This is a genomic window from Achromobacter sp. Root565 (assembly GCF_001427425.1).
GTDB lineage: Bacteria > Pseudomonadota > Gammaproteobacteria > Burkholderiales > Burkholderiaceae_B > Achromobacter > Achromobacter spanius_D.
Map to the genome: position 1 here is coordinate 386,069 of NZ_LMGO01000001.1, position 56,389 is coordinate 442,457.

Consider the following 56,389-nt stretch of genomic DNA (forward strand, 5'->3'; position numbering starts at 1 on the left):
GATGAAATGCTCGTGCGGCAGGACCCGGTCCATCAGCAGCAGCACGGCTGCGCCCAATAGCAAGGCGGCGCCGACCGTCAGACCGGCGCCCCAGGGACCGTAGCCCAGCTCCTCGCCCGCGGCGATGCCCGGCGCGACCAGCGAAAACGCGCTGGCGGCCAGCATGACGCCGGCGCCAAAGCCGAACATGCTGTCCTGCGCCTTCTGCGGAATGGTGCGGGCAAAGAGAATGGGCAGGGTGCCGAGCGCGGTGGCCGCGGCCGCAACAAGACCGCCCAGCAGCGCGTCGGCCACGTGCGGCGCCCGCACGTCCAGGTAGACCCAGAGCTGGTACAGGGCCAGGCAGGACACCATCACGGCCAGCGTCCAGACGCTGATGCTGGTGGCCGCCGGCCGCACGCGATGACGGCTGAAGGTATTCATATGCGGCTGCGCTCCTTTCGGGAGATTCGCTCAGCCCTTTGCCGCAGCGTAGCGGCGCGAGACCTCGGGCCAGTTCACCACGTTGTAGAAAGCGCCGATGTATTCCGGCCGGCGGTTCTGGTACTTCAGATAATAAGCGTGTTCCCAGACATCCAGGCCCAGGATCGGCGTGTTGCCTTCCATCAGCGGGCTGTCCTGGTTGGCGCTGCTCTCGACCACCAGCTTGCCGGCCGGCGTCACGCTCAGCCAGGCCCAGCCGCTGCCGAAGCGGGTCAGCGCCGCCTTGGTGAAGGCTTCCTTGAAGGCAGGCAGCCCGCCCAGCTCGGCGTCGATGGCCGCGGCCAGCGCGCCATCCGGCTCGCCGCCGCCCTGCGGCGACATGACGGACCAGAACAGGCTGTGATTGGCGTGGCCGCCGCCGTGGTTGCGCACGGCGCCGCGCACGGCTTCGGGCAACTCCTTGATGCGGGAGACGAGCGCTTCCACGGGTTCGTCCGTCGCGATGCCGGCGCCTTCCAGCGCGGTGTTCAGGCCGTTGACGTAGGTCTGGTGATGCTTGGTGTAGTGGATCTCCATCGTCATCGCGTCGATGTGGGGTTCCAGCGCGTCATAGGCGTACGGCAGGGGCGGAAGGGTGTAGGCCATGCGAGTCTCCGGCTGATCCGTCCCTGGCGGGACAGGCTTGATAAAGATCAAAACATAAATGATATGTATTTTTATTTGATATCACAATGCCGGATTGGCCGAAATGTGCCCAGGCGGGCGACTTCAGGACGTTGCGGATGTGCGGACGAAAACGGCCGGCGGCCTACAGCGCTTGCCCGCAGGCCACGCCCGAGGCCCACGCCCATTGGAAGTTGTAGCCGCCCAGCCACCCCGTGACGTCAACGGCCTCGCCGATGAAGTACAGGCCCGGCGCGGCCTTGGCCTGCATGGACTTCTGATCCAGGCCGCGCGTATCCACGCCGCCACGCATGACTTCGGCCTTCTTGTAGCCCGCCGTGCCGCTGGGCACGAGCGTCCACTGATGGATGTCCTGCGCCAGCCCGCGCAGCGTCTTGTCCGGCGCGTCGGCCAGGCGCAGCGCGGCCAGGCCCGGCTTTCCGCCCTGCTCGGCCAGCTGCAGCCAGCGGTCGGCCAGCCGCTTGGGCCATAGCCCGCCCAGCACGGTGTGCAACTGCTGGCGATTGCCGGACTTGGACGCCAGCAGTTCCTGCGCCAGGTCGCGGCCCGGCGCCAGGTCGATCACGATGGGCTCGCCCGGCTTCCAGTAGCTGGAGATTTGCAGGATCGCCGGCCCTGACAGCCCGCGATGCGTGAACAGCAGGTCTTCCAGGAATTCGCCGCGCGCCTTGCCCTGCCCGGTCTGCAGGTTCACTTCCAGCGCCACGCCAGACAGCTCAGACAGCGGCTGCCACTGCGCCGGGTCGAAGGTCAGCGGCACCAGCGCGGGGCGCGGCTCGACGACCTTCAGGCCGAACTGGCGGGCGATCTTCAGGCCGAAGTCGGTGGCGCCCAGTTGCGGAATCGCCATGCCGCCGGTCGCGATGACCAGCTTGGCGGCCCGGATGACGCCCTGGCTGGTGCGCAGTTCGAAACCTTCGGCCCCGTGCGCGACCTCGGCCACCGAACAGCCCATGCGCCATTGCACATTGCCCGCGTCGCACTCGGCGCGCAGCATGTCGATGATGTTTTCGCTGGAGTCATCGCAGAACAGCTGGCCGCGATGCTTCTCGTGCCAGGCGATGCGGTGGCGCTTCATGAGCGCCAGGAAGTCCTGCGGCGTGTAGGCCGACAGTGCCGACCGGCAGAAATGGGGATTGTCGGACAGAAAATTGGCGGGCCCGGCGCCGATGTTCGTGAAGTTGCAGCGCCCGCCGCCCGAGATGCGGATCTTCTCGGCCAGGCGCTGCGCGTGGTCGACCAGCACCACGCGCAGGCCGCGCTGGCCGGTGACCGCCGCGCACATCATTCCGGCGGCGCCCGCGCCAAGCACTGCAACATCGAACATCAAGATTTCCGGCCCGCCCGTGCTTACTCTTCGATCAGGCAATCAACGTAGTAACGCTTCTCGCCATCCGGACCCACTTCGTCGGCCAGGCCGTGGATGTAGGTTTCAAAGCCCGGGAAGCGTTCGTTGAACTCGCGCGCGAATTGCAGGTACTGCACGATGGTGCGGTTGAAGCGTTCGCCCGGGATCAGCAGCGGAATGCCCGGAGGATACGGCGTCAGCAGCACACCCGTGACGCGGCCTTCCAGCTTGTCGATGTCGACACGCTCGACTTCGCGGTGCGCCATGCGGGCAAAGGCGTCCGACGGCTTCAGCGCGGGCACCATGTCGCTCAGGTACATCTCGGTCGTCAGGCGGGCGACGTCGCGCTCGCGGTAGGCCTCGTGGATTTGCTGGCAGAGGTCGCGCAGGCCCATGCGCTCGTAGCGGCGATGGTCGCGGCAGAACTCCGGCAGGATGCGCCACAGCGGCTGATTGCGGTCGTAGTCGTCCTTGAACTGCTGCAGGGCGGTCAACAGCGTGTTCCAGCGGCCCTTGGTGATGCCGATGGTGAACAGGATGAAGAACGAGTACAGGCCGGTCTTCTCGACCACCACGCCGTGCTCGGTCAGGTACTTGGAGACCAGCGCGGCGGGAATGCCGGTTTCACCGAAGCTGCCCGACATGTCCAGCCCCGGCGTGATGACCGTGGCCTTGATGGGGTCCAGCATGTTGAAGCCTTCGGCCATTTCGCCGAAGCCGTGCCAGTGGTCGTTGGCCTCGAGGATCCATTCGTCGCGATTGCCGATGCCTTCGGACACCAGGCGGTTCGGACCCCAGACCTTGAACCACCAGTCGTTCTTGCCGAACTCGGATTCCACCTTGCGCATGGCGCGGCGGAAGTCCAGGGCTTCGCGGATGCTTTCCTCGACCAGCGCGGTGCCCCCCGGGGGCTCCATCATGGCCGCGGCCACGTCGCAGGACGCGATGATCGCGTACTGCGGCGACGTGGACGTGTGCATCAGATACGCCTCGTTGAAGACGTTGCGGTCGAGTTTGCGGGTCTCGGACTCTTGCACGATGATCTGCGAGGCCTGCGAAATGCCGGCCAGCAGCTTGTGCGTGGAGTGCGTGGCAAACACCATGGCGTCCTGGCTGCGCGGGCGGTCCTGGCCGATTGCGTGCATGTCCTGGTAGAACTCGTGGAACGACGCGTGCGGCAGCCAGGCTTCGTCAAAGTGCAGCGTGTCGACATAGCTGCCGAGCTGCTGCTTGATCATTTCGACGTTGTAGATGACGCCGTCGTACGTGCTCTGCGTCAGCGTCAGGATGCGCGGATTCTTGTTCACTGCTTCGCGCGCGAAGGGGTTGGCTTCGATCTTCTTGCGGATGTTGTCCGGGTGGAACTCTTCCAGCGGAATCGGACCGATGATGCCCAGGTGGTTGCGCGTGGGGCGCAGGAACACGGGAATCGCGCCCGTCATCGTGATGGCGTGCAGGATCGACTTGTGACAGTTGCGGTCCACCACCACGACGTCGCCGGCGGCGACGTTGGCGTGCCACACGACCTTGTTCGAGGTCGACGTGCCGTTGGTCACGAAAAAGCAATGGTCCGCGTGGAAGATGCGCGCGGCGTTCAGTTCGGATTCGGCGACCGGGCCGGTGTGGTCCAGCAGCTGGCCCAGTTCGTCCACGGCGTTGCAGACGTCGGCGCGCAGCATGTTTTCACCGAAGAACTGGTGGAACATCCGGCCGACCGGGCTTTTCAGGAACGCCACGCCGCCCGAGTGTCCCGGGCAGTGCCACGAATACGAACCGTCCTGCGCGTACTTCACCAGCTCGCGGAAGAACGGCGGCGGCAGGCTGTCGACGTAGCTGCGGGCCTCGCGGATGATGTGGCGCGCCACGAACTCCGGCGTGTCCTCGAACATGTGGATGAAGCCGTGCAGCTCGCGCAGGATGTCGTTCGGAATGTGTTCCGACGTGCGCGTTTCGCCGTACAGGTAGATCGGGATGTCCGCGTTGCGGAAGCGCAGCTCGCCGATGAAGGCGCGCAGGTTCTTGATCGCGCCGGCCACGTCCTCGGGCGAGTCCACGTCGAACTCTTCATCGTCGATCGACAGGATGAAGGCGCTGGCGCGGCTTTGCTGCTGCGCGAACGAGCTCAGGTCGCCGTAACTGGTTACCCCGATCACCTCGACGCCCTCGGCCTCGATTGCTGCGGACAAGGCACGGATACCCAAACCGGACGCGTTCTCGGAACGGTAGTCCTCGTCGATGATGAAGATGGGGAAGCGGAATTTCATGCAGGCGCTCCTGGGGGCATGGCGGATCGGACGCGTATCGCGGCGCGAATGTACTGCGAGTAAAAAACCGTCTGATGACAGACGGCACGAGCACCCGCCGGCCGGCGGGAATTGCGGAATTGTAGGGCTGTTTTTCGTACAGCCCTAAGGGAAATCCCCAGAAGCGTCAGATCGGCCTAGCGGATGGTCTGGGCTTCGCCCGTCTGCAGGGCTGTCATGAAGAGGTCAAAGTAGGCGGGGATGGCCTCGGCGGCCCCGTAGCGGATGCGCCGTTCGACCTTGGCGATCGCGCCAAAACACACTTCCGACCCGGGTTCTCCGCAGACGAGGACCACGGGGTCTTCGTCGTCGCAGACCTCGTACAGGCCGCCGTGCGCGCGCCGGCCCACTTCATAGAGATAGGCGGCAGCACCGACGGTTTGCATGGGGGTCAGAGGCAGCGTGCCCAGATGGGCGGCCTCCAGTGCATCATCAAGCGCATGGACGCTGGACGGGGAGTAGTCCAGTACGGCGCCGGTTGAACCGGCCGCCTCCACGAAGTCCTGCGCGGCACCCGCGACACGAGCCACGAATTCTTCCTGTACTTCGTGGCGCGTCGCATCCTGGTTTGTCTTGAGGAAACCGAACATCAGTGGCTCCTTGTTGAAAACCGCAAGCGGCGTTGGGGCCATTATAGGCAAGGCCATCCCCCTATACTCCTCAAACGTTACCTAATCCCAACACTCTCAAAGCCGCCATGAACGAGCCTGTCGTCCGACGACTGATCGCTGCCGACGCCGCGCCCCTGCGGCAATTGCGCTTGAACGCGCTGGTGGAAACGCCGGAGTCCTTCGGATCGAGTTACGAAGAGGAACACACGCTGACATTGGCGGACATCCGAGAATGGATTTCGCCGGCTAACGACGGCGCGATGTATGGCGTGTTTTTGGGCGACGCGCTGGCCGGCATCGTGGGCGTGGGGCGCCAGCGCAAACTGAAGGTGCGGCACAAGGCTCACATCTGGAGCATGTATGTGGCGCCCGCCGAGCGCGGCCGGGGCTTGGGCCGGCTGCTGATGCGCGCGGCGATCGACCACGCGCGGACGATGCGAGGGATCCGGCAGGTGCAGTTGAGCGTAACCGCCAACAACGTCGCGGCGTCGGCGCTTTACGCCAGCCTGGGATTCACCGTGTATGGCCACGAGCGCGAGGCGCTGCTCGTCAACGGCAAGCTGTACGACGAAGCGCTGATGGCGATGACGCTGCCCGACCGGTAGGCCCTGGCGTCAGGCAGCGCCCGCGCGGCGGCGCGCGCCAAAAGCCCACACCTGATTGCGTCCGCCGTCCTTGGCCTTGTAGAGCGCCTGGTCGGCCGCCTTGATGACGGCGTCCGGAGCGCGCAGGGCATCGCTGCGTTCGGCCACGCCAATGCTGACCGTCACGCGCAGGGGCCGGGCGCCACGCGCGCCCCGTCCGCCACGGCGGCGCTGGCCGATCTGGTCCGCCTTGGGCCGGGCCGGTTTGTCGCGCAAGCGCATCTGGTAGGCCTCGATCGCGCGCCGCACCGTTTCCAGGTGCGGCATGGCCTCGGCCGCGGTCTTGCCCGGAAACACCAGCGTGAATTCCTCGCCGCCATAGCGGTAGGCCTGGCCGCCGCCCGGCACGCGCCGCAACTGCGAGGCGACCATGCGCAGCACCTGGTCGCCCACGTCATGGCCGTGCGTGTCGTTGAATGCCTTGAAATGGTCCACGTCGGCCATCGCCAGCGTATAGACGCGGCCCATGCGCTGCAGCCGTTCGTTCAGCGCGCGGCGGCCGGGCAGACCCGTGAGCTCGTCACGGAATGCCATGTGAAAGCCTTCATGCGCCAACGAGATGCACAGGGCCGTCAGCGCCGCGGCGGACATCAGCGCCAATTCAAGCGGATGCGCCGCGCCGCGCGGCAGCGCCCACGCCATGCACACAAAGCCCAGCCACTGGCCCGCCTGCTGCGGGCGTCCGTAGCGCAACAGCAGTAGCGTCAACGTCAGGCCCGTGCCCAGCAGCGCGATCAGCGCCTCGGCCGCCACGCCCAGGCGCGCCAGCATGCCCTGCAGCGCGATGGTGCTGAAGATGTCGCCCACGCCGTCCTTGCCGACTAGCGCGATCACCGCCACGCCCGCAGCCATCAAGCCGATGCGCAGCACCACGTCGATCAGCATGCTGGATCGTTCGGACCACAAGGCATTGATGGTGTACACGAGCGACCACCAGGCCAGCACGGGGCCCATGGCCCATGGCACCTCACGCGCCAGCGTCGGCCACGCCGCCGTGACGGCCAGCACGCACAGCATCAGCGCCATCGTTTGCGAGCGTTGATACATCAGGCAGATGGCCGATCCAATCAGCGCCATCACCCACGGCACAAACGGCACGATCAGGCTGAGCGCGGGCGGCCATTCCCGCCAGAACAGCAGCCCGACCGCGGCGGCCACCGGCAACGCGGGATAGAACAACAGGGGCAGCCAGGGAATATGGGGGTAACGCACGGATTGGGCCTTGCTAACGCTTGCAGAAATGACGTCGCCAAATCGGCAAACACATGTAATCTTTTTACGGACGCGGCATGAGGTTCTTTAGCGCAGGCCGCATAACAACGGGGTTCGCCCCTCTGCCCGCTGGCGCTCCACCACCAAAATGCCCCCATGAGAATCCTGGTCAATATCGATGTCCCCGATCTCGAACACGCTATCGGTTTCTACCAGTCGGCCTTTGGTCTGACGCTGAACCGCCGCCTGGGTTCGACAGGGGCCGAACTGCTGGGCGCCGACGCCCCCATCTATCTGCTCGAAAAGGCGTCCGGCACCCCGGCTGCTGGCGCCGTGCGCCAGCCCCGCGACTACGCGCGGCATTGGACCCCGGTGCATCTGGACGTGGTGGTGGACGACGTGGACCAGGCGGTGGCCAGGGCGGTCGCCGCCGGCGCGCGTCTGGAGGACCCGCCCGCCACGCACGACTGGGGCCGCATTGCGCACCTGGCCGATCCGTACGGGCACGGCATCTGCATCCTGCAGTTTCTTGGCCGGGGTTATGACGAGCTGGCGCCTGGAACTGCCCGTGGAGCCGCTGCTGAAACGGCCAGCGATATCGCCAAAGAGGCCGCCAGCGACGCTTCCAAAGATGCTGCACCGCTGCGTTTCACGCCCGCCGCCGAGTCCGATTTCGAAGCGCTTTTGGCGCTGCGGATCGCCGCCATGCGCGACAGCCTGGAACGGCTGGGCCGCTTTGACCCGGACCGGGCGCGCGAGCGGCTGCGCGGCACCTTCCGTCCCGAGTGCACCTGGCATATCGAAGCAGACGGCGAGCGCGTCGGGTTCTATTGCTTGCGGCCGGACGGCGACGGGTTGCGGCTGGATCATCTGTACGTGCATCCCTCTGCGCAGGGGCGAGGCTTGGGCGGCCAGGTGCTGCGCCGGATCTTGCGGGACGCAGACCGCCGCCGCGCGAAGGTGACATTGAGCGCGTTGCGCGGCAGCGATTCGAACCGCTTCTATCGCCGGCACGGCTTTGTGCCGACCGGCGAAGGCGAGTGGGATATTGACTACGTGCGCGACTACGTGCCCGTCGACCTGCACGACGACCCACGTCCAGCGCAAGCCGGCTGAGGAATCAGGTGCGCGGCAGCGTGACGCCGCGTTGGCCCTGGTACTTGCCGCCACGGTCGCGGTACGAGGTCTCGCAGACCTCGTCACTTTCCAGGAACAGCATCTGCGCGCAGCCTTCGCCGGCGTAGATCTTGGCGGGCAGCGGCGTGGTGTTGGAGAATTCCAGCGTGACGTGGCCTTCCCATTCGGGTTCCAGCGGAGTCACGTTGACGATGATGCCGCAGCGCGCGTACGTGCTCTTGCCCAGGCAGACCGTCAGCACGCTGCGCGGGATGCGGAAGTATTCGACCGTGCGCGCCAGGGCGAAGGAATTCGGCGGAATGATGCAGACGTCGCCCTTGAAATCCACGAACGAGCCTTCGTCGAAGTTCTTGGGATCGACGATCGTCGAATTGATGTTGGTGAAGATCTTGAATTCGTCGGCGCAACGCACGTCGTAGCCGTAGCTGCTGGTGCCGTAGCTGACGATGCGCCCGCCATTGGCCGTACGGACCTGCCCCGGTTCGAAGGGTTCGATCATGCCGGCTTCGGCCTGGCGGCGGATCCAGCGGTCGCTTTTGATGCTCATGGTGGGTGTGGTGCTAGGGATTTGAATGGGAGTCATTTTATCCCGAGCGCGCCGGACCCGCCCCCCGGCCCGGCGAGACACACTTGTCCCGCCTCAAGCCGGGCGCCGGCTCAATTGCCAAAGAGGGTGCGGTACACCAGCGAGATCCCGTTGACCGACCCGCCCTTCAAATCCAGGGACAGACCACGGGCCAGCCGGTAACTGGCGCGGCCAACGGTATCGCTGCCGGAGAGCGCCTGCTCGACGCTCAGCGTGATGCCATTGGCGAAGTTCTTGCTGGCCACCAGGAACTGCGTGGACAGGTCGCTGCCGATATCACGGTTGACGTTACCGGCCACCGTGCGGTCAGGCAGGATGCTGCCCGAGCTGCCCATGTTGCCGGTGCGCACCGCCACATCGTCCAGGCCGAACTGCTTGTAGAACGGCTGCCCGCCGCCCAGCAGCGCGGTGCCGATCGACACGAGCAGGGCCGCGTCGCCGCCGCTTTCGTCCGGCCCGCGGCCCAGCAGCAGCCACGACAGCTTTTCGACGTCGCTGACTTCCGGATAGGACACCAGGTCAATGCGCGGACGCTGGGCCGTGCCCACCACCCGCACGCCGGCCTCGACCAGTTCGCCCGTGCGCAGCGCCTCGATGTCCAGGATGGGATTGTCCAGCCGGCCCTGGAAGGTCAGGGTCCCGCGGCTCAGGCGCAGCCGCTGGCCATAGGCCTCGATGCCGCCGCCGCGCGTGCGCAACTGGCCCCAGCCCGTCAGCCGGCCGTCGTTCAGGCGGATCTGGATGGCGCCGAGCAGGCCCGCGTCCAGCCCCATGCCCGTAATGTAGAAGCGCGGTCCCATGTCGAATCTCAGGTCCATGCTGGTCTGCAGCGGCGTCGAGACCTTGTCGGGATCGTCGCCCGCGCGGATCACGCGCACGTCGTCATCCAGCGTCGGCACGCCCTGCAGGATCTCCAGGCTGAACCAGCCGGCGTCGGCGCTCAGGTTGCCCACGATTTCCAGGCGCGGCATGGCTGCCCGCACCTCGACCGTGCCGGACACCATGGCGTAGCGGTCCGAGCGCTGCAGGGCGGGAAAGCGGAACAGCGTCAGCTTGATCGCGCCGCCGCCGTCCACGATGTTCCAGTCGCCCTTGGCTTCGGCGAAACCGCCCTTGGCGCCCGCGTTGGTCGTGATCCATTCCTTGGTGCGCCATTCGGCGGGCATGACGCGCAGCGACGCCGGAAAGCGAAGGCTGTCCAGAATCAGCCGCTGGCCGTCCAGGCGGGCGGACAGCGTGCCGTCGATCAGCCGCACGCCATCGTCGATGCGCACCAGCCGCAGTTTGTCGCCCTGGATCGCGCCGGTGGCGCCCCATTGGCCGGCGAGCGTGCCCTGCACGTCGATATTGGCCTTGAGCGTGCCGCCCACTTCCATAGCGTCGCCCACGAACAGGCCGACCCACGCCAGGTCGGCGATGTCCGCATTGAGGCGCGCCCGAAGCGGCTGACGCGAATCCAGCGACATGCCGCCTTGTGCGTCGACCAGCAAGACCGCCGTGCCGGTGCCGTTGATCGACCCCATCTTTTCCGTCGCCAGATCCAGGCGGGCGTCCAGCCGGCTGGCGTTGGCCGACGTGGGCGTGGCGGTCACGTCGACGACCAGCGCCTTCACGCCCAGCGGGACCGGCGGATCGCCCGGAATCAGCAGGTCGCCCGCCCGGCGCGCGATCCGGGCCCGGCCGGCCAGGCGTCCATCGAATTTCAAGTCCCACAGCAGGTCCAGCGCGATGCGGCGCTGGCCGTCCGGCACCATCGCGTTCACGCGGCCGGCGTTGCGGCCCAGCTTGGCCGCGGCTTCCGGATCGAACGCGCCGACCACCTGGCGCGCCACGGCGGCCGTGATGACCAGATTGTCCGACTGCCCAGCGGTTTCCCAGCGCTTGCCGCCGCCGCGCGAGCCCTGGTGCGCCACGGAAAGGCGCTCCTTGCCCGGCAGGATCAGGCTCACGGCGGTCTGGCCGACTTGCCATTGCCATTGCGGCGCAACCGCAGAAGGCAGGAAGGACAGCGTGACCGGGCGATCCAGGGAGACGGCAAATCCGGCTGTGTCAGCGCTCAGCCGCGAGAACGTGCCGCGCCAGCCCACCAGCGTCGCGTCCGGCTGGCCCGCAGGTCCCCTCCCCCACCCGCCGTTGAAGGTCAGATTGGCCTGCGCGCGGGACTGCCCGATGATCCCCGGCCGGGGCCGGGGCGGCGTGTAACTACCGGAGATCTCGCCGCGATGCGCGGCCACCGTGCCGTCGATGCGGGCTTTCACGTCGGCGCCGCCGGGCACGTCGGGCCAAAAGGCATCCAGTTGCGGCGCCTGGGCATCGAGGGTGATGGCGCCGCTCGCGGCGCCCAGTTCGCCCGTCGCGCGAACGCGGTTGCGGCCCAACCGCAGGTCCACGTCCAGGCCGTGGATGCGCAGGCCGGCAAGCGGGTCCGCCATTGGGTCAGCCGCAGCCGTCCCGGCCGGCGCCGCGGCACCGGCTGCCGCAGCACCGGCTGCCGCAGCATCGGCTGCCGCAGCACCGGCTGCCGCAGCCACATCCACCTGCGCCTTCAGATTCCCGCTCAGCGGCTGGCGGTTCCAGCGGCTGCCCTCTTCAAAGCGCAGGTTGACGGCGGCATGCCGCAGCGCGCTCAGGTTTTCGATATCGGCCTGCACGTCGGCGCGCACGGTCAGCAGTGCTGGCGGAATGGCGTTGCCCGTCCAGGGCGCCAGGTCCAGGCGCTGCGCGTCCAGCGAGCCGACGATGCGGTCGCGGCCGGGTGCGTCGCCTGGCTGCAGGTCGAACTGCGCGGCCAGCGTGGACTTGTCCGGCAACTGTGCGCGCGCCCGGGCGCTGCGCAGCACCAGCGCCGTGCGCGGCGCCAGATCGGCCACCACGTCGAGCACGAGATTGGATCCGGTGCCGTCAATCTTGGCCTGGATGCCGTCAAGCGATCCCGCGGCGTCGGCGTGCAGCACGACCAGGCACGCGGGCACGGGCGGCCCCATCGGCGCGGCCGCGCTGGGGGCAGGCTCTGCCTTGCCCTTGGAGGCCACCGCGGCGTCGGCGCGGCCCTTGGCCGCCTCCGCTGGCTTGGAGGTATTTGCGCCCTTGCCGGCGGCTTCGATCTTGCGCCGGTCGGCGCGATTGGCCGCTTCCTGTGCCTTGGACGCAGCGGGTTGCTTGGCCGATTCTTCAGCCTTGTCCTTGACGGGCGCCTGCCCCGCCACTGGACCGAACACGCCGCTCAGCCGGTCGGCCTGGCAAAGCGGGGAATCTGGCCCCGCGCCCCGCGCCGTCACGTCCAGACGCGCCGCGAAGGGCCAGGGGTCGGCCAGCCCCTGCAGATCGGCCTGGCCGGTCACGTCGGCCTCGCCCACCGCGTGCCCGACGCGCAGGCTGGCGATGCGCAGTTGCGCGCCCTGCTGGCTGGCGGCAAAGGTGGCGTTCAGATCATTCAACGTGACGGGCAGAGGCTCGCCGTCCTGGGTGAACTGGAAGTCGCCCAGCGCCAGCCGGTCCACGGCGATGGTCACCGGCAGCTCGGGGAGCGTGAAGGGTTCGCTGCTTTCCTCGGCGGGCGGCGTCTCGGGCGAGGACGCCATGTCCACGCGGACCGCGCCGGCCGACAGGTTGCGCACGTGCAGCAGCCGATCGCCGAGGGCGCTCCAGCGCACGGACAGGTCCAGGTCGTGGATGTCGACGTGCGTGCCGCCGGCCGTCAACTCCAGCCGCCCCACGGTCACGCCGCGCAGCAGCGAGCCGTTCACGTCCAGCGCCTGGCCCTCGAGCTGCTGCGCGGCGGTGGTCAGCAACAGGCGGGTGCCGCTCTGCGAGGCCACCAGCCAGAAGATGAAACCGGCCGCCAACGCGGCCAGCATGGCAAGCCCAGGCAGCCACCACACCAGCACATGGCGCAGGAATTTACGCACGAACTTCAAAACGCGATCCCCAGCGAGAAATGCAGGCGCAGGTCGCGTTCGCGCTGGCCGTAAGCCACGTCCAGGAACAGCGGCCCGGCGGGCGTGCGCACGCGCGCGCCGACACCGTAGCCCACGGACATCTTCATGTCGCCGAAGGATTCGGCGGCATCGCCCGCGTCCACGAATACGCCCATGCCCCAGCGCTCGTCAAAATAATGGTCGTACTCGATACTGCCCACGAGCAGCGTGGGCGCGCCCACCACGGCGTTGTCGCGGTGCACGCCGATACTTTGGTAGCGATAGCCGCGGATCGACCGCGCGCCGCCCGTCCGGAAGCCGAAGTCGTCCGGGACCTGCACGTCACCGTTGGACCAGACGCGGCCGACCTCGCCACGGATCGTCAGCACGTCCCACTTGCCGACCGGCCACCATTTCTGGCCGCGCAGCCGCAGACGCGTGTAGGGCTCGCCGGTGTCCAGCGTCACGCCGACACCGCCGCCCACCGAAATCAGGTTGCCCTCGCGCGGATCGTATTTGTTGTCCACGTCGCGCCGCAGCCATTCGGCCGTGGTGGTAATGGTGGGCAGCGTGTAGCTGTCGCCGCCGTCGATCTTGACGTGGTCTTGCGCCAGCAGCACGCCATAGCGCGTTTCGTATTCGACGCGGCTGTCGCCCGCGCCCTTGCGCTCTTGCGTGCGCGTGGCGCCCAGCGCGTAGCGGGTCACTTCCAGCCCCTGGATGTCGGAGCGATCCGCCAGGATCCCGACGGAATCGCGGTAGCCGCGCTCGGAGGGAGGTAGAAGGATGTCCATGAAGGCACGCTGACGCAGCCGGTCCACGCCGAAGCCGGTTTCCATGGTGACCGGCTGGCCGAACACCACGTTCTGGCGATACACGGATTCCACCCGCACGCCGGCCTCGTCGTCCACGCCGATCGACGCGGAAAACCGCTTGGGCGGCGCCTCGACCACGCGCACCTGCACCGGCAGCGTGATCTCGCCGTCCGAATCGAACTGCGCCGGCGGCGGGGGCATGCCGCCCGACACGGTGGGATCGCCCGCTGACGCCGCTGCCGCGGCGTCCTCGGATCCGGGTCCGCGGGCGCGGTCAGAAATGGGATCGGTGGGCTGATCGTTCGCGCTGGGCGGCTCCTGCAGCGAAACGAACGCACCACGGAAAAATGCGGTCGATTGCAGGTCCTGCTGCCACTGGTCCAGCCGGTTCTGGTCGAACGCGGCGCCCACGTTGTAGCGCACGTAGCGGTCGATCAAGGTTTCCGGCACGCGCTTCAAACCCTGCGTGTTGAGCTCGCCCATGCGCACCTGCGGTCCGCTGTCGATGGTGACGTGCAGATGCGCGGCCGCGTTGTCGGCGTCGATGTCCGCGCGCGAGGACGTCATGCGCGCCAGCAGAAAATCGCGCGTGGAGACGTCGTCCAGCAGCGTGGCCTTGGCGCGGTTCCAGTCGCTGTTGATGAAGGGCTGCCCCTTTCTCAGGCTCCAGTCGTCGCGCAGCCTCTGCACACGCTGCGCGTACTCCGGGCGCGTGATGCGGCCCGAGAATTCCAGGTTCACGGTTTCGACGGTAGTACGCTTGCCCGGCACGATCGCGATGTCCCAGGTTTCCCCGCCGATATCGGTGCCGGCCTCGAGCGTGACCTTGGGTGAGAAATACCCCTGCGTGGCCAACGCCGCCAGCGTCGCGTCGCGCGCGCGCCGACGCAGGCGGTTGATTTCACCGCCGTCCTGGTCTTCGGCCAGACGCGCGATCGCATCGACCGCCTGGGTGATCGCCTGGAGCGCGGCCGGGGGCACGCCCCCGGGGTCGACAATGACCTCCGGGCGCTTGGCCAACGCCTCGCCCGCCATCATGCAAAGTCCTGCCAATAAGGCTCGGGCAGCCCACCGCATGCGTCAGGTCGGTTGTTGAACGACGATGGAGGGAAACTTTCCGGCCATGTCGCGCGGAAGCGCCGCAACGCCCGCGGCCAGCTTTCGAGCGATCGCGCGGTACAGCGACGCGGCTTCGCTGCCCGCGTCCGACACGACCGTCGGCGTGCCGGCGTCGGTCTGCTCGCGAATCGCAAGGGTCAGCGGCAGGCTGCCCAGCCACGGCGTCTGGTATTGCTCGGCCATGCGCTGGCCGCCGCCTTCACCGAAGATGTGCTCGGCGTGACCGCACTGCGAGCAGATGTGGATGGCCATGTTCTCGACCACGCCCAGAATCGGCACGTCCACCTTCTGGAACATTCGCAGGCCTTTGCGCGCATCCAGCAGCGCCACGTCCTGCGGCGTGGTCACGATGACCGCACCGACGACCGGCACCTTCTGCGCCAGCGTCAGCGCCACGTCGCCCGTGCCGGGCGGCATGTCGACGATCAGGTAATCCAGATCGCGCCAATTGGTCTGGCGCAGCAATTGTTCCAGCGCCTGCGTCACCATCGGGCCGCGCCAGATGGCGGGCGAATCGGCGTCGATCAGAAAGCCGATGGAATTGGCCTGCAGGCCGTGGCCGGTCAGCGGCTCCATGCTTTTGTTGTCCCGGCTTTCGGGACGGCCGGAGATGCCCAGCATGGTCGGCACGCTGGGGCCGTAGATGTCGGCGTCCAGCAGGCCGACCGTTGCGCCTTCGGCGGCCAGCGCCAGGGCCAGGTTCACGGCGGTAGTGCTCTTGCCCACGCCGCCCTTGCCGGAAGCGACCGCAATAATGTTGCGCACGTTGGGCAGCGGCTTCAGGCCTTTCTGCACCGCGTGCGCGGCAACCTTCCAGGTGACGGTGACTTGCGCATCGGGCGCGCCGGCTTGCGCAAGCGCGCGTACGGCGATGTCGCGGATCTGCTCGCGGACGGCGTCGGCGGGATAGCCCAGCTCCAGCGTCAACGCGACGCGGCCGCCGGCCAGTTGAATGTCACGATCTTTTACAGAAACACCCAAATCCAAACCGGTATTCGGGTCTTGCGCGGCGCGCAGTGCGGCGCGGATGTTTTCTATCGTTATACTCATGTCACTATGGTTCCGTAGGCAGCGCGGCGTCTGCGGGCCGCCATCCCCTAAAGGATAGCGGATACACGGGAACCTTTCGCTGCGTTTTGCATCCGACATTCATGACCAACACACTTATCCGCTTCTTTCGTGCCGTCCTATTCGCCGCCCTGGCCTTGATCGGCATGGCGATGGCGCTGGTGTTCATGCTTTCCACGGCATTCGCCGTGGCGATCCTTTATGTGGTCGCCAAGGTCCGCGGCAAGCCCTTCGGCGTTCGCGCCTATTGGAGCCAGCGCCAAGGCGCCCGCCCTGGACCCTTCCAGTCCGCCACTGCCCCGTTCGCCACGCAACCGCGTGGCGACGTGATTGACGTCGAGGCCCGCGAAATCCGCTGACGGCGGCTTTCAACGTGGCTTGCGCGTAAATCCCGCGCAAGCCGGCCGATGCGTGTTGCGCTGAAATCGCACCAAACGCCCCGGCCACTCCCCTCTCAACCCGCCTGATTCGCATCAATGCGATGGGCGGGTTGTGCGCTTTCCGGCGCCACGTCAGGGGCAGGCGCTCGCGCTTGCCCTAAAATGGCCGCCAACTCTCCTTTTCCCCTCAACCTCAGTCGACAACCATGTCTCGCACCCTCTTTGTCACCACTGCGCTGCCCTACGCCAACGGATCCTTCCACATCGGCCACATCATGGAGTACATCCAGGCCGATATCTGGGTTCGTTCGATGCGAATGGCGGGCCACACGGTGCACTTTGTGGGCGCCGACGACGCGCACGGCGCGCCGATCATGCTGAAGGCCGAAAAGGAAGGCATCACGCCGCAGGCGCTGGTTGCGCGCTACGCGGCCGAGCGACCGCAATACCTGAACGGCTTTCACATCCGTTTCGACCACTGGCATTCCACCGATTCGGCGGAAAACGTCGCGCTGTCGCAGGACATCTACCGCGCGCTGAAGGCGCAGGACCTGATCGAAACGCGCTCCATCGAGCAGTTCTACGATCCGGTCAAGGGCATGTTCCTGGCCGACCGCTACATCAAGGGCGAGTGCCCCAAGTGCCATGCCAAGGACCAGTACGGCGATTCCTGCGAGGTTTGCGGCGCCGTCTACGCGCCCACCGAGCTGATCAATCCGTACTCCGCGCTGACGGGCGCGACGCCCGTCTTGAAGTCGTCCGACCACTTCTTCTTCAAGCTGTCCGACCCGCGCTGCGTGGAATTCCTGCAGCAGTGGACCACGGGTTCCAACAAGGCAGGCGTCAAGCACCTGCAACCCGAAATGCTTGCCAAGACGCGCGAGTGGCTGGGCGGCGAAGACGGCGAGGCCAAGCTGGGCGACTGGGACATCTCCCGCGACGCGCCGTATTTCGGCATCGAGATCCCGGACGCCCCGGGCAAGTATTTCTACGTCTGGCTGGACGCGCCGGTCGGCTACCTGGCCTCGCTCAAGTCGTATTGCGAGGTCAAAGGCATGGACTTCGACGCCCTGCTCGACCCCAACGGCGACACGGAACAGGTCCACTTCATCGGCAAGGACATCGTTTACTTCCACGCCCTGTTCTGGCCCGCCATGCTGAAATTCGCCGGCCGCAAGACGCCGGACGCGGTCAACGTGCACGGCTTCATCACCGTCAGCGGCGAAAAGATGTCCAAGAGCCGCGGCACCGGCATTTCGCCGCTGCGCTACCTGGAACTCGGCATGAATGCCGAATGGATGCGCTACTACATCGCCGCCAAGCTGAACGCGCGCGTCGAAGACATGGACTTCAACCCCGAGGACTTCATTGCCCGCGTGAACAGCGACCTGGTCGGCAAGTACGTCAACATCGCCAGCCGCGCCGCCAGCTTCATCACCAAGCACTTCGACGGCGTCCTCGGCTATTCGGGCGACACCAGCGCGTTGTCCGCGGAATACGCCGAGCAGGCCGAGTCCATCCGCGCCGCGTTCGAGGCCCGCGAGTACAACCGCGCCATCCGCGAGATCATGGCTTACGCCGACCGCATCAACCAGGCGTTCGACACCGCGCAGCCGTGGGTGCTGGCCAAGGGCATCGCCACCGCCGACGACGCGCAGAAAGCCGCGCTGCAGGACATCTGCTCGCGCTCGCTGGCTGGCTTCAAGGCCCTGTCGGTGATGCTGGCGCCGGTGCTGCCCCAGCTCGCCGAACGCGTCGCCCTGGAATTGTTCGGCGCGCAGGCGCCCTTCACCTGGGCCGACGCCTCGGTCCTGCCGCAGCGCGTGGCGCCGTTCAAGCACCTGATGCAGCGCGTGGAACCGCAGATGCTGGAAGACCTGTTCGAGCCGCCCGCCGCGCCCGTCGTGGTGCCCGGCGGCGAGCCGCTGGCCGAGACCATCTCCATCGACGACTTCGCGCGCGTCGACCTGCGCATCGCGCAGATCGTCAACTGCGAGCACGTCGAAGGCTCGACCAAGCTGCTGCGCCTGACGCTGGACGTGGGCGAAGGCCGCCACCGCAACGTGTTCTCGGGCATCAAGTCGGCCTACAAGCCGGAAGACCTGGTCGGCAAGCTGACCGTCATGGTCGCCAACCTGGCGCCGCGCAAGATGAAGTTCGGCGTGTCCGAAGGCATGGTGCTGGCCGCCAGCCATGCGGACGAAGCCGTCGACGCCGGCATCTACGTGCTGGAGCCGTTCCCCGGCGCCAAGCCCGGCATGCGCGTACGCTGATCCGCGTCGTTGCCAATGCAAAGCGCCCGCGAATGCGGGCGCTTTTTTTGTTGCAGCGATGAATCCGGTCAGGCGTGGCTGGGCGCCAGCGCCGGATCCAGCGAGACGCGCTCGTCGAACACGAAGCACTTGCCTTCGTAGCCGGGCCCGCCCGTTTCCTCGAAATATTTGAGAATGCCGCCGTCGAGCTGGTAGACGTTTTCGATGCCGGCCTCGTTCATGAAGATGGCGGCCTTCTCGCAGCGGATGCCGCCCGTGCAGAAGCTGACGACAGTCTTGCCCGCGAGCTGCGCGCGGTTCGCTTCCACCGCGGCGGGAAACTGCGTGAAGCGGTCGATGCGCCAGTCGATGGCGTTCTTGAACGTACCCTCGTCCACCTCGAAGGCGTTGCGCGTGTCCAGCATGACCACGGGCCGGCCATCGTCGTCGACGCCCGCATCAAGCCAGCGCGCCAGCGTGTGCGCGTCGACCCCGGGCGCACGGCCTGCCGCCGGCCGGATGGCGGGGTGGTTCATGCGGATGATCTCGCGCTTGATCTTGACCAGCAGCTTTCGGAACGGCACGTCGTTGCTGTGGCTGAACTTGACCTCCAGGTCCGCGAACCGCGCATCGGCGCGCAGGCCCAGCAGGAAGGTGTCGATGCCGCCGGCCGCCCCCGCGAGAAACAGGTTGATGCCTTCACCGGCCAGCAGGATCGTGCCCTTGAGCCCGGCGGCGCCGGCCTCGGCGAGCAGGCGCTCGCGCAGCTCGGGCAGGGCATCCAGCGAAACGAATTTGTAAGCGGCGATATTGACGACGGAAGTCATGGCAAAGCAATAAAAACGGGCGGCGAAGCCCGTAATCATAATCGCTGGGCGGTGGGCGCCGGCGCAGAGGCCATTGCAGGGCGGCCAGCGCCGCCCTCAGCCTGCGTGCCGCCACCCTCAGCGGGTGACGACGACCTGCTGTTCGACCACCGCGTCCAGCACCCAGTGCCGCGGCGCGGCGGCGACGGGATTCGGATCGTCAATCTCGACCACGCGCAGCCGGTAGCGCACACCGGACTGGTAATTGAAGCCGGTGATCTGGCCATGCCAGACCTGCCAGGGCTGGTAGGGGTCGTCGCGCACCAGGAAGCACAGGGCGCGGCCGGCGCCGGTGTCGCACGGCACACGCGTCGCATCGACGTAGATCAGCTTGGTTCCGCCCTGGCCGCCCGCCAGCGAGTCCGGCCTGCGCGTGAATTCCAGGGTGTCGCCCGTGCTGAGCTTCCAGGCCATGCGCTGCGGATTGTTGGCGTAGTCGAGCGAACTGGCGGTGATGCCGGTAAGCGCCGCCAGGAACTCGCGCTCGATCGCCATGGCTTGCGGCGCGCAGGCGATCTCGGTCGACACCGGATTGCCGCGCACGATCAGGATTCCGTTGGCAAAGGTGTACGGCGTGTTGAATGAATTGCAGCCGGAAAACCCCAGCATGCGCGGTGAGCCCTGGTCATGGATGAAGGTCACCGAGATGGCGCGCTGCGATGCCGACGGATGCGGCACGGGGCGCAGCGCACCGCCCGGCAGCACCCAGCGCACCAGATCCCAGTTCGTCTGCACCAGAATGTCGGAGGCGGAGGTCGGCTGGAACCGCGGATCCTGGCCATCGGCCGCGGTCGGCGGCGACGAGCAGGCAACGAGACCGGCGCACAGCAGGCCGGGCGCCAGGCGGCGCAGGAAAAGGGGTAAGCGCATGCGGGTCCTTGAAACGTTCAGCGAAGCGAATTCAGGGTGTCGAGGGATCCTGGCGACGCTCGAACTCCAGCACGTCGCCGCCACGCAGATTGAACGTCAGGTGACGCGGCGCGCCGCCGCTATCCAGCGTGAACGTGTCGATGGCGCGCAGCGCGCGCAGGTAATCGGCTTCCAGCTTTGCACGCTCGGGCGGCACGCAGGCCATGCGCGTGGTGGCGGGCGCGTCGATGACAAGCTTGTTGCGCTCAAGCTTGTACGTGCCCGTGTAACGGTTGCAGCCGGAGAATCCGTTGACCTGGTATTGCTTGCCCTGCGCGAGGAAGGTCAGGCGGATGGGTTCGCCGTTGTCGCCGTGCGGAATGTCGCGCAGCGCGCCGCCGGGTTGCGACCAGCGGACCAGTTCCCAGCTCGTCTGCGCCAGTGAGTCCTTGCTGGTGGCGGCGCTGGCGGCAGCGGCGCCTTCGGGACGCGCCCCGCCGGTCATGCCGGCGCATCCGGCCAGCGCCGCGGTCAACAGTCCCAGGCAGAGCACCCTGGTGGGCGTGGACAGGAAGTTGGGCATGAGCGAGCCTCCAATTGATGCGTATCGTCGTAATGTAACCGGCCTGTGGCGCGTCACGCGATTTTCTCCGTCCGTCAGCCGTATCCAAAAGATGCACGATTGAGCCGGAGGTTCTAGCTCCGATGATCTCGGGTTCTGCATCGAATGCCGCATGGCGGGGGTAAGTCGCCGCGAGCAGAATCAATGACAGTTGATGACTCCGGCCTAAAAAGTAATACAGGGAAAGAGGAGCGGAGCCCGCGACAACCGCATGCGCAGTGTCCGGCCCATCGGGCCTGAGAACAATATCGACCGGGGAGATGCGCGATGGGCTTCTTAAGAACCTTACTGGCGTTGTCAGTGGTGCTGGACCACCTGGGCGGAGGCTATGCCGATCAGCTTGTCGGCGGCAGGCTTGCCGTGCAGCTTTTCTACGTGATTTCCGGCTTCCTCATTTCATACGTGCTGACGGCGACGGACAACTACCAGGGCGCCACCGGCAAGTTCTACGCCAACCGCTTCCTGCGGCTGTTCCCGATCTATCTGGCGGTGGCGGCGCTGACGCTGACGGCCCACATCGTGAGCGGCGGTTCGTTCTTCCGCATCTACGAAGCGCTGCCCTTCAGCGCCGAAGTCTTCCTGTTCCTCTCCAACCTCTTCATCTTCGGTCAGGACTGGCTGATGTTCTTCGGCATCCGCGATTCGGCCCTCGCCTTCACCGGCAGCTTCGCCAACAGCGACGTGCCGCTGTACAAGGGCCTGCTGGTGCCGCAAGCCTGGACCCTCGGCGTCGAGATGAGCTTCTACCTGGTGGCGCCCTTCGTCCTGCGCTCGCCGCGCCGTCTGCTGGCGTTGCTGGCCGCCTCGCTTGCCCTGCGCGCGATCCTGATCTGGACCGGCGTCGGCCGCTCGGATCCCTGGACCTACCGCTTCTTCCCGACAGAATTGGCGCTGTTCCTGATCGGCTCGCTGTCGCACCAGGTGCTGCTGCCGCGCATGAAGGCCTGGACGCAGCGCGTCAAGCGCCTGCCCGAGCTGGGCACCGGCATCCTGTTCCTGTATGCGGTTGCGCACTTCTCGATCGGCATCAATCCCACCGTGCGCGATGGCCTGGCCGTCCTCTTGTTCGCCGCGCTGCTGCCGCTGGCGTTCCTGTTCCAGTCACGCCACAAGCTGGACAAGGCAATTGGTGAACTCAGCTATCCGCTGTACATCTGCCACATGCTGGTGATCATGGCGTTCAGCTGGCTCATGCACGACGTGCAGGAGCACCAGCCCATGCTGTTCGCCGCCATGGCGATCACCGGCTGCATCGGGGTCTCGGCGGTGCTGAACTACCTGATCGCGGATCCGGTGGAGCGCCTGCGCAGCCGCCTGCGCACCGATCCCCGCGGCACCGGGGCCAACGCCCCCGCCGATGTCCGGCTGCGCCCGCAGGTTCCCGCGCAACCGATGGGAACTATTCGCCGCGTGCCTTGATGTAGGCGCCCAGCACCAGCTCGATCTGCCGCTTTTCCTGGTGGGTGAGACGGGCGTAGGCCGCGTAGGAGATGGTTTCGAAGGGCCAGGCGGGCGGGTCGGGGATTTCGCCCAGCCTGCCCGCAGCAACATGGCCGGACGGCGTGTCGAGCATGGGACCTTCGCCCGTACTGAGCCACAGGGGATTGACGCGCAGGGCGCGCGTCAGCTTGATGAGCGCCTCGCTCGAAGGCTGCTGGCGCTGGCCGCTTTCGTAGTTGCCGATGGCGCTTTGCGACAGGTTGCTTGCGACCGCCAAGTCCTTTTGAGTCCACCCCTGAAGCACTCTTGCGTTGCGCAGACGATGGCTAAACGTGTCCAATCGATCAACTCGAGACATTAATTTGTATGGTTTTATTTGATTAAAGCATTTCAAATCCACGGCCAAACAAAGGGATTAGCCCCCAATTTCCGGGCTAATCCTTAAATCGCCGCATGGCCCCCCTGGCCTTGCACGCGTGCTGCTGCGCGCCGTCGCTTACCGCCACAAACCGCCCCATAAAAGTCATATCTTTCATCGGTTTGCAGCGTATTGCCCCGCGTTTCGCCCGCCGCCGTCACGCGGCGCTGCAGCAAAACCGACAGCAAAAAAAGCCGCATGAGTTTATGGGCATCGAATCGGCCGAAAGAGAAAATAATGTATCGGTAATACATAATATTTTTCTGACGCAAATCGGGGATCAAACGCTGTTTCAATCGATGCGAGGCCATTTCCCCGCGGACGACTGTTACCGTCCGAAACCATAGAAACGTATCTTCACAAAAAAACACGCCCGTGTTTAAATGCAACACAGGCGTGCTCTGGAAGGAAAAGCGCCGCAACGGCCGGCAACGGCATGGCTCTGCCAGACGTCCGGCTTTTTCAAGGCGCCAGCGCCCTACCGCGACGCCTCATTGGAAGCATCAATGAACAACACGCTGGATGTCATTTTTCTTGGCCGCGACGACGCCAGGCATGCCAGACTCGTCGAGTCCCTTTCACATCTGGGATTCAACGTCCGCCGCTGCCACGATCTCGTGGATGTCTACGACCGATACTCCCGCCGGCCCAGTCCGCTGGTCGTTCTGGAAGCCCCGCTTCCCGATGTGCATAACGCCGCCGTGCGCCTGCGCGCCATCGACCGCAGCCTGGGCCTCGTAGCCATCGCCCCATTCACCGATTCGGAAAGCCGCATCCGCACGTTGCTCTGCGGCGCTGACGCCTGTCTGCCGCCGGACGTGACCGGCCTGGAGCTTGCGGCGGTGCTGCAGGCGCTGGTACGGCGCGCGGTCGGTCTGGACGGGATGGACCCGGGAGCGGGCGCGGATTCGGGCGCATCGGAAGAACCGGCCCAGGAAGGCTGGCGGCTGGCGAACAAGGGATGGACGCTCATCAGCCCCAAGGGCAGGACGCTGGGTCTGACAACCGGTGAACGCGACTTCCTGTCGCGGCTGGTGAAGTCGCCCGACCGCAAGATCAGCCGCGACGCCTTTCTGGCCGATGGCGCGGACGAAGCCGACAGCGGCATCACGCGCCGCCGCTTCGTGGACGTGATGATCAGCCGCCTGCGCCGCAAGGCCGCGGCCAATCAGATGACGCTGCCGATACGCGCGGTCCACGGATGGGGCTACATGTTTGCAGCCGACATCACGCTGGATCTGGACTATCGGGTAACGGCGCCGTCCGCGCGCGCGGACGGGCAACAGGCCTGGCGCAGCGAAGAAGCGGACGCGAACGCGTCTGCCTGAAATCGCCCGGCGCAAGGCCGTCAGGCGAAAAAAACGCGGCGCTGCCCCCGAAGGGTAAGACGCCGCGCTAAAACAACACGTGAACCCGGAGTCATCGGCCGGCACCGATGCCTTCTACCTGGATCACGCGATTCCAACATTCGTGCCTCATACTACTCACGCACGGTCCGACCGTGGCCCGCGCCGGGTCTCTAGTCCCTGCACTGGCTGCAACGTGATCAACGCCTGGCAGTGCGTCCACCCTTGCTGCTGGGAGTGCGTTACTGCCATATCGGCGGTGTTCCTTCCGGATAGCCGCCTGATGAGGAAAGTTTAGGACCTCGGACGCGTTTCCAGTAATTCTTTGTTGATAGTCTTCCATACCAGATTGATATAGGAAGCCCGTGCCTTCCATGCCCCTGCCCCAGCCAACCCTGCGCCATCGCCTCCGCAAGATCCTGGCGTTTTTCCCGCCGAACTGGTGCCTTGCCATCCTGGTGGCCCTCGACGGATACGCCTTCATGCACCCGGTGCTGCGCGAAGTCCGCGCGCGCGAATATTCGTTCTGGCTCGCGCTGGACAACTGGCACGAGATCATGCGCGTGGTCGGCCTGCTGGAGATTCCGCGCCTGGTGCTCGGCGTGGGTCTGCAGGTGATTGCGCTGGGCTTGATACTCAAGGCGCGCATCGCCTGGGCGTTCTCGCTGGTGCTGCTGATCGGCATCGGCACGTTCGCCATATTGGGCGATGGCGGCCGCGCGGGACTGGGCATCTACACGCTGGTCCTGGTGATCGCGCTGGTGGCGTACTGGCGGCGCTTCGATCGCGCCAGCGTGACGGCCGGCTCGCTGTTTGCGCTGGTCAGCGTGCTGTCGCTGATGATCTACGCGGTGTTCGGCACGCTGTACCTGGGCAACGAATTCAATCCGCCCATCCTCGACGCCGGCACCGCGCTGTACTTCTCGATCGTCTCGATGTCCACGGTGGGGTACGGCGACATCGTGCCGCATAGCGGCACGGCGCGCCTGTTCACGGCGTCGATTATCATCCTCGGCATTACCGTGTTCGCCACCTCCGTCAGCGCGATCGCCGGACCGGTGATCGGCGGCAATCTGAAACGGCTCGTCAAAGGCAGGTTTTCTTCGGCCATGAGAAAGAACCACATCATCATCGCGGGCGCGACGCCCCTCGCGCTGAGCGTCTACCAGGGCCTGCGCAGCCGAAACGAAGAAGTCACCGTCATCGTGCCAACGGGCATGGCGCACGACTATCCCGCAGCCGCCGACCTGATCGAAGGCGATCCCTCGAGCGTCGACGTGCTGCACGTGGCGGGTGTCGCGCGGGCGCGCTATGTGCTGGCGCTGCGGGACGACGACGCGGAAAACGCATTCATCGTGCTGGCCGCGAAGGAAGCCACCGGCACGGACGGCGCCAAGACCGTGGCGCTGGTCAACACCAGCAAGCATCTGGAAAAGATCCGCCGGGTGCAGCCCGACCTGGTGTTTTCGGTGCAACTGCTGGGTGCGGAAATGCTGACGCGCGCGATCAACGGCGAACCCATGGACAGCCAGGCCATCACGGACCTGTTCTTTGCCAAGCCGTCAGCCAACGCCAAAACCACTTGAACGCGATTGGGGCTCGCCCACCGGTTCGCCCGGCGGCGCGTGCTCGGCATACCACGTCACGAACTGATCCGACGGCATGGGCCGCGCAAACAGGTAGCCCTGGATGAACGCGACGCCGCGCCCGGTGAGATAGCGGAACTGCAGGTCGGTTTCGACGCCTTCGGCCAGCACCGCCAGGCCCAGGCGATGCGCCAGCGTGATGATTACGTCCAGCACCGGCGCGTCTTCGCCGGTGGGTTCGATGGCATGCACGAAGCCCTTGTCGATCTTCAGGTAATCCACCGGAAAGCGCTGCAGATACGACAGCGAGCAGTGGCCGGTGCCGAAGTCGTCGATGGCCACGCGCACGCCTTGCGCGCGCAGCGCGTCGATGTTGCGCCGGGCCTGGCCGTCGTCGGTGATCAGGCTGCGCTCGGTGATCTCCAATACCAGGGTCGGCTCACGCTGGGCGATGTTGGCCGAGAAGCGCTCGATGTCGACCGCGAACTCGGCGCACGACAGATGCTCGGCGGCAATATTGACCCCGACATGAAAGCCCGGCGGAGTGGCCCAGCCGCGCATGTCGCGCTCGATCAGCGCGAACAGATGGCGCGTCAGCGGGACGATCATGCCATCGGCCTCGGCCGCGGCAATAAAGATGTCGGGCCGCACAAAGCCCACACCGGGCCGCTCCCAGCGCAGCAGCGCCTCGACGCCGCTGCACTGGCCCGTTGCATGACCGTACACGGGTTGGTAATGCACCCTGAATTCATCAGCCCTGATCGCGCGGCGCAACTGCTCCTTGAAGGAACGGCGGTTCGCCTGCTGGCGGTACGCAACCACGGCCAGGCCGAATCCGAGCAGCGCGGCGGCGGGCAGGTAGGTCATCATCAATTGCTGCCACGCCTGCACGACCGCTTCGGGCGGTGCATTGACGCGGATGATCAGGGGCGCGCCCCCATCGGGGTTTATGGTCTCGCTGAAGACGAGTTCTCGGGACGGCCCGTTCGCGCCGTTGGAATCATTGTGGATGGGTGTGCCGCCTTCGCCCACCTGCAGATCGATCCGGTAATCGCGCAGGCTGGCCACGGCGTTCAGCAGGTCCTGCACGTAGCGGCCGTCGACCACCACCACGCCGCTATGGCCTTCGATGCCGGGCCGGCCCAGAAGGATCGCCGGACGCTCGGGCGCGAGCGGCGTGCCGGCAACGGTGAAGAGCCAGCGGTCGGGTGACACGCCGGACGCCCACTTGCGAAAATCCGAGACCGGGAAATCGGACCTGCCGACCGCCGACGAGCAATAGATGCGATCGCCACGAACCAGGATGAGCGATCGGATATACGGATTGAGCGTGCCCCAGCGCTGCAGGTCGGGCAGCGCCTCTTCGCAGGTCAGGGCGGTCAGCGGGGCCATCCGGTCCAGCAGCTGCCAGGCCTGCGCCAGGATGTGCTGCGTCTGCACCCGCACGATGCGCGCGGCCGACTCGGCTTCGAAGCGCTGCTCTTTCTGCGCGTGCCACCACGTCCAGGCGACGCAGGCGATCACCGGCAGCACCAGCGCCAAGGCCACGGGCAGATAACGCCACGAGGGAACGCGTTCCATCAGGCCTGATGTCGGCAAGGGGTCTCCGCGGCAGTAGGGGGCCATTAGTGCAGGTGCATCGTTGCGATGGGACACCATGTGCGGCGCTGCGTCAAGAACTGCGTGTGTGCGTGCGCCTTGCGCAAGGATCGGGTCCGCAACGCTGGCCGTACCACCGCCCGCTGGGCTATCGTTGACTGGCAAGCCCCTCTGCCGACGGCATGAGGCTCGTGTGTATTCGTTTCCCCTTAGCACGCCATTTACAAGGACGGATGATGAAGAAAGCAAATGCCTCCCTGCCCGCCGGCCTGACCGGCGCCAACGTCGCCTTCTGCCAGCGCCTGGCCCAGCTTGCGCAGGAAAGCCAGCAGCGCTGGCTTGAAATGGGCCAGCGTCTGGCCGGCGACACCACCGGCCAATACCTGGCCACCCTCTCCCCCTTGAAACCCGCCGCCAACTGGCAGGATGTTGCGCCCGCCATGGGCGAGCTGGCGCGAAAGCGCTGGCAGACGCAACTGGAAGCCAGCCAGGCGCTTACCCACGCCGCGCTGCAGGAGCAGGCCACCCTGGCCGCCGGCGTGGGCGAAGCGATGTGCGAATGGTTCAAGCAGGCCAACAGCGCGGCGGCCGACAGCTCGCCCTTCGCGCAGATGTGGTCCACGATGACCAACCAGATGGCGGCCGCCTGCGCCGCCATGCAGGACGCGCACCAGCAGGGAGGCCGCCATGACCGTTAAACGAACCGCCCTCATCACGGGCGGGACGGGCTGCCTGGGCCGCGCCATCGCCGTCGCGCTGCACGATGCGGGCCACGATGTCATCGTCACCTACCATTCCAGCGAAAGCGCCACGCGCGAATGGGTCAAGGAAGAGGCCGCCAAAGGCCGGACCTTCGCCATGTACAAGGTCAACGTGGCGGACTTCGACGCCTGCCAGGCGCTGGCTCGCAAGCTTGAAGAAGACGGGCGCCAGATCGACATCCTGGTCAACAACGCCGGCATCACGCGCGACGCCAGCCTGCGCAAGATGAGCGCACAGAACTGGGCCGACGTCATGCACAGCAACCTGGATTCCATGTTCAACATGACGCAGCCGCTGTGCGGCCCGATGGCGGATCGGGGCTGGGGCCGCATCGTGAACATCTCGTCGGTGAACGGCAGCAAGGGCGCGTTCGGGCAGACCAACTACGCGGCTTCCAAGGCGGGCATCCACGGCTTCACCAAGTCGCTGGCGCTGGAAGTCGCCCGCAAGGGCGTGACGGTGAACACGGTGTCGCCCGGCTATCTGGCCACGCGCATGGTGCAGGCCGTGCCGCCGGAAGTCATGCAGGAAAAAATCCTGCCGCAGATCCCCGTGGGACGGCTGGGCGAGCCCGATGAGATCGGCGCGTTGATCGCGTTCATCTGCAGCGATGCGGCGGGATTCATGACAGGCAGCAATGTGGCCATGAACGGCGGCCAGCATATGTATTGATGGCGGTTTGCCGGCGCTGCACGCGCCGCGCCGGCAAACCGCATTTCCTTGATTCATGTCCCGCAACACCGACCTCTTCCTGACCGCGCTGGCCCCCGCCATCTGGGGCAGCACCTATGTAGTCACCACGCTGATGCTGCCGCCGGGCTATCCGCTGACGGTCGCCATGCTGCGCGCCCTGCCTGCGGGGATTCTGCTGCTGTTGTGGGTCCGTGCGCTGCCGCACGGCGTCTGGTGGCTGCGCGTGTTCGTGCTTGGAGCGCTGAATTTTTCGGTGTTCTGGGCGCTGCTGTTCGTCGCCGCCTATCGCCTGCCGGGCGGCGTGGCGGCCACGCTCGGCGCGATCCAGCCGCTGGTCGTGATCGCGCTGGCCCGGCTGCTGTTGGGGTTTCCGGTGCGCGGGCTGTCCGTCTTGGCGGCATTGGCCGGACTGGCCGGCGTGGCGCTGCTGGTGCTGACGCCGAAGGCGGCGCTCGACCCCGTGGGCGTTGGGGCGGGACTGGCCAGCGCCGTGTCGATGGCGCTGGGCACCGTGCTGAGCCGCCGATGGCAGCCGCCCGTCTCCGCGCTGGCGTTCACGTCGTGGCAGTTGACGGCGGGCGGCATCCTGCTGATTCCCGTCGCGCTGCTTGCCGAGTCGCCCCTGCCGCATTTCACGCTGGTCAACGTCATGGGCATCGCCTGGCTGGGGCTGATCGGCGCGGCGCTGACCTATGTGCTGTGGTTCCGCGGCGTGGCGCGGCTGGCACCTGCGGCGGTGTCGTCACTGGGCTTTCTGAGTCCGCTTTCCGCCACGGTGCTGGGCTGGGCGATCCTGGGCCAAAGCCTGTCGCCGCTGCAATTGGCGGGCATGGCGGTCGTGGTGGGCAGCGTCTGGCTGAGCCAGCGCGCGCAACGCCAAACCGAAGCGCCGATGGTGTCGCGGGCGACGCGCTGAGCTGGGTCCCTTGAAAGCGGGCGGCTGGCGTGTTGTCTTGCGCGGCGATCCAAGTTATAAATAAGAGTTATTCCCATTAACAATCTCGCCGCGCCGCCCGTCCATGGATTCCCCCGCGTACCAGAACATTCAACGGCTTTACGCGGAACACCACGACTGGCTGCTGGGCTGGCTGAACCGTCGCGTGAACAATCGCGCGGACGCCGCCGACCTGACGCAGGACACATTCTGCCGCGTGCTGACGTCGCCGTCGGCCACGCCCATTGCCGAACCCCGCGCCTACCTGCTGACGCTGGCGCGCCGCCTGACCATCGACCTGTGGCGCGCGCGCGACGTCGAGGCCCGCTATCTGGACGCGCTGGGGCACGAGCAGGAACCGGTTGCGGCCTCGCCCGAGTTGCTGATGATGCTGAAGCAGGCCGTGCAGGAGATCGATGCCCTGCTCGACGGCCTGCCCGTTCCGGTCAAGCACGCATTCCTGCTGAACCGGCTGGATGGCATGACGCATCCCGCCATTGCCCAGGTGCTTGGGCTGTCGCTGGCGACGGTCGAGCGTCACGTGAAGCGCGCCTTTCTGCACTGCCTGGCCGCGCGCCGCGCCGCGGACGCGCCATGAAGACGCTGTCCGCCGGTGACGCGCTGACCGATCGCGCGGTCGACTGGATCGTGCTGCTGACCTCGGGGCGGGCCTCCGACCGCGACCGCCAGCGCTTCGAACACTGGCTGGCCAGCCATCCCGACAACGCGCGCGCCTGGGCCGAGGTCGACGGCCTGATGCAGCAACCCCTGTCCCGGCTGCGTGACGCCACGCGCGACGCCCCGGGCCCGGCACGCGCGGCCCGCACCGCGCTGTTGCAGGCCAACGGGGTGAATCGCCGGCGCGTCTTGAAGCTGGCCATGCTGATGGCGGGCGTCGGCGTGGGCGCGCTGGTCACCGACCGCTACGTGCCGCTGGCCGGCCTGTCCGCCACCTATTCCACCCGCACGGGCGAACGCCGCACTTATGCGCTGGCCGACGGGTCCGTGCTGACGCTGAACGCGCGCTCGGCCGCCGACGTGCATTACGACGACGCGCAGCGCACGGTCGTGTTGCACCAGGGGGGGCTGTACGCGGACGCGCATGCCGATGCGCGCCCGTTTGTGGTGCGCACGCGGCATGGCGAGGTCACCGCCGCGGCAGCCCGCCTGAGCATCAGCCAGTTCGACGGCTACTCCGTCGCGGGCGCCCTCCAGGACGCGCTGACGCTGCGGCCCCGGCGCGGCGATGCCATGGAATTACTGCAAGGCGCCTCGGCCGCGTTTGACGGCGACCGCGCCTGGGCGCGCGAAGACACCGCGCAGGCCGGTTGGCGCAGCGGCATCCTGAGCGTGCGCGATACGCGGCTGGAAGAGGTGGTGGAACAGTTGCGCGCCTATCAGGCCGGTCTGATCCGGGTCTCTCCCGAGGTGGCGGCGCTGCGCGTCTTTGGCGTGTTTCCGCTGGACGATCCGCGCCGCGCGCTGGAAGCGCTGGGCGACACGCTGCCCATCCGGATACATCGCTACGGGCCCTGGATGACGCTGGTGGACGCCGCCTGAAAAAAATCGGCCGGCAATGAGGGGATTGCAGATCGGTAGCCGTCATGACTTGTGACGCAACCGAAATCCTCTCACTGCTTCCTCTGCCAACATGAAATTTCCCCTGCCCCCCGGCGCCGCGCTCGTCGCCTGCGCGTTGAGCGCCTGCGTGCTGACCCGACCGGTCCACGCCCAGACCACGCCGGCCGCCGCGCAACAAGCCACCCTGGCGTACGACCTTCCGGCCGCGCCCCTGGCCGACACCCTCAGCCGCATCTCGCTGCAAAGCGGCAAGCCCATTTCCGCCGGCGCCGAACTGGTGGCGGGCAAGCAGGCCGCACCCGTGCGCGGCGTCCTGAGCGCCGAAGCAGCCGCCAGACAGGCGCTGGCCGGCACCGGGCTGGAACTCGTCGTCACCCGCAGCGGCGTGTTGACCGTACGGCCGCTGCCGGCAGCCAGCGCGGTGACCGCGCTGGAACCCGTGGTGGTCACCGCCAACGGCGTGATTCCGCCCAGCGAAGGCACCGGCTCGTACACGATGCCGGAATCGTCGTCAGCCACGCGCATGCGCCTGACGATGCGCGAAACGCCGCAATCGGTCAGCGTCATCACGCGCCAGCAGATGGACGACCAAGGCATCGTGAGCGTCGCGGGCGCGCTGGAACAGACGCCCGGCATCACCGTCGTCCAGGACAACTCGGAAGGCTACAGCTTCTATTCGCGCGGCTTCCAGCTGCAGAACTTCCAGTTCGACGGGCTGCCCAGCCTGTCCAGCGACGGCGGCAACGTCCGCGACAACTACAGCATCACGAACACGGTCATCTATGACCGCATTGAAATCCTGAAAGGCGCAACCGGCCTGGTGAACGGCGCGGGCTATCCATCCGGCGTCGTCAACTTCATCCGCAAGCGGCCCACGCAGGAGTTTCAAGGCAGCCTGAGCGCGGGCGCCGGCTCATGGGACCGCTACCGCAGCGAAGTCGACCTGGGCGGACCGCTAAGCGAAAACGGCAAGATCCGCGGCCGCGTGGTCGGCGCGGCCGAAACCCGCGGCAGCTTCATGGATTACGCCAGCGGCAAGGAGTATGTTGGTTACGGCATCCTGGAAGCCGACCTGACGCCGCGCACCAAGGCGTCCATCGGCGTGGACTATCAGCAGAACAAGAACGACGGCACCAGCAACACCCATCTGCCGGCATTCTTCTCGGACGGATCGCAGGTCAGGTTCTCGCGGTCGACCAACCCCGCGGACAAATGGGCGTGGCGCAACCAGGACACGACCCGCGTCTTCGCGGACATCGACCACCAATTCGACAGCGGCTGGCGCGTCAAGCTGGCCGCGGCCCATCGCAACTACAGTTCGCGCGAATTGATCTCCGGCATGAGCAGCGCGCTCATCGACGTGGACACCCACAGCATCGACCACGGCTTCTACACGGGCGGCGCAGCCCGTTTCAACACCGACTCGCGCGAGAACACCATCGACTTCCAGGCGTCCGGTCCCTACACCCTGTTCGGCCGCCAGCACGAACTGGTGCTGGGCTACAACGCCGCGCGCACGCACTCGCAATCGAACCGCTACGACGGCAACACCGATTCGCTGATCGACGACGCCTTCAACTGGAACAACAACGCCGTCGAGCCCGACATGTACGAATGGTGGCTGACGCACAATATTCTGGTGAACCAGAAGATCCTGTACGGCGCGACCGTGCTGCGTCCCACGGATCGGCTTGGTGTCATCCTGGGCGGTCGCTGGACGGATTACGAATGGAGCCTGGACGGCAGTCTGGGTAACGGCCGCAGCTCGCATTACGCCACCACCGTCGACAACAAGTTCATTCCCTACGCGGGCATCACCTATGACCTGGATAGCCGGCACACGGTGTATGCCAGCTATACCGACGTGTTCAAGCCGCAGGCGTATAACTTCGACGCCAACGACCGCCAGTTGGACCCGCTGACCGGCAAGAGCTACGAAATCGGCGCCAAGGGCGAATATCTGGACGGCCGGTTGAATGCCAGCATCGCGCTGTTCCAGCTCAAGCAGGACAACGTCGCCGAACTGGATCCCAGCGGCGCATCCACGCCGTCGGGCGGCACCGCCTACATCGCGATTCCGGGCGTGACGACGCGCGGCGTCGAACTGGAGGCGTCCGGCGAAGTCATGCCGGGCTGGCAGGTGAATGCGGGCTACACGTACAGCCGCTCGCGCGACCGTGACGGCAAGCGCGTCAGCACCACGCAGCCCGAACACCTGTTCAAACTGGCCACCGCGTACCGCCTGCCGGGCGACTGGCACCGTCTGACCGTAGGCGCGAACATGCTTTGGCAGAGCAATACGTATTTCTCGCAGGAAATCGGCGAGAACAATCATCGGTTCACGCAGGACGCTTTCGGCGTGCTGGGGCTGATGGCGGGCTATGACTTCAGCAAGGACCTGCGCCTGACCGTGAACCTGAACAACGTGCTGGACAAGCACTATTACTCGGGCATGGGCAGCTATAACTCGGTCTTCTATGGCGCGCCGCGCAACGTGTACGCGCAGCTGCGCTACAAGTTCTAAGGCTGATCACGTGGGCGAGGCACGCCGCGTGCGGCCTCCATCTCGGCCCGCAACGACATCGCATCCGGCCGCATGGGCAGCGCCAGCCGCCCCTCGCGGTCGATGGCGCCCCATTCTCCGCCCGTGACGTAACTGTGTTCGCCGTCGCGCGTGCGTTCGATGCGGCAACCCTTGCACACCGCGGCCAGGCCGCCCTCGAAGCGGTCGACCCAATCGTAGGGCGTGGCCAGCACGCGGTTGAGCTGCTTGTCGTAGTAGGCCATGCCGCCGGCCCACGGACCGCGCGTCAGGCCATCCTCGAAATCGTCCGCGCCGTTGTCGTACGTGACCACCGGCACGGCGCGGCCGTCGGGGCGCACCCAGTGCCACGAGCCGATGGCCGTTGCGGGCGACAGGCCGTCATCGCCGAAATCCATGCGCGCCATCACCGCGGGGCGGAACTCGACACTGTCGTTCGTGGCGCGGGCGCAGTGCTCGACGCGTTCCAGGGAGCCTTCTGCTTCCTTGTCCGCGAAGAAGCACGAAAGGTCGTATTCGACGGCATGGCCCGAGGTCAAGGCCAGCGAGGTAAGCAGGGCGGCGATCAGCATGCGGGGCATCCTAGCATGGCGGTTGCCAGGCCTTTACCGGCCTGACGCCCCGCAGGCAATGCGATCCCGAAGGACCGCCTGCCGCATCAATTGGTCGTGGCGCCCGAGTCCTTGACCGCCTTGGCCCACGCCGCGATCTCAGTCTGGATGAACTTGCCGAATTCGGCGGTGTTCACGCTGGAGGCGCGCGCGCCCTCTTCCAGCAGGCGCTGCTTGACCTCGGGCGAGGCCAGCGCGCCCGTCAACGCCTGATTCAGCGTGGCCACCACCGCGTCCGGCGTGCCGGCCGGCGCAACGATGCCGTGCCAGGACACCGCCTGGAATCCGGGCAAGCCGGATTCAGCCATCGTCGGCACGTCGGGCATCGCGGACGAACGCTCGGGCGAAGTCACGGCCAATGCGCGCAGCGTGCCGGCCTTCACATGCGGCAGGACGCCCGGGATCGTGGTGAACATGAAGTCGATCTGCCCCCCGATCAGATCCGTGATCGCGGGGCTGCCGCCCTTGTAGGGCACGTGCGTGAATTGCAGCTTGGCTTCGCTCTTGAACATCTCGCCCGCCAGGTGCCCCGGCGTGCCGGCGCCCGCCGAGCCCATGTTGGTCTTGTCGCCTTGCGAACGGATGTACGCGATCAGCTCCTGCACATTCTTGGCCTTGACGTTGGGGCCGACGACCAGCACGTTCGGCACGGTGGCCAGCAGCGTGACGGGTGTGAAGTCCTTGACCGCATCGTAGGAAATTCGCGAGTACAGCGACGGATTGATGCCGTGCGTGCTGGCGGTTGCCAGCAGCAGCGTGTAGCCGTCCGGCGCGGCCGATGCCACCTGCTTGGCGGCGATGGTGCCGTTGGCGCCGCCCTTGTTGTCGATCACGATCGTCTGGCCGAGCGTCTTGGCGGCTTCGGCGGCCACGGTGCGCGCCAGGATGTCGGACGTGCCGCCCGCCGAATGCGGAACGGCCAGCGTGATCGGTTTGGCGGGAAAGGTCTGGGCGTGCGCCGCCGGCAGGGCTGGCGTCAGACAGGCTGCCAGCGCGCAGCGCGCCAGCAAACGAGTGCGGAACATGGATGTCTCCAGGGTTGTAGCCGGCTGCGGCGCCTCGCTCGGGCGCCGTCCGCAGGCAAAAGGGCTGGTCCGGTCAGTCCGAACCGAGCTGCAGCTTGTTGGGCTGGCGCTTTTCGATGGACCACTTCAAGAGCGCGGCCGAACGGTAGATGCCATGGGCGAACTTGCCGTAGGGCAAGGTCAAAAACAGCGCCATCACGACGCCAAGATGGATCGCCAGCAGCAGCGCCATCGCGCTGCCGTCGCGGCCGGCCAGCAGCGCCAGACCCGTCGCGCTGGTGAGGAACAACAGGACGATGAAGCCCCGGTCCATCGGCTTTTGCGCCGCGTCGCCCTGCAGGGGATGGCGCTTGAAATTCAGCCACAGCAACCCGGCCGGTCCGATCAGGAGCCCGATGCCGCCCGCGGTGCCCAGCAGCACCGGCGCGCTCAGGATCGGATACGGCGCCTGCTGGTTCAGCAGATAGTGATAAAGCGTGGCGACACACGTGGCCGCGAAACACAGCATGAAGCCGTAGAACGTGAAATGGTGAAACCGCCTGCGCCACAGCGTGAAGGCGTCGTCGGCGTTGTTGCAACCCTTGCCGTGGCCGCCGTCCAGATAGCGCAGGCGCAGCGCGTCGTGCGCCGCCTCGGCCACCGCCGCGCCCGATGCCGCCCCCGGGCTGACGTTGCGCCAGAAGCGCGTCACGCCCACCGCCAGCGCCAGCATCGAAAAGCCGAACACCACGCCAAACATCAGCGCCAGCGTGTTGTGCGGGAACACGGCGTAGAAGTTGCCCGCCATCGGCTCATGGAAAAGGTTGCCCGCCATCACCACCGCCAGCACCAGGAACAGCGCCAATCCCGCAGCCGTGGCCAGCGACAGCGCGAGGCCATTGCGCTTGTACAGCGTGCCCAGCGCGGCGGGCCACGCGTAGTCCGTGTATGTCTGCACCCGCACCTTGGCCATGGCCTGCGGCACGTTGACGGCAAACTCGTGCGGCGGCGCGTATTGGCACGCGTGCAGACAGGCGCCGCAGTTGTGACACAGGTTGGCCAGGTAGTTCAGGTCGGCCTTGCCGAATTCCAGACGGCGCGTCATGGCGGGGAACACCGCGCAGAAGCCTTCGCAGTAGCGGCAGGCGTTGCAGATCTGCATGACGCGCGCCACTTCGGTCTCGTCATCGGTCAGCGTTTCGGTCAGCGGCTTGACGCCCCTTGCATGAAAATGCACCGGTTGCTCGGCGGGAGCCGGAGCCGGAGCCGGAGCCGGGCTGGACTGACTGGTGGAAAAGGACTGCGCCTCGCGGGCCAGGGCTTCAAGCTGCTTCACGTTGTGCTCCCGCAGGATTCTGGCCGAGCGCCGCGGCGGCGGCGCGGGTGCCGGCAATACGGCCGAAGGCGGTGCCGATGGACATGCCCACGCCCGCCGTATAACCCTTGCCCAGCACGTTGCCGGCCATCATTTCGCCCGCGACAAAGAGGTTGGCGCTGGGCGTATCGTTGAACCGGACGGCGGCGGTGTCGTCCACCTTCAGGCCCAGATAGGTAAAGGTGATGCCGGGCCGCAGCGCGTAGCCGTAGAACGGCGCGGTGTCGATCGGCCGCGCCCAGTGCGTCTTGGCGGGCGTCACGCCTTCGGTATGGCAGTCATCCAGCGCGGTGTGATCGAACTTGCCCACGCGGCAGGCCGCGTTGTAGTCCCCGACCGTCTTCTCGAAATTGGCCGCATCCAGCCCCAGCTTTTGCGCCAACTCGGGCAGCGTGTCGGCCTGCACGCCCGGAAAGACCGGCGGCATGAAGCGCCCGATCGCCTTGGCGTCGATGATGGAATAGGCGATCTGGCCGGGCTGCATGGCGGTCAGGCGCCCCCAGATCGCGTAACGCTTGGGCCAGAAGTCCTCGCCCTCGTCGTAGAAGCGTTCGGCGTCGCGGTTGACGACCACGCCCAGCGACACGCAATCGATGCGCGTGCAGATGCCGCCGTCGTACAGCGGCGCGCGGGCGTCGATGGCCACGCAATGCGATTGGGACGGGTCGCCGATGCCGTCGGCGCCGGCGTCCAGCATGAATTTCAGCAGCACGCCCATGTTGAAGCGCGTGCCGCGGATCAAAAAGTTGTCGGCCGGCCATTCGCCGCGCTCGTTCTGGCCCCAGGCCTCGCGCAGCCATTCGCGGTTGGATTCGAAGCCGCCCGCGGCCAGCACGCAGGCGCGGGCCTCGATGCGTTCTTCGCCGATGCGCGCGGCCACAAAGCGGCCGTCGTCCAGTTCCAGCGCATCGACCGGCGCGTTGTAGCGGATCTGCACGCCCAGCGCTTCGGCGCTGCGGTAATAGGCGTTGACCAGCGCCTTGCCGCCGCCCATGAAGAACGCGTTGGTGCGCGCCACGTGCAGCGCGCCCGACAGCGGCGGCTGAAAATTCACGCCGTGGCGGCGCATCCAGTCGCGACAGGTGGAGGACTCGCGAATGACCAGCCGCGCCAGGTGTTCATTGGTCAGCCCGCCCGTCACCTTGAGCAGGTCCTGCCAGTATTCTTCCTCGGGATACGCGTCGATCAGCACGTCCTGCGGCGCATCGTGCATGCAGCGCAGGTTGCGCGTGTGCTGGGAGTTTCCGCCCCGCCATTCCTTTGGCGCCGCTTCCAGCAGCAGCACGCTGGCGCCGGCTTCGCGCGCCATCAGGGCCGCGCATAGCGCCGCGTTGCCCCCACCAATCACCAAGACGTCAACCATGCCATCTTCCCCAGTTCAAGGGGCAGACTCTACGCAGCGGCGCGCCGCTGCGATATCAGGCAGGCGTCAACGGGTATTCACGATTCGTGAAGAGCAACCACGGCCCACTTGCCCTCACGGGCCAGGGTGCGGGACACGTCCGCCAGGACCAGCCGGGCCGCCAGCGCCGCGGGCGACAGTTCCTCGTCCGACAGGCTCGCCAGCAGGTTGGAGCGGAACAAGTGCGCATCGTCGATGCGCACCATCTGCAACTGGCCCGGCGCGATGCGCGCGGTGGCCGAGCTGGGCTGGATCGTCGCCGCGCCGCCCTGCTGCACCACGTCCATCAGCAGCGACAGGCCGTCGACCTCGGCCACCACCCGGGGCGTGCGCCCCAGTTGCAGGAAGGCGTTGTTGACCAGCGCGCGCAGGCCGTGGCGGCCGCTGGGCAGCACCAGCGGCAGGTCCGCAATGGCCTCCAGCCGCGTCGTGCCGCCCGGAGGCACGCCCGGCATGCCGGGCCGGGCAAAGAGAAACAGGGGTTCGTCCAGCAGCGGCATCACGCTCCAGCGGCGCGCGGACTCGGCATGGAACACGATGGCCAGGTCCAGCAGGCGGCCGTTGAGCATGTCGGTCAGGTGCCCCGACAGCGCTTCGACCAGATGCAGCCGGATGTCGGGGTAACGCTCGTTCATGGCCTGCAGGAAGGGCGCGCCCAGCACCGCCGCCGTCGTGGACGGCAGGCCGACGCTGACGTGGCCGGCCAGCCGCGCCTGCTGGGCGGCCTGGACGGCGTCGTCGGCGTGGCGCAGGGCCAGCTGCGCCTGCCGGAAAAACGCCAACCCCGCGTCCGTGGGCACCACGCCGCTGGCGCTGCGCTGCAACAGCCGCGTGGACAGTTCGCCTTCAAGGCGGCTGATCTGCTGGCTGAGCGCTGACGTGACCATGCCGATCGACATGGCCGCCCGGCCGATGCTGCCGGCCTCGACCACGCGCACGAAGTAACGGAGCTGGCGCAGTTCCATTGGTCAGCCCGGAATGGTCAATCCCTTGGCGACAGCGGGCCGCGCGACGAACGCGTCCAGCACGCGCGCGACGTTCTTGAACGACGAGAAGCCGACGAGGTCGCCGGCGTCGTAAAAGCCCACCAGGTTGCGCACCCACGGGAAGATGGCGATGTCGGCGATGGTGTACTGGTCGCCCATCACCCAGTCACGCCCTTCCAGGCGCTGGTCCAGCACGGCGAGCAGGCGCTTGGACTCGTCCACGTAACGGTCGCGCGGACGCTTGTCTTCGTAGTCCTTGCCGGCAAACCGATGGAAAAAGCCCAGTTGGCCGAACATCGGTCCGATGCCACCCATCTGGAACATCACCCATTGCAGCGTCTCGAAGCGCCCTGCCGTATCCGCCGGGATGAACTGGCCGGTCTTGCTGGCCAGGTAGACCAGGATCGCGCCGGACTCGAACAGGCCCAGCGGCTTGCCGTCCGGCCCGTTCGGATCGAGGATGGCCGGAATCTTGTTGTTCGGGCTGAGCGACAGGAATTCGGGCGTGAACTGGTCCTTGGTATCGAAGGCGACGCGGTGGACCTCATAGGGCAGCCCGGTCTCCTCCAGCATGATCGAGGCCTTCACGCCATTGGGCGTCGGCAGCGAATAGAGCTGGATGCGGTCGGGATGCTGAGCGGGCCACTTCTTGGTGATGGCAAAGGCGTCTAGGGAGGACATGCGGGGTTTCTCCGGGGAGGCGGGTTGGGTGACGACAATCCTAGCGCAAAACCCGGTGCAAACCCCACCGCAGCGCGGTTGCCGCAAGCGCAATCGGCAGCACCATGCGCCATTGCGCCAGGAACAGTTCCCGCGTGGCTTCGCCGGGCGCCCAGGTATTGCCGAACACCTGCGGCGACGGCGGCGCCAGATACAGGGCCAGGAGCGCGGCGGCGAAGGTCGCAAGAAGGCGCCATGGCAACGATAGCCGCAGCCTGGCCGGGCGCTCGGCCAGCGTCAGCGCGATCACGCCGGCCAGCCCCGCCATGACGGCCTGGGCGTAGAAATCGCGGGGTTCGTAGATATAGGGCGCGTCCGGAATCATCCAGCCGTACGCGCCGGTCGACAGCACGGACGTCAGGCACGCGCCGAAAAGCGCGGCGGCCAAGGACAGGAGGAGCAGGTCCAGGGTACGCAGAAGGAGTTTGGGCATTCGGGGATGACGGGCATGGAAGGTGGCGGGAGGATGCCATAGGTTGACGCGGGGGGTGGGCAGCACGGCGCGCTTTCCGTTTGTGATGCACAATCCGCCTCGCGCCTGCAACGCGGCGCCCTGCCCTGGTGCAGGTCCTTCCCATTACCGACGTGGCGGCCCGCCGCGCCTGGCATCACCGGCAGTCCCCATGAAGCACCCGCAGCAACGTTCCGGGCAATCCGCCGCCCCCGATCTCGCTCACACGACGTCGCACGCAACCTGGCGCGCCTCGGCCTCGGCGCTATGCCTGACGGCCGCGCTGGGATTGACCGCCCCCGCCGCGCACGCCGCGGTCCAGGACACGGCGGCTGACGCAGACGCCCCGAGCCGCACGCGCAGCCTCACCCTGACCCTCATGGATGGCAAGGGCCCCGCCCCCGCGCCCAACATGCCGTACCGCGTCTTCGTGACCGGCTCGAACGACGAGATTCTGGACACGCCCTCCGGCGATGGCATCCTGCACGGCGTCACCGACGCCGAGGGCCGCACGGCGCAGTTCCAGACCTCGCTCCCGCATCTGGAAGAGGACTTCACCCTGATCCGCCGCATCGGCGACGGCCCCTGGGGTCACTTCTTCCAATTGCAAAGAAGCGGCACCACCGATCCCTTGCCCGCCTGGCCATACATCATGACCATGCACCAGCGCTGGGGCGAACAATGGGTGGACCTGGGTTACACCACCCGCCAGGGCGCGACGGCCTACTTCAGCCACGATGTGCCGGCGGGCTCGATTTCGCTGCACATCGACGCGCCGGTCACGCGTGAGGACACTTGCTTTGCCGAGCTGGACGCCGTCAACCGCAAGTTCGCGCAGCAGGACGCTGATGGCGCCCGCGCGCTGATCGGCGCCATGCGCTGCAATCGCAGCGCCGAGCAAAAGCTGGATCTGGCGCGGCTGCTGCTGGCCGCCGGCCAGACCGATCTGGCGCGCCACTGGGTGCTGCAGACCCGCCAGCGGCCGTTTCCGGACATGTTCAAGCCTGTAGCGCCGGCCGACCGGCGTAAGCGGCTGGAGGTGGAACGCCTGCTCGGCATGCCCGATCTGGTGCTGGAGGACTCCAACGCGCTGCAGACCCGGCAATCTCAAAAACGCGCCGCCGATGCCGCGGACCTGGCGAACAACACCGCCTACTACCTGGCGGACTTTCCGGACTACCTGCCGCAGGCGGAGGAACAGGCCCGCCGCTCGCTGGAGCGCGTTGGCCCGCGTCCGTACAACCAGGGCACGCTGGGCTGGATCCTGGCCCTGCGCGGTCAGACCGACGAAGGCCTGCGTTTGATGCACATCGCCTACCGCGACCTGCCGCGCGACGAAGAAATGGTGGCCGACTACGGCCTGGCGCTGTGGCGCAGCGGCCAAACAGCCCAGGCGACGCGGCTGTGGGACGAGGCGCAGCGCGAATGCGTGTGGGGCGTGCGCATGCACGCAGCATTGCGCGAAGCGGGATACCCCCACCCGTACTTTCAGCCCGCGGATTCCGACCCCGTGAATGAATATCGCGCGCGCTGCGCCAAACCACGCATCAAGGCCAAAACCGCAGGCCTATAATCCGCCCATACGCTGCGAGCCACGCGCCTGCTTAGGGGCAGACGCAGGAGACCTCCATGACATCCTCCCTGAAGCGCCTGCTTTCCCTTCTTGCCGCCACCCTGCTTCTGGCCGGCTGCGGCGCCGGCCCCGGCGGCCCGCCGCACCCCGGCGCGGCCAATCCATACAGCAACGGCGGTTTTCATGATGCCGGCCCCAACTATCCCAATACGGGACGCTGACGCCGGCGCTGCGGCGTCCCCAACCGCATAACAGCTTTGCGCTCGCGGGCCCCTCCCGCGGCGCCCGCCAACTCCTAGACTGCCTGCACATACCGCAGTCAAGGAGAAGGCTTTGCAGCCGCTGTTATCGAATCTCAAAGTGCTGGACCTGAGCCGCATCCTGGCCGGTCCCTGGGCCAGCCAGATCCTGGCCGACCTGGGCGCTGACGTCATCAAGGTCGAGCGGCCGGGCCAAGGCGACGACACCCGCACCTGGGGTCCGCCCTTCCTGAAGGATGAAGACGGCCAGGACACCCGCGACGGCGCCTACTTCATCGCCACCAACCGCGGCAAGCGCTCCATCACGATCGACCTGCAGACGCCCGAAGGCCAGGCGCTGGTCAAGGACCTGTGCCGCGACGCGGACGTGGTGCTGGAGAACTACAAGGTCGGCACGCTGGCGCGCATGGGGCTGGATTACGACGCGCTTTCCAAGATCAATCCGCGCCTGGTGTATTGCTCGGTCACTGGCTTCGGCCAGACCGGACCGCGCGCCGCCGAACCCGCGTACGACTTCCTGATCCAGGCGATGGGCGGCCTGATGAGCGTCACGGGCGAACGCGACGACCGGCCCGGCGGCGGTCCCCAGAAGGTGGGCGTGCCGATCGTGGACCTGACCACCGGGGTGTATGCCGCGCTGGGCATCGTGGCCGCGCTGCTGCGCCGCGCGCAGACCGGCAAGGGCGAATACATCGACGTTGCGATGCTGGACGTGCAGGTGGGCCTGCTGGCCAACCAGGCCATGAACTTCCTGCTGGGCAACAAGGTGCCGCGCCGCACAGGCACCGCGCACCCGAACATCCAGCCGCAGCGCACGTTCGCCTGCGCCGACGGCGACATCGTCATCGTGGTGGGCAACGACGGGCAGTTCGCCACGCTGTGCGGCATGCTGGGCAAGCCCGAACTGGCCCAGGACCCGCGCTACCTCACCAACAGCCAGCGCGTGAGAAACCAGGAAACGCTGGATCCCATCCTGGACGCGATCTTCGCCACCGAACCGCGCGCCCACTGGCTGGCGGCGCTGAAGGCGGCGGGCGTGCCGGCGGGATCGATCAATACCGTGCCCGAAGTGTTCGAAGACCCGCAGGTCGTGCACCGCGCCATGCTGCGGCGCCTGCCGCATCCGGCCGCGGGCTCGGTGCCGCAGGTGATGAACCCGTTGCGCTTCGGCAGCTCGGCGCTGCGCGCCGACGCCGCGCCACCGCTCCTGGGCCAGCACACCGCCGACGTGCTGGCGGAGCTGGGACTGTCCGCCGAGCAGATCCAGGACTACCGCGACCGCAAGATCATCTGAACAACAAAGGAGAGAGACATGAGCATGCCGGAGAACCTGGCCGGGCCCTATACGGCGCTGGACGTCACGATCGCCGACGGCGTCGCCACCATCCTGCTGGCCAACCCGCCCGTCAACGCGCTCAGCACCGAGATGATGAACGAGCTGTGCTGGGTGCTGGACCGCATTTCGGAGACGCCCGAGGTGCGCGCGGTGGTGCTATCGGGCCAGGGCAAGACCTTCTGCGCGGGCGCCGACCTGAAGAACCGCTCGGCCACCATCAAGGGCCCCGGTGATCTGCCGCAACACTCGCGCCGCACGCGGGAGTGCTTTCATGCGATCCGCGAATGCGCCAAGCCCGTGGTGGGCGCAATCAATGGCGCGGCGCTGGGCGCGGGACTGGCCATCGTGGCCTCCTGCGACATCCTGCTCGCCGCCTCCACCGCCGTCGTGGGTCTGCCGGAGATCAACGTTGGACTGCTGGGCGGCGGCCGCCACGGCATGCGGCTCTTTGGCCACTCGCGCCTGCGCCGGATGATGCTGACGGGTCTGCGCGTGGACGGCGGCGAGCTCTACCGGCTGGGCATCGTCGAAGCCAGCGTGCCCGCCGACGCACTGATGGACCATGCCATGGAACTGGCGCGCGAGCTGGCCTCCAAGAGTCCGCTGGCGACCGTGCTGGCCAAGCAGACGCTGAACGCCATCGAAGACATGAGCCTGCGTGACGGCTACCGCTACGAACAGGACATGACGGCGGCCATCGCCAAGACCGCGGATGCGCAGGAAGCGCGCCAGGCGTTCCTGGAAAAGCGCGCGCCGGTGTTCCAGGGCAAATAAGGAGGCCGACATGACTCGTGCATTGGAAGGCGTGAAGGTACTGGACCTAAGCCGCGTGTTTTCCGGGCCGTGGGCCGCGCAAATGCTGGCCGACTTCGGCGCCGACGTCATCAAGGTGGAGCGCCCGGGACGCGGCGACGACGTGCGGCACCAGGGCTATCCCATGCCGGACCGCGACGGCAAGCCCAGCCGCGAAACCTCTTCCTTCGTCGCGATGAATCGCGGCAAGAAGTCCCTGACGCTGGACATCTCGCGGCCCGAGGGCCAGGAGTTGGTTCGCCAGCTGGCGCAGAAGGCCGACATCGTCATCGAGAACTTCAAGGCGGGCGACCTGCGGCGCTACGGGCTGGACTACGCCTCGCTGTCCGCCCTGAATCCGCGGCTGGTGTATTGCTCCATCACCGGCTTCGGCCAAACCGGCCCCTACAGCCACCTGCCGGGCTACGACCCGATCTTCCAGTCGATGAGCGGCCTGATGAGCGTGACGGGTGTGCCGGACGGTGAGCCGGGCGCGGGGCCGGTCAAGGCCGGCTATTCCGTGTCCGACCTGACCGCGGGCTTTTACGCGGTGTCGGCCATCCTTGCCGCGCTGCGCCACCGCGACCAGATTTCGGGCGTGGGCCAGCACATCGATCTGGCGTTGCTCGATGCGCAGATCGCGGCCATCTCGCACATCGGCATGAACTACCTGGCCAGCGGCAAGCTGCCCGCACGCATGGGCTCGGCCTCGCAGATCACCGCGCCGTTTCGCGCCTTTGCCTGCCGCGACGGGCACTTGATGGTGGCCGTGGGCAATGACTCGCAGTTCCGCAGCTTCTGCAACGTGATCGGTTTGCCCGCGCTGGCGGACGACCCGCGCTTTGACACCAACCCCAAGCGCGCGGCGGCGCAGGCCGACCTGTCGCGGCTGATCGAGCCGGCGATGCTGGCGCGCACGGTCACCGATTGGAACCAGGCCCTGGCGGCCGCCAACGTGCCCTGCGGTCCGATCTACACCCTGGATCAGGTGTTCGAGGACCCGCAGGTGCGGCACCGCGAGGTGCTGGGCAGCGTCGACCATCCCGCGCTGGGCGCCATGCCTGTCGTCCGGAACCCGATTCACTTCTCCGCCACACCGATCGCCATCGGCCTGCCGCCGCCCATGCTGGGCGAACACACGGCCGACATCCTGCGTGGCGAGCTGGGCCTGTCCGATGCGGCCATCGAACGCCTGCATGCCGAGGGCATCGTATGAACGCCATCGACCACGAACTGATTGAAGAAATCCGCGACAGCGCGCGCGATTTCCTGCAGCGCCGCGACCAGCGGCAACGCAAGCGTCGCGCACCGGGCGGCGATCGCGCCTACTGGCAGGAAATCGCCGCGGTCGGCTGGCTGGGAATGAGCGTGCCGGAGGCGCTGGGCGGCCTGGGACTGGGCTGGCATGCGATGGCGGGCGTGCTGGAGGAAGCGGGCCGCGCCCAGCTCCCCGAACCGCTCGTCGGCGCAGGGGTGCTGAGCACCGCGCTGTTGGCTCGTATCACGCCGGCGGGCGACACCGCCTTCCGTGACCGGCTGCTGGCGGACTTGTGCAGTGGCGAGCGAAGGGTGGGCGTCGCGTGGCAGGAAACGGAAGGCCAGCTCGAAGCCGGAGAATCGGCAGGCGCCTTTGGCGTCACCGCGACCGCCCGCGAAGGCGCCTATGTGCTCAACGGCGAAAAGCGCCACGTCGTTGCGGGCGCAGACGTGGACGGCTGGCTGGTCACGGCCGACGGCGAAGCGGGTTCCGCCCTGTTCTATCTGCCGGCCGGCACGCCGGGCGTGCGAGTGCATGCGCACGAACGCGCGGACAGCACACCCGCCTACCACCTAGCGATCGAATCCGCCGTGGTGGCGCAGGACGCGCTGCTGGCGCGCGAGGGCGTGCTGGACGCCGTCGACGAAGCCCTCGACTACGGCCGCCTGATGCAATCCGCCGAGCTGGTGGGCATCGCGCGGCAGGTGCTGGCGGACTCGGTCGCCTACCTGAATACGCGCAAGCAATTCGGCCAGACGCTGTCGTCGTTCCAGGCCCTGCAGCACCGGCTGGTGGACGCCACGATGCAGGTGGAACTGGCGTCCAACAGCCTGCTCGATGCGCTGAACACCCTGGCGGCGGCGCCGGATGACGTGAAGGCGCGCAAGGCAGCGGCCAGCCGGGTCAAGGCCCGCGCGGCGCGCGCCGGCATCGGGGCGTCGCGCCTGGCCATCCAGTTTCATGGCGCCATCGGCTACACCGACGAATGCGATGTCAGCCTGTACTTTCGCAGTGCGTTGCACCTGGGCGCCTGGCTGGGCAACACCACGGCGCATCGCCAGCGCTACGCCGCGCTGGCGGCCGATCCCGCGCCCGAGGCGGACGATTCGATGGACCAGGCTTGCGGCACGGACTTCCCGCGAGATGCGGACTGGAACGCCATGCCGGAAGCAGAATTCCGCGCGCTGCTCCGCCGCTTCTTCCGCGCGCACTATCCCGACCACCTGCGGCACGTCCCCTGGCGGCTGCATTGGGATGAGATCAAGGCGTGGTACTTCACGTTGTCGCGCCAGGGATGGATTGCGCCGTCATGGCCGCGCGAGCACGGCGGCATGGCGCTGTCGCCGGCCCGGCAGATCGCGTTCATCGAGGAAGCCGAACGCTACGGCGTGGCGCGCGCGCCGGACCAGGGCCTCGTCATGCTGGGCCCCATCCTCATCCGCTACGGCACCGAGGCGCAGCGCGCGCGCTTTCTGCCCGGCATCCTGTCCGGCGAGGCGGTCTGGGCGCAGGGCTACTCCGAGCCGGACGCCGGCTCGGACCTGGCCGCATTGCGCTGCGAGGCGGTGATCGAGGGCGACGAGCTGGTCGTCACGGGCCAGAAGACCTGGTCGACACTGGCGCAGGACGCGACGCACATGTTCATGCTGGTTCGCACCGACAAGACCGTCAAGAAACAGGCGGGCATCAGCTTCCTGCTGGTCGATCTGAACAGCCCCGGCGTCAGCCGCCGGCCGATCCGCACGCTGTCGGGCCACGAGGAGTTCTGCGAGGTGTTCTTCGATCAGGTCCGCGTGCCGCGCGGCAACTTGGTGGGGGAACTGAACGCAGGGTGGGGCATCGCCAAGGCGCTGCTCGGCTTCGAGCGCCTGTTCAGCGGCAGCCCCAAGCATGCCAGCCATGCCTTGCAGCAGATCTTCAGCCTTGCACGGCAACGCGGACTGCTGGCCGATCCGGCGTTCACGGACCGGCTGGCCGAGTTGCGGCTCGATAGCGCCGACCTCACCGCCATGTACCGCGTCTTTGCGGACATGGCCAAGGCCGGCCGCCCGCTGCCGCCGGAACTGTCGCTGCTGAAGATCTGGGCGACCGAAACGCACGAGCGGCTGGGCGCCCTGCTGATTCAGATCGCCGAGGAATATGGCGGCGCGGCGATGCACCTGGGCTATGGCAACGGCAACGTGCAGGCGCTGGCGCCTTACGTCAACGCGCTGGCGGCCACCATCTTCAGCGGCACCAACGAGATCCAGCGCAACATCTACGCCAAGCAGGTCCTGGGCCTGCAAGGCGCCTGACAACGACAACGCGCCGGCCCCGAGCCGGCGCACCCGGAGAGAGACACATGAAGAAAGCAACCGCACTGACGGTGGCGGCAATGATCCTGGGCGGCGTCGCCGCGCCCGCCACGCACGCCGCGCAGCCCTGGCCCAGCCAGCCGATCCGCCTGATCGTGCCCTACCCGCCCGGCGGCTCGGTGGACAACCTGGCGCGCCTGCTGGCCCCATCGCTCGGCGAGCGCCTTGGCCAGACCATCGTCATCGAGAACAAGGCCGGCGCCAGCGGCACCATCGGTGTCGACGCCACCGTGCGTGCCGCGCCCGACGGCAATACCTTCGGCTTTGGCGTGCCGGGCGCGATCACCGGGTTGCCTCACGTCATGAAGGTGCCGTATGACGTCTCCAAGATCCAGTACGTGTCGCTGGTGGCGCGTATTCCGCAGGTCATCATGGTCAATCCGTCGTTGCCGGATACCACCCTGGCCGCCTTTGTCGAAAGCGCCAAAAAGCAGCCCGGCAAATACAACTACGGCTCGGCTGGCAATGTGACCACCCCGCATCTGGGCGGGGAACTGCTCAAGCAGCAGACCGGCATCGACATCATGCACGTGCCCTACAAGGGCGCCGCGCCCGCAGTGACGGCGCTGCTGTCCAACGAGGTGCAGATGTTCCCCGGCGACGCATCGGCCGCGCTGGGCTTCATCAAGGCGGGCAAGCTGCGCGCGCTGGCCGTGGCCAGCCCGGAACGATTCGAGGGCCTGCCCGACGTGCCCACCACCAAGGAGGCGGGCTTTCCCGGCATCATCGTGGAATCCAACTACGGCGTCATCGCGCCCACCGGCACGCCCAAGGACATCGTGGACAAGATGTCGGACGCGATCGCGAAATCGCTGGCCGACCCGGTGCTGCGGCAGAAGATGATCGACCAGGGCGCCATCCCTGTCGCGACCTCGCCCGATGCCTATCGCACCTTGATGGAGGCGGAATCGAAGAAGTGGGGCGAGGTGATCAAGCGCGGCAAGCTGGGACTGCAATAACGCCATGCCCGCGCGCTTTTGCCGTACGCTTATGCCGATTCCCAAGACCGCCGACCGCCGCCATCGACCATGCCATCAGCAAAAGCCACGGGCCTGAGCCTGGACCTGACCGCCGACCTGCACAAATGGCGAGCCTTCCTGGCCATCGCGGAACTCGGCAGCATCACGCGCGCGGCGCTGTACCTGGACCAGGACCAGTCGGTGCTGAGCCGCCGCATCAATGCGCTTGAACGCGAGTGCAATGCGCGGCTCTTTAACCGCACCGGGCGCGGCGTGAACCTGTCCGAAGTGGGCGAGCGCCTGTTCCCGCTGGTGCAGACGCTGCTGAGCGACGCCGAACGGCTGGAACTGGAGCTGAACGGCGAGGCCCGCGAACCGGCTGGCGAGGTCACGCTGGGCCTGTTGCCCTCGACCGCGCACCCGCTCATCCGCCGGCTGTTTTCCCGGCTGCGCCAGCAATTTCCCAAGGTGCATCTGAAGATCCTTGAAGGCTCGAGCGGCCAGATCGAGGAATGGCTGACCGACAGCCGCGTGGACATCGCCATCCTGTACCGCTACGGCGACAAATGCCCGCCCGGCGAACAGGCGTTGGCCTCTGTGGATTCATACCTGGTCGGCCCGGCAGGCGACGCGCGCACGCAGGCCGGCGAAGTGACGTTTGATCAACTGGACGGTCTGCCCTTCATCCTGCCTGGCGCGCCCAACGGTCTGCGCAATGCCCTGGACGGCCTGGCGCGGGCGCGCAAGATCACGATCGCGCCCCTCATCGAGGCCGACTCGCTTCCGCTGATGAAATCCATCGTGGAGCACGAAAAGATGTACACCGTGCTGCCGCTGCACGCCGTCTGGCAGGAGGTTCAGGAGGGCCGCCTGAGCATCGCCGCGCTGCGCGATCCCACGATGAGCCGCATCATCTCGATGGCGTTCTCGCGCACAAAGGGACCCGGACGCACGGTTACGGAAGTCGCCACGCAGATCGAGGCGCTGGTGCGCGAAATTGGCGGTGAAGGCGTCTGGCACGCCAGCCCATAAGGGCGCCTCGCGGGAAGTCACGCCGGCGCCCTTCAGGGCCCGGCGTGCGCCCGCCATTGGCTATTCGAAGCCGTACAGGCGCCCCGGATTGTCCACCCAGACCTTCCTGCGCAGCGCGTCGTTGTCCAGCCAGTCATGCGCCAGGTCGACCAGCGCATCGGCCGACGGCGCCGCCGCCCCCATGCGCACGAAAGGCCAGTCCGAGCCCCACAGCACCTGATCCGGATTGGCCGCCGTATAGGCGTCGTGGATGCCGCGCGCGTTGTCGTAGTCGGGCGCGGCGCCCACGCGGCATACCGTCAGCTTCATCCAGATCCGGCCCTCGGCCAGCAGCCCGCGCAGCATCTGAAACACCGGGTCCTCTTCGCCGTGCGCGGGGATCACGCTGCCCATGTGGTCGATCACCAGCGGCAGGTCCAGCTGCGCAAGCGCGGGCAGATGACGCAGATAGGTGTCGCACGGCGCCCACAGCTGCGCGTGCAGGCCGAACTGCTTCATGCGCGGCGCAAGCGCGGCGACCTGGTCAAAGCCCACGCTGCCGGGAAACAGGTTGCCGGCGGGATCGCGCGCCTCGACAAAGCGCAGGCCACGCACGCCGCCTTCGTACAGGGCCTGCAACTGCGCGTCGGTGACTCCCGGGTCCGCCACGGCGATGCCCCGCAGCCGCCCCCCGCCTTGCGCGACGGCATCCAGCAACGCGTCCGGGTTCGTGCCATAAGGGGCCGGCTGCACCAGCACGCCCCGCGCCGCGCCCAGCGTGTCCAGCATGCGCAGATAACGCGCGGCGGGCGCGTCCGGCGCGGCATAGGACGAGGGATGCTGCAGGGGAAATCGGTCATAGGGACCAAAAACGTGGCAGTGCGTGTCGCACGCCCCCGCCGGCAGCGCGTGACGGGGCGCCACGGGCATCCGCGGCGTCTCCACGTTATCCGGCACATAGGCGCGCGCCTGAGCGCCCGCTTTTGAATTGCCGTCGGCGCTCATGATGGGCTCCCGGCCAGCGGCGCCAGGCGGCTGAGCGCCGGCGCACCGTCCTGTTGCGGCGTATCGAGCGGCGGCGGCGCATCGTCCGGCATCGGAATCTCGTGCGCGTTCAGCGTCATGGACACCATCGTGTAATAGCCGATCACGGCGGTCAGCTCCACCACGCCGACGGCGGCCCAGCGTTCCACGGCCCGCGCATACAGCGTTGGTTCAACCTGTCCGGTTTCCTGGATCTGGCGGGCGAATTCGTAGACGATCTCGTCGTCGCGGTTGTCGAACACGGGCGTCGCGCGGGCCTGGATCGCATCCAGCACGGCATCCGCAATGCCGGCGGCGCGGGCCGCCTGCGCATGGATGTGCCATTCGATCTGGCTGTTCCAGCGGCGCGCCGTCACCACGATGGCAAGCTCGCTGACGCGCGCGGGCAGGCTCGTGCCAAAGCGCAGCAGCGCGCCCAGCGCCTGCCAGCGTTCGGCAAGCTCAGGGCTGTGCAGCGCGGCGCGCAAGGGGCCGACAAGGCGTCCGCGCGGACCGGAGACGATCTTCTCGTACACGCGCTTCTGGTCGTCGGTCATGCTGTCGGGCGTGGGCAGCGGGATACGGCTCATCATCGTCCTCTCTCTACGGGGTTTCGTCGGGCTGCGTGCGCATCACGGATGGCCGCGCGGCAAATCGTGCATGCCAGGCCGCCAACGCCGGATGATCGTCGCGCCAGGCGATGTCTGGGAAACGATAGTCCATGTATGACAGCGCGCAGCCAATGGCGATCAGGCCCAGGTCGAACCGGCTGGCCTGCAACGCCGGCGCTTCGGCCTCCAGCGCGGCCAGCACGGCTTTCGTCTTCAGCGCGAAGGCGTCCAGCCAGGCGGGCGTCTGGCGCTCGGCGGGCTTATTACGTTCCTGGCGGAACAGCAGCAGCGCATCCAGAAAGCCGTCTCCCAGGGCCTGCCGGCGTTCGGCGGTCAGCCGCAACGCCGGGTTGGCCGGCAACAGGCCGCAGCCCGTCAGCGCGTCCAGGTAGGCGCAGATGACGCGCGAGTCGTACAGCGCCGTGCCGTCATCCAGGACCAGCGTCGGCAGCTTGATCAGCGGATTATCGGGCACCAGATCCAGGTTGGACTTGTCCATCGCGACCGGCGTGCGCACGAGCGTCACGCGATCCTCGATGCCGGCCTCGTGAATGACGATCATCACCTTGCGCACGAAGGGCGATCGCGGCGACCAATGCAATTTCATCGACAGGCTCCAAAAGGGTTCAAGGTCTTCTCGGGCATTCAATGCCCCTGCGCGGGCCGCACGGCGGGATCGTTGGCCGCGTCGGGTGTGCGCATCTGAAAGAGATCGCTGGTGTGCGCGTACCAGCCTGCGCCGTGCATGCGGCCCAGCAGGCGCAGCGCGGGCGTGTCCACGTAGAATTTTTCGGCGTTGAGCAAGGCGTCGTCGCGCAGGTAAAGCGCCACCACGCGCGCCAGCACGATCACGCGCTGCGGTGCCGCATCCAGCACCTGCCAGACCTCGCATTCCAGCGCCGCTGGGCTTTGCGCGATGCGCGGCGGCGCCACGAGCAGCGACGGCTCGGTGGACAGGCCCGCACGCGCCAGTTCGTCGATGCCGGCGTCGTAGTCCAGGCTGGTGTGGTTCATCTGCTCGGCCAGTTCCGCCGACACCAGGTTGATCACGAACTGCCGCGTCTCAAGGATGTTGCGCGAGGTGTCCTTCAACTGCCCGCCGCGCGGACCGATGCCCAGCGCGACGATGGGCGGATCGCTGCTCACCACGTTGAAGAACGAGAACGGCGCCGCGTTGCGCGCGCCCTCTTTTGACTGGCTGACTACCCAGGCGATGGGCCGCGGCACGACCACGCTGGAAAGCAGCTTGAAGGCATCGGCCGAGGCCAGCTTGCTGAAATCGAAGTTCATGGCGCGGGATGGTGGATGTTCATTTGGCCAGCAGCCCCAATGTGCCGAGCAGCCGCTGCATGTCGGCGCGGTCCTTCTGCACGTAGGCGTCGGCGTCCTTGGGCGACAACGCCATCAACTCTATCGCCTGGTCCTGCATGACGCGGCGGTAGTCGGGATCGTCGTTCACGCTTCGGACGGTGTCGCTGAGCTTTTGCACGATGTCCGCCGGAGTGCCGGCCGGGGCGGCCAGGCTGTACCAGGTGGCGGCCTGCGCGCCTTTCACCCCGGCCTCGTCCAGCGTCGGCACGTCGGGCAACAGCGGCGAGCGCTTGTCGGCCGCATACGCCAACGGCACCAGCCGGCCCTGGCGGATGAACGGGAGGCTGGCCGACAGGTTCAGCATGGCCAGGTCGATCTGCCCGCCCACCGCGTCGTTGATCGCGGGCGACGCGCCGGCATAGGGAATGTGGTTGAGCTGCACGTGCGCGGCCTGCTGGAAGAGTTCGGCGCCCAGGTGCGTGGCGCCGCCCACGCCGGCCGAGCCATAGCTGAGCTTGCCCGGCTCGGCCTTGGCGCGGGCAATCAGGTCCGGCACCGTCTTGATGCCGCGCGACGGGTTCACGACCAGCATGATCGGCTGCACCGCCACCACCGAGCAGAACGCAAACCCGTCGACGCCGTCGTACACCGTCTTCTGCATCAACGGCGTCACGACGTGGCCAGCCGAGGTGCCCAGCAGCAGCGTATAGCCGTCCGGCTTGGCACGCGCCACGAACCCCGTGCCGATGGACGCGCCGCCGCCCGGCTTGTTCTCGACCACGACGGGCTGGCCCAGCCGCTTCTCCAGCGCCCGCGCCAGACTGCGCGCCACGACGTCGGCGGGGCCGCCGGCGGCATAGGGATTGACCAGCGTGATGGGGCGTTCGGGATAGGCGGCCGCGGCCGGCGCGGAGACGGACGCGATGGACAGGGCGGCTGCGGCCGCCAGCAGGGAGGAGATCATCGAGGGCATGGTCGTTCCATTCAAGAGACGGGACACGGGCGGGCCGGCGGTCAATCCGCGCGTGCCCCGGACGCTTCGATGATTCGCGCCCACTTCTGCGTATCGGCGCGGATCCGTTCGGAGAACGCCTCGGGCGTGCTGTATGTGGTCTGGATGCCGTACCCCGCCATGCGCTCGACCATCTGCGGCGCCGTCATCACGTCCTTGATATCCGCGTTGAGCCGGTCGATGATCGCGCGCGGCGTGCCCGCGGGCGCCAGCACGCCGGACCACAGGCTGACCTCGTAGGACTCGAAGCCCGGCGACTCCGCGATCGTGGGAACGTCGGGCAACGCCGCCAGCCGCTTCTGGCTTGTAACACCCAGCGCCTTGACCTTGCCCTGCTTGACCTGTTCGACGAAATTGGACGAGGTGTCGATCATCATCGAGATGCGACCGGCCATGAAGTCATTGATGGCCCCGGAGGTGCCCTTGTACGGAATGTGGCGGATATCCACCCCCGCGGTGGACTTGAACATCTCGCCCGCCAGATGGCTGGTGGTGCCGTTGCCCGAGGAGCTGAAGGTCAACTCGCCCGGCCGTTTGCGGGCCAGTTCCGCCAGCTCAGCCACGGAGTTCACGCCCAGTTCCGGATTCACCACGAGCAGGTTGGCCGTCAGGTTGGTCAGCGAGACCGGCGCAAAGCTCTTTTGCGGGTCGTAGCGCAGCTTGGTGTACAGCGACGGGTTGATGGTCAGCACGCCCATCGTGGAGTACAGCAAGGTGTAGCCGTCGGGCGCGGCGGTCGCCACCGCTTCCGCCCCGATCGAGCCGCCTGCCCCGCCCCGGTTTTCGACGACGACGGACTGGCCCAGCTTCTCGCCCAGCCCTTGCGCCAAGGCGCGGGCCATCAGGTCGGTGGCCCCGCCTGCCGGAAAGGGAACGACCAGCCGCAGGGGCCGGTCGGGATAGGAACCCGCGGCGCCCGCCGCGGAAATCAGGCCCATGCCGAGCCACAGGCCGACCGCGGTCAGCGCGCTTGCCATTCTCATGCTGTCTCCAAACGTCGTTCTTGTGTTTGAAGCATGGTAGGCGTGCGGCGGGGCCGGGGCTATGCGCGGGATCGCATATCTGTTTTGCGGACGGGCGGGACGGCGGGCTCAGCCGGGTTGCGCCAGCAGCCGCTGGATCTCCGCCTCGGTTTCCTTGTACCGGCCTTCACCAAAGTGGCTGTACACGATCTTGCCCTGCTTATCGATCAGGTAGGCGGCCGGCCAGTACTGGTTGCGATAGGCGGTCCAGGTGGCGTAGCGGTTGTCCTGCGCCACCGGATACGTGATGCCGAAGCGTTGCAGTGCCTTTTCGACATTCGGAGTGGACCGTTCGAACGGAAACTCCGGCGTATGCACGCCCACGACGACCAGGCCCTGGTCCTTGTACTTCTGATACCAGCTCGTGACGTACGGCAGCGTGCGGATGCAGTTGATGCAGGTGTAGGTCCAGAAATCCACCAGCACCACCTTGCCGCGCAGCGATTCCATCGTCAGCGGCTCGCTGTTGAGCCATTTTTCGATTCCGGTGAATTCCGGGGCCGGGGGTGCGGTGGCCGGCGCGGCCTGAGCGGCGCCTTGCATCAGGGAAGCGGCGATCAGCGCGCCCAGGGCAATCTTCTTGAACGTGGCAAACATGGTTTTCTCCTTGAGGGTCAGGCGAAGAGGTTGGCAATCCAGGCGTACGCCAGGACGTCGTACTGGAAGTAAATGGCGATGGCGGTCAGGACGAGCAGCACACCGAAGCCCTGCTGCAAGCGCTGCGTGTAGCGCGACAGGCCGCGCACCCGGGTGGCGATGGCCTGCCCGCCGTAGGCGATCACCAGCATCGGGACGCCGGCGCCGATGGCAAACACCAGCAGCAGCGTGCTGGACTGCACGAGGTCCTGCGCCTTGGCCGCCAGCACCAGGATCGAGGCCAGCACCGGCCCGGCGCATGGCGTCCACACGGCGCCCAGGGACAGGCCCAGGACAAAGCCGCCCGCATTGCCGCTGCCCGTGCCGCCCGCCGCCGCCAGGCGCTGCAACGGGCCGCCGACGCGGGCGATCAGCCGGTCGTAAGGTTCGGGCCAGATCCGCACCAGGCCGAACAGCGCCAGGAGGACGATCGAGGTCGAGCGCACGGCTTCGTGCACGTGTTCATTCAGGTTGGAAATCAGGCTGAGCGCGATGCCCAGGCCGGCGAACGCCAGCACGAAGCCGGACACGACGAACAAGGGGCGCAGGCGGTCTGACCGTTCCAGCGAGGTGCCGAGCAGCACGGGAAGCAGGGGCAGCACGCACGGAGACGCGATGGTCAGCATGCCGGCAAGCAGAGCAATGGGGGTGTTGATGAGGTCCATGGGGGTCGTCCTTTGGAAAGTGACCCCATTGCACCCGCGGCACGTATCCGGCATGTGCCGGATCGGCGGATTTTTTCAAGCGCGTGTATCCGCCGCCAGGGCGTATACAGTACGACACACTCCGCGGGCGGCCCGGCGCTATAACCCGATCACACCTTGCACCGGAGTTCCTCATGAAACGCTTTCTTGCCGTCCTGCTGCTGCTCTTTGGCGGCTTCACCGCCGAGGCCGCCAAGCCCTTCCAATGCCAGCTCATCTCCAACAGCCGCCCGCGCCGCGA

At 67.0% G+C, this 56,389-nt stretch carries 52 protein-coding genes and 1 pseudogene (2 of these 53 cut by a window edge); 22 read left to right on the top strand and 31 right to left on the bottom strand.

The features are described from left to right. From ASD71_RS01720 to ASD71_RS01740, 5 genes are all read right to left on the bottom strand, one after another. Window positions 1–423, bottom strand: partial view of a ZIP family metal transporter gene (locus ASD71_RS01720; protein ID WP_056559064.1) — the 5' portion only. Its footprint begins 471 nt before the window's first position; the window shows 423 of its 894 coding nt (coding positions 1–423); the start codon lies at window positions 421–423; its stop codon lies off the left edge, out of view. A gap of 30 nt (window positions 424–453) precedes the next feature. Next, window positions 454–1,068: a superoxide dismutase gene (locus tag ASD71_RS01725; protein WP_056559067.1), complete on the bottom strand. Its 615-nt coding sequence runs from the start codon at window positions 1,066–1,068 to the stop codon at window positions 454–456. 163 nt (window positions 1,069–1,231) lie between these two features. Then, window positions 1,232–2,434 (bottom strand): NAD(P)/FAD-dependent oxidoreductase, encoded by a 1,203-nt coding sequence (locus tag ASD71_RS01730; RefSeq protein ID WP_056559070.1) that lies wholly within the window; start codon window positions 2,432–2,434, stop codon window positions 1,232–1,234. Window positions 2,435–2,457: 23 nt separating this feature from the next. Further along, complete coding sequence (locus ASD71_RS01735) at window positions 2,458–4,719, bottom strand: arginine/lysine/ornithine decarboxylase (protein WP_056559073.1); 2,262 nt, start codon at window positions 4,717–4,719, stop codon at window positions 2,458–2,460. 176 nt (window positions 4,720–4,895) lie between these two features. After that, window positions 4,896–5,348: a hypothetical protein gene (locus ASD71_RS01740; RefSeq protein ID WP_056566280.1), complete on the bottom strand. Its 453-nt coding sequence runs from the start codon at window positions 5,346–5,348 to the stop codon at window positions 4,896–4,898. 107 nt (window positions 5,349–5,455) lie between these two features. Between ASD71_RS01740 and ASD71_RS01745 the strand changes: the two genes are divergently transcribed. Beyond that, the gene (locus ASD71_RS01745) at window positions 5,456–5,974 is read left to right on the top strand and encodes a GNAT family N-acetyltransferase (protein ID WP_056559076.1); all 519 of its coding nucleotides are present in this window, start codon (window positions 5,456–5,458) and stop codon (window positions 5,972–5,974) included. A 9-nt stretch (window positions 5,975–5,983) separates the two neighbouring features. Here ASD71_RS01745 and ASD71_RS01750 read toward each other — a convergent pair whose 3' ends face one another. After that, entirely contained in the window at window positions 5,984–7,225 is a 1,242-nt protein-coding gene (locus ASD71_RS01750; RefSeq protein WP_056559079.1) for a diguanylate cyclase, read from the bottom strand. A gap of 156 nt (window positions 7,226–7,381) precedes the next feature. Here ASD71_RS01750 and ASD71_RS01755 point away from each other — a divergent pair, with 156 nt between their 5' ends. After that, window positions 7,382–8,341, top strand: a complete 960-nt coding sequence (locus ASD71_RS01755) for a GNAT family N-acetyltransferase (protein ID WP_056559081.1) — start codon at window positions 7,382–7,384, stop codon at window positions 8,339–8,341. A 4-nt stretch (window positions 8,342–8,345) separates the two neighbouring features. On the opposite strand, the gene dcd is transcribed toward ASD71_RS01755, so the two are convergent. The 4 genes from dcd to apbC form a co-directional block, all read right to left on the bottom strand. Continuing rightward, window positions 8,346–8,909, bottom strand: coding sequence for a dCTP deaminase (dcd, locus tag ASD71_RS01760; protein WP_008166733.1), 564 nt, complete (start codon window positions 8,907–8,909; stop codon window positions 8,346–8,348). Window positions 8,910–9,019: 110 nt separating this feature from the next. Beyond that, on the bottom strand, window positions 9,020–12,805 hold the full coding sequence (locus ASD71_RS01765) for a translocation/assembly module TamB domain-containing protein (protein ID WP_056566283.1): 3,786 nt from the start codon (window positions 12,803–12,805) through the stop codon (window positions 9,020–9,022). Between the two features lie 56 nt (window positions 12,806–12,861). Next, window positions 12,862–14,757 (bottom strand): autotransporter assembly complex family protein, encoded by a 1,896-nt coding sequence (locus ASD71_RS01770; protein ID WP_056559083.1) that lies wholly within the window; start codon window positions 14,755–14,757, stop codon window positions 12,862–12,864. Between the two features lie 3 nt (window positions 14,758–14,760). Beyond that, window positions 14,761–15,849, bottom strand: coding sequence for an iron-sulfur cluster carrier protein ApbC (gene apbC, locus ASD71_RS01775; protein ID WP_056559086.1), 1,089 nt, complete (start codon window positions 15,847–15,849; stop codon window positions 14,761–14,763). Window positions 15,850–15,950: 101 nt separating this feature from the next. Here apbC and ASD71_RS01780 point away from each other — a divergent pair, with 101 nt between their 5' ends. Both ASD71_RS01780 and metG read left to right on the top strand, forming a co-directional pair. Then, a complete protein-coding gene (locus tag ASD71_RS01780; protein ID WP_056325207.1) occupies window positions 15,951–16,226 on the top strand; it encodes a hypothetical protein in 276 nt (91 codons plus the stop codon). Between the two features lie 200 nt (window positions 16,227–16,426). Further along, window positions 16,427–18,520 (top strand): annotated as a pseudogene (gene metG / locus ASD71_RS01785) (methionine--tRNA ligase); the annotation flags it as partial. A 68-nt stretch (window positions 18,521–18,588) separates the two neighbouring features. Here the strand turns inward: metG and ASD71_RS01790 are convergent. The 3 genes from ASD71_RS01790 to ASD71_RS01800 form a co-directional block, all read right to left on the bottom strand. Further along, window positions 18,589–19,326 (bottom strand): sulfurtransferase, encoded by a 738-nt coding sequence (locus tag ASD71_RS01790; protein WP_056566287.1) that lies wholly within the window; start codon window positions 19,324–19,326, stop codon window positions 18,589–18,591. 117 nt (window positions 19,327–19,443) lie between these two features. After that, on the bottom strand, window positions 19,444–20,235 hold the full coding sequence (locus ASD71_RS01795) for an META and DUF4377 domain-containing protein (RefSeq protein WP_056559092.1): 792 nt from the start codon (window positions 20,233–20,235) through the stop codon (window positions 19,444–19,446). Window positions 20,236–20,266: 31 nt separating this feature from the next. After that, window positions 20,267–20,797, bottom strand: a complete 531-nt coding sequence (locus tag ASD71_RS01800; RefSeq protein WP_056559095.1) for an META domain-containing protein — start codon at window positions 20,795–20,797, stop codon at window positions 20,267–20,269. 306 nt (window positions 20,798–21,103) lie between these two features. Between ASD71_RS01800 and ASD71_RS01805 the strand changes: the two genes are divergently transcribed. Next, window positions 21,104–22,255, top strand: a complete 1,152-nt coding sequence (locus ASD71_RS01805; protein WP_056559098.1) for an acyltransferase — start codon at window positions 21,104–21,106, stop codon at window positions 22,253–22,255. Here the strand turns inward: ASD71_RS01805 and ASD71_RS01810 are convergent. Together ASD71_RS01810 and ASD71_RS27875 are read right to left on the bottom strand one after the other, a co-directional pair. Further along, window positions 22,236–22,634, bottom strand: a complete 399-nt coding sequence (locus ASD71_RS01810; protein WP_082578749.1) for a helix-turn-helix domain-containing protein — start codon at window positions 22,632–22,634, stop codon at window positions 22,236–22,238. The genes ASD71_RS01805 and ASD71_RS01810 overlap by 20 nt on opposite strands. Window positions 22,635–22,717: 83 nt before the next feature. Beyond that, window positions 22,718–22,990: a hypothetical protein gene (locus ASD71_RS27875; RefSeq protein ID WP_156395057.1), complete on the bottom strand. Its 273-nt coding sequence runs from the start codon at window positions 22,988–22,990 to the stop codon at window positions 22,718–22,720. A 210-nt stretch (window positions 22,991–23,200) separates the two neighbouring features. Between ASD71_RS27875 and ASD71_RS01815 the strand changes: the two genes are divergently transcribed. Beyond that, window positions 23,201–24,022: a response regulator transcription factor gene (locus ASD71_RS01815; protein WP_056559103.1), complete on the top strand. Its 822-nt coding sequence runs from the start codon at window positions 23,201–23,203 to the stop codon at window positions 24,020–24,022. Between the two features lie 392 nt (window positions 24,023–24,414). After that, on the top strand, window positions 24,415–25,626 hold the full coding sequence (gene kch / locus ASD71_RS01820) for a voltage-gated potassium channel protein (RefSeq protein WP_056559106.1): 1,212 nt from the start codon (window positions 24,415–24,417) through the stop codon (window positions 25,624–25,626). Here kch and ASD71_RS01825 read toward each other — a convergent pair. Further along, entirely contained in the window at window positions 25,603–27,207 is a 1,605-nt protein-coding gene (locus ASD71_RS01825; RefSeq protein ID WP_056559109.1) for an EAL domain-containing protein, read from the bottom strand. The two genes, kch and ASD71_RS01825, sit on opposite strands and share 24 nt — an antisense overlap. Before the next feature lie 254 nt (window positions 27,208–27,461). Here ASD71_RS01825 and ASD71_RS01830 point away from each other — a divergent pair, with 254 nt between their 5' ends. The 6 genes from ASD71_RS01830 to ASD71_RS01855 all read left to right on the top strand — a co-directional run bounded on the left by ASD71_RS01830 (window position 27,462) and on the right by ASD71_RS01855 (window position 33,719). Beyond that, window positions 27,462–27,923 (top strand): hypothetical protein, encoded by a 462-nt coding sequence (locus ASD71_RS01830; protein WP_369818902.1) that lies wholly within the window; start codon window positions 27,462–27,464, stop codon window positions 27,921–27,923. After that, complete coding sequence (gene phbB / locus ASD71_RS01835) at window positions 27,913–28,659, top strand: acetoacetyl-CoA reductase (RefSeq protein WP_056559115.1); 747 nt, start codon at window positions 27,913–27,915, stop codon at window positions 28,657–28,659. The genes ASD71_RS01830 and phbB overlap by 11 nt, the downstream gene beginning before the upstream one ends. Before the next feature lie 55 nt (window positions 28,660–28,714). Then, window positions 28,715–29,596 (top strand): EamA family transporter, encoded by an 882-nt coding sequence (locus tag ASD71_RS01840; RefSeq protein ID WP_056559118.1) that lies wholly within the window; start codon window positions 28,715–28,717, stop codon window positions 29,594–29,596. Window positions 29,597–29,699: 103 nt separating this feature from the next. Continuing rightward, on the top strand, window positions 29,700–30,212 hold the full coding sequence (locus tag ASD71_RS01845; RefSeq protein ID WP_056559122.1) for a sigma-70 family RNA polymerase sigma factor: 513 nt from the start codon (window positions 29,700–29,702) through the stop codon (window positions 30,210–30,212). Next, on the top strand, window positions 30,209–31,174 hold the full coding sequence (locus ASD71_RS01850; protein ID WP_056559125.1) for a DUF4880 domain-containing protein: 966 nt from the start codon (window positions 30,209–30,211) through the stop codon (window positions 31,172–31,174). The genes ASD71_RS01845 and ASD71_RS01850 overlap by 4 nt, the downstream gene beginning before the upstream one ends. Before the next feature lie 91 nt (window positions 31,175–31,265). Beyond that, a complete protein-coding gene (locus ASD71_RS01855) occupies window positions 31,266–33,719 on the top strand; it encodes a TonB-dependent siderophore receptor (RefSeq protein WP_056559128.1) in 2,454 nt (817 codons plus the stop codon). Here the strand turns inward: ASD71_RS01855 and ASD71_RS01860 are convergent. From ASD71_RS01860 to ASD71_RS01890, 7 genes are all read right to left on the bottom strand, one after another. Continuing rightward, a complete protein-coding gene (locus tag ASD71_RS01860; protein ID WP_056566291.1) occupies window positions 33,716–34,309 on the bottom strand; it encodes a WG repeat-containing protein in 594 nt (197 codons plus the stop codon). The two genes, ASD71_RS01855 and ASD71_RS01860, sit on opposite strands and share 4 nt — an antisense overlap. Window positions 34,310–34,395: 86 nt before the next feature. Continuing rightward, window positions 34,396–35,373, bottom strand: a complete 978-nt coding sequence (locus tag ASD71_RS01865) for a tripartite tricarboxylate transporter substrate binding protein (RefSeq protein ID WP_056559130.1) — start codon at window positions 35,371–35,373, stop codon at window positions 34,396–34,398. A gap of 73 nt (window positions 35,374–35,446) precedes the next feature. Continuing rightward, the gene (gene tcuB / locus ASD71_RS01870; RefSeq protein WP_056559133.1) at window positions 35,447–36,688 is read right to left on the bottom strand and encodes a tricarballylate utilization 4Fe-4S protein TcuB; all 1,242 of its coding nucleotides are present in this window, start codon (window positions 36,686–36,688) and stop codon (window positions 35,447–35,449) included. Next, window positions 36,675–38,090: an FAD-dependent tricarballylate dehydrogenase TcuA gene (tcuA, locus tag ASD71_RS01875; protein ID WP_056559136.1), complete on the bottom strand. Its 1,416-nt coding sequence runs from the start codon at window positions 38,088–38,090 to the stop codon at window positions 36,675–36,677. The genes tcuB and tcuA overlap by 14 nt, the downstream gene beginning before the upstream one ends. 77 nt (window positions 38,091–38,167) lie before the next feature. Next, window positions 38,168–39,094, bottom strand: a complete 927-nt coding sequence (locus tag ASD71_RS01880) for a LysR family transcriptional regulator (RefSeq protein ID WP_056559139.1) — start codon at window positions 39,092–39,094, stop codon at window positions 38,168–38,170. 3 nt (window positions 39,095–39,097) lie between these two features. Beyond that, window positions 39,098–39,796, bottom strand: coding sequence for a glutathione binding-like protein (locus ASD71_RS01885; RefSeq protein WP_056559142.1), 699 nt, complete (start codon window positions 39,794–39,796; stop codon window positions 39,098–39,100). Window positions 39,797–39,836: 40 nt separating this feature from the next. Next, complete coding sequence (locus ASD71_RS01890) at window positions 39,837–40,268, bottom strand: hypothetical protein (protein ID WP_056559145.1); 432 nt, start codon at window positions 40,266–40,268, stop codon at window positions 39,837–39,839. A gap of 190 nt (window positions 40,269–40,458) precedes the next feature. Here ASD71_RS01890 and ASD71_RS01895 point away from each other — a divergent pair, with 190 nt between their 5' ends. The 8 genes from ASD71_RS01895 to ASD71_RS01925 all read left to right on the top strand — a co-directional run bounded on the left by ASD71_RS01895 (window position 40,459) and on the right by ASD71_RS01925 (window position 49,850). After that, a complete protein-coding gene (locus ASD71_RS01895; RefSeq protein ID WP_235512001.1) occupies window positions 40,459–41,859 on the top strand; it encodes a tetratricopeptide repeat protein in 1,401 nt (466 codons plus the stop codon). 56 nt (window positions 41,860–41,915) lie between these two features. Next, window positions 41,916–42,080 (top strand): hypothetical protein, encoded by a 165-nt coding sequence (locus tag ASD71_RS28125; RefSeq protein ID WP_162253536.1) that lies wholly within the window; start codon window positions 41,916–41,918, stop codon window positions 42,078–42,080. A 112-nt stretch (window positions 42,081–42,192) separates the two neighbouring features. Further along, window positions 42,193–43,413, top strand: coding sequence for a CaiB/BaiF CoA-transferase family protein (locus ASD71_RS01900; RefSeq protein ID WP_056559148.1), 1,221 nt, complete (start codon window positions 42,193–42,195; stop codon window positions 43,411–43,413). A gap of 18 nt (window positions 43,414–43,431) precedes the next feature. Continuing rightward, a complete protein-coding gene (locus tag ASD71_RS01905; protein WP_369818904.1) occupies window positions 43,432–44,229 on the top strand; it encodes an enoyl-CoA hydratase/isomerase family protein in 798 nt (265 codons plus the stop codon). Between the two features lie 10 nt (window positions 44,230–44,239). Beyond that, window positions 44,240–45,463, top strand: coding sequence for a CaiB/BaiF CoA-transferase family protein (locus ASD71_RS01910; protein WP_056559150.1), 1,224 nt, complete (start codon window positions 44,240–44,242; stop codon window positions 45,461–45,463). After that, complete coding sequence (locus ASD71_RS01915; RefSeq protein ID WP_082578750.1) at window positions 45,460–47,799, top strand: acyl-CoA dehydrogenase; 2,340 nt, start codon at window positions 45,460–45,462, stop codon at window positions 47,797–47,799. The genes ASD71_RS01910 and ASD71_RS01915 overlap by 4 nt, the downstream gene beginning before the upstream one ends. 47 nt (window positions 47,800–47,846) lie before the next feature. Beyond that, a complete protein-coding gene (locus ASD71_RS01920; protein WP_056559153.1) occupies window positions 47,847–48,818 on the top strand; it encodes a tripartite tricarboxylate transporter substrate binding protein in 972 nt (323 codons plus the stop codon). Window positions 48,819–48,887: 69 nt separating this feature from the next. Beyond that, window positions 48,888–49,850, top strand: a complete 963-nt coding sequence (locus ASD71_RS01925) for a LysR family transcriptional regulator (protein WP_056559156.1) — start codon at window positions 48,888–48,890, stop codon at window positions 49,848–49,850. Between the two features lie 60 nt (window positions 49,851–49,910). Here the strand turns inward: ASD71_RS01925 and ASD71_RS01930 are convergent, their stop codons facing one another. The 8 genes from ASD71_RS01930 to ASD71_RS01965 all read right to left on the bottom strand — a co-directional run bounded on the left by ASD71_RS01930 (window position 49,911) and on the right by ASD71_RS01965 (window position 56,109). Further along, window positions 49,911–50,834: an amidohydrolase gene (locus ASD71_RS01930; protein WP_056559158.1), complete on the bottom strand. Its 924-nt coding sequence runs from the start codon at window positions 50,832–50,834 to the stop codon at window positions 49,911–49,913. Next, on the bottom strand, window positions 50,831–51,442 hold the full coding sequence (locus tag ASD71_RS01935; protein ID WP_056559161.1) for a carboxymuconolactone decarboxylase family protein: 612 nt from the start codon (window positions 51,440–51,442) through the stop codon (window positions 50,831–50,833). Before ASD71_RS01935 ends, ASD71_RS01930 begins: the two co-directional genes overlap by 4 nt. A gap of 13 nt (window positions 51,443–51,455) precedes the next feature. After that, window positions 51,456–52,070, bottom strand: coding sequence for a glutathione S-transferase family protein (locus ASD71_RS01940; RefSeq protein WP_056559164.1), 615 nt, complete (start codon window positions 52,068–52,070; stop codon window positions 51,456–51,458). Window positions 52,071–52,108: 38 nt separating this feature from the next. Continuing rightward, on the bottom strand, window positions 52,109–52,753 hold the full coding sequence (locus tag ASD71_RS01945; protein ID WP_056559167.1) for a flavin reductase family protein: 645 nt from the start codon (window positions 52,751–52,753) through the stop codon (window positions 52,109–52,111). A 19-nt stretch (window positions 52,754–52,772) separates the two neighbouring features. Beyond that, window positions 52,773–53,738, bottom strand: a complete 966-nt coding sequence (locus ASD71_RS01950; protein WP_056566304.1) for a tripartite tricarboxylate transporter substrate binding protein — start codon at window positions 53,736–53,738, stop codon at window positions 52,773–52,775. 50 nt (window positions 53,739–53,788) lie between these two features. Beyond that, complete coding sequence (locus ASD71_RS01955) at window positions 53,789–54,769, bottom strand: tripartite tricarboxylate transporter substrate binding protein (RefSeq protein ID WP_056559170.1); 981 nt, start codon at window positions 54,767–54,769, stop codon at window positions 53,789–53,791. A gap of 108 nt (window positions 54,770–54,877) precedes the next feature. Then, on the bottom strand, window positions 54,878–55,405 hold the full coding sequence (locus tag ASD71_RS01960) for a thioredoxin family protein (RefSeq protein WP_056559173.1): 528 nt from the start codon (window positions 55,403–55,405) through the stop codon (window positions 54,878–54,880). A gap of 17 nt (window positions 55,406–55,422) precedes the next feature. Next, window positions 55,423–56,109, bottom strand: a complete 687-nt coding sequence (locus ASD71_RS01965; RefSeq protein WP_056559175.1) for a cytochrome c biogenesis CcdA family protein — start codon at window positions 56,107–56,109, stop codon at window positions 55,423–55,425. Between the two features lie 173 nt (window positions 56,110–56,282). Between ASD71_RS01965 and ASD71_RS28480 the strand changes: the two genes are divergently transcribed. Beyond that, window positions 56,283–56,389: the 5' portion of a hypothetical protein gene (locus ASD71_RS28480; protein ID WP_255357157.1), read on the top strand. The gene runs 25 nt beyond the window's last position; 107 of the gene's 132 nt are visible here — the first part of the coding sequence; its start codon is at window positions 56,283–56,285; its stop codon lies off the right edge, out of view.

Bases quoted from the DNA above. Each gene is read 5' to 3' on its own strand.
- ASD71_RS01735 (WP_056559073.1), bottom strand. From the start codon at position 4,719: ATGAAATTCCGCTTCCCCATCTTCATCATCGACGAGGACTACCGTTCC.
- ASD71_RS01890 (WP_056559145.1), bottom strand. From the start codon at position 40,268: ATGCCCAAACTCCTTCTGCGTACCCTGGACCTGCTCCTCCTGTCCTTG.
- ASD71_RS01740 (WP_056566280.1), bottom strand. From the start codon at position 5,348: ATGTTCGGTTTCCTCAAGACAAACCAGGATGCGACGCGCCACGAAGTA.
- ASD71_RS01795 (WP_056559092.1), bottom strand. From the start codon at position 20,235: ATGCGCTTACCCCTTTTCCTGCGCCGCCTGGCGCCCGGCCTGCTGTGC.
- ASD71_RS01965 (WP_056559175.1), bottom strand. From the start codon at position 56,109: ATGGACCTCATCAACACCCCCATTGCTCTGCTTGCCGGCATGCTGACC.
- ASD71_RS01920 (WP_056559153.1), top strand. From the start codon at position 47,847: ATGAAGAAAGCAACCGCACTGACGGTGGCGGCAATGATCCTGGGCGGC.
- ASD71_RS01905 (WP_369818904.1), top strand. From the start codon at position 43,432: ATGAGCATGCCGGAGAACCTGGCCGGGCCCTATACGGCGCTGGACGTC.
- ASD71_RS01955 (WP_056559170.1), bottom strand. From the start codon at position 54,769: ATGAGAATGGCAAGCGCGCTGACCGCGGTCGGCCTGTGGCTCGGCATG.
- phbB (WP_056559115.1), top strand. From the start codon at position 27,913: ATGACCGTTAAACGAACCGCCCTCATCACGGGCGGGACGGGCTGCCTG.
- ASD71_RS01805 (WP_056559098.1), top strand. From the start codon at position 21,104: ATGGGCTTCTTAAGAACCTTACTGGCGTTGTCAGTGGTGCTGGACCAC.
- kch (WP_056559106.1), top strand. From the start codon at position 24,415: ATGCCCCTGCCCCAGCCAACCCTGCGCCATCGCCTCCGCAAGATCCTG.
- ASD71_RS01790 (WP_056566287.1), bottom strand. From the start codon at position 19,326: ATGACTTCCGTCGTCAATATCGCCGCTTACAAATTCGTTTCGCTGGAT.
- ASD71_RS01880 (WP_056559139.1), bottom strand. From the start codon at position 39,094: ATGGAACTGCGCCAGCTCCGTTACTTCGTGCGCGTGGTCGAGGCCGGC.
- apbC (WP_056559086.1), bottom strand. From the start codon at position 15,849: ATGAGTATAACGATAGAAAACATCCGCGCCGCACTGCGCGCCGCGCAA.
- ASD71_RS01845 (WP_056559122.1), top strand. From the start codon at position 29,700: ATGGATTCCCCCGCGTACCAGAACATTCAACGGCTTTACGCGGAACAC.
- ASD71_RS01755 (WP_056559081.1), top strand. From the start codon at position 7,382: ATGAGAATCCTGGTCAATATCGATGTCCCCGATCTCGAACACGCTATC.
- ASD71_RS01730 (WP_056559070.1), bottom strand. From the start codon at position 2,434: ATGTTCGATGTTGCAGTGCTTGGCGCGGGCGCCGCCGGAATGATGTGC.
- ASD71_RS01825 (WP_056559109.1), bottom strand. From the start codon at position 27,207: ATGGAACGCGTTCCCTCGTGGCGTTATCTGCCCGTGGCCTTGGCGCTG.
- ASD71_RS01930 (WP_056559158.1), bottom strand. From the start codon at position 50,834: ATGAGCGCCGACGGCAATTCAAAAGCGGGCGCTCAGGCGCGCGCCTAT.
- ASD71_RS01940 (WP_056559164.1), bottom strand. From the start codon at position 52,070: ATGAAATTGCATTGGTCGCCGCGATCGCCCTTCGTGCGCAAGGTGATG.
- ASD71_RS01780 (WP_056325207.1), top strand. From the start codon at position 15,951: ATGACCAACACACTTATCCGCTTCTTTCGTGCCGTCCTATTCGCCGCC.
- ASD71_RS01765 (WP_056566283.1), bottom strand. From the start codon at position 12,805: ATGCTGGCCGCGTTGGCGGCCGGTTTCATCTTCTGGCTGGTGGCCTCG.
- ASD71_RS01860 (WP_056566291.1), bottom strand. From the start codon at position 34,309: ATGCTGATCGCCGCCCTGCTTACCTCGCTGGCCTTGACCTCGGGCCAT.
- ASD71_RS01945 (WP_056559167.1), bottom strand. From the start codon at position 52,753: ATGAACTTCGATTTCAGCAAGCTGGCCTCGGCCGATGCCTTCAAGCTG.
- ASD71_RS01865 (WP_056559130.1), bottom strand. From the start codon at position 35,373: ATGTTCCGCACTCGTTTGCTGGCGCGCTGCGCGCTGGCAGCCTGTCTG.
- ASD71_RS01895 (WP_235512001.1), top strand. From the start codon at position 40,459: ATGAAGCACCCGCAGCAACGTTCCGGGCAATCCGCCGCCCCCGATCTC.
- ASD71_RS01840 (WP_056559118.1), top strand. From the start codon at position 28,715: ATGTCCCGCAACACCGACCTCTTCCTGACCGCGCTGGCCCCCGCCATC.
- ASD71_RS28125 (WP_162253536.1), top strand. From the start codon at position 41,916: ATGACATCCTCCCTGAAGCGCCTGCTTTCCCTTCTTGCCGCCACCCTG.
- ASD71_RS01810 (WP_082578749.1), bottom strand. From the start codon at position 22,634: ATGTCTCGAGTTGATCGATTGGACACGTTTAGCCATCGTCTGCGCAAC.
- ASD71_RS01935 (WP_056559161.1), bottom strand. From the start codon at position 51,442: ATGAGCCGTATCCCGCTGCCCACGCCCGACAGCATGACCGACGACCAG.
- ASD71_RS01915 (WP_082578750.1), top strand. From the start codon at position 45,460: ATGAACGCCATCGACCACGAACTGATTGAAGAAATCCGCGACAGCGCG.
- ASD71_RS01885 (WP_056559142.1), bottom strand. From the start codon at position 39,796: ATGTCCTCCCTAGACGCCTTTGCCATCACCAAGAAGTGGCCCGCTCAG.
- ASD71_RS01815 (WP_056559103.1), top strand. From the start codon at position 23,201: ATGAACAACACGCTGGATGTCATTTTTCTTGGCCGCGACGACGCCAGG.
- ASD71_RS01830 (WP_369818902.1), top strand. From the start codon at position 27,462: ATGAAGAAAGCAAATGCCTCCCTGCCCGCCGGCCTGACCGGCGCCAAC.
- ASD71_RS01745 (WP_056559076.1), top strand. From the start codon at position 5,456: ATGAACGAGCCTGTCGTCCGACGACTGATCGCTGCCGACGCCGCGCCC.
- ASD71_RS01800 (WP_056559095.1), bottom strand. From the start codon at position 20,797: ATGCCCAACTTCCTGTCCACGCCCACCAGGGTGCTCTGCCTGGGACTG.
- ASD71_RS01770 (WP_056559083.1), bottom strand. From the start codon at position 14,757: ATGCGGTGGGCTGCCCGAGCCTTATTGGCAGGACTTTGCATGATGGCG.
- ASD71_RS01850 (WP_056559125.1), top strand. From the start codon at position 30,209: ATGAAGACGCTGTCCGCCGGTGACGCGCTGACCGATCGCGCGGTCGAC.
- ASD71_RS01855 (WP_056559128.1), top strand. From the start codon at position 31,266: ATGAAATTTCCCCTGCCCCCCGGCGCCGCGCTCGTCGCCTGCGCGTTG.
- dcd (WP_008166733.1), bottom strand. From the start codon at position 8,909: ATGAGCATCAAAAGCGACCGCTGGATCCGCCGCCAGGCCGAAGCCGGC.
- tcuA (WP_056559136.1), bottom strand. From the start codon at position 38,090: ATGGTTGACGTCTTGGTGATTGGTGGGGGCAACGCGGCGCTATGCGCG.
- ASD71_RS01960 (WP_056559173.1), bottom strand. From the start codon at position 55,405: ATGTTTGCCACGTTCAAGAAGATTGCCCTGGGCGCGCTGATCGCCGCT.
- ASD71_RS01925 (WP_056559156.1), top strand. From the start codon at position 48,888: ATGCCATCAGCAAAAGCCACGGGCCTGAGCCTGGACCTGACCGCCGAC.
- ASD71_RS01950 (WP_056566304.1), bottom strand. From the start codon at position 53,738: ATGATCTCCTCCCTGCTGGCGGCCGCAGCCGCCCTGTCCATCGCGTCC.
- ASD71_RS01725 (WP_056559067.1), bottom strand. From the start codon at position 1,068: ATGGCCTACACCCTTCCGCCCCTGCCGTACGCCTATGACGCGCTGGAA.
- ASD71_RS01910 (WP_056559150.1), top strand. From the start codon at position 44,240: ATGACTCGTGCATTGGAAGGCGTGAAGGTACTGGACCTAAGCCGCGTG.